Raw genomic sequence first — 55,105 nt, forward strand, 5'->3', positions numbered from 1 at the left:
CCGCAGGAAGCACTCGACTGCGCCTGCGGGCTCTACCTCAACGACTACACCGCGTGGCTGCAACCCCCGACGAACTAACGGGCGTGACCACTAGTAGCGTGTCGCTGCTTAGTTTTGATGCATGTGGCTGGGAGGCTGTTGTCATGGCCTCCCAGTTGAAGCGGCCGGTCAGGTTGTCGGCGCGGGATCGTGAAGAGCTGATCCGGTGGACCACGACGGGTGTGCATCCGGCGTCGTCGATCATGCGGGCGCGGGTGTTGCTCGCGTTGGACACCTCGGCGGGCGAGCCTGATCCGAAGGAAGTGATCGCGGATCGGCTCGGGGTCTCGGGTGAGACGCTGCGGCTGGTCGCCAGGCGGTTCGCCGAGACCGGCGGTGATGTGCTGGCCACGATCTCACGCAAGAAGCGTGACCTTCCGCCAGTGCCGTCTCCGGTGACCGGGGAGATCGAGGCGCGGCTGATCGCGCTGGCGTGCTCACAACCGCCGGCCGGGCATGCCCGGTGGTCGTTGCGGCTGCTGGAGAAACACGTCCAGCTCACCGAGGACATCCCGAACCTGGACCACTCAACCATCGGCCGGGTTTTGAAAAAACGGAACTGCGTCCTCATCTGAGGAAGTGCTGGAACATCCCGCCGCGGGCGAACGCGGAGTTCGCCGCCCGCATGGAAGACGTCCTCGCCGTCTACGCCCGGCCCTACGACCCCGCCCGTCCGGTGGTGTGCATGGACGAGAAACCCTTCCAGTTCCTTGGCGAGGTCCGCGACCCGCTGCCTGCCCGGCCGGGCCGCGATGCCCGCCAGGACAGTGAATACGTCCGGTGCGGAACCTGCTCGATCTTCGTGTGGACCGAGCCCTTACGCGGGTGGCGTCGTGTCCACGCCCTGACCCAGCGCACCAAACTCGACTGGGCCGAGCAGGTCAAAGAACTCCTGACCGTCGACTACCCCGACGCCGGGACCGTGGTGCTGGTCATGGACAACCTCAACACCCACGGCATCACCCGGCGAGGCCTTCGCCCTGGCCCAGCGCCTGGAGATCCACCACACCCCCAAACACGGATCCTGGCTCAACATCGCCGAGATCGAACTGTCCGCACTGTCACGGCAATGCCTCGACCGCCGCATCAGCGACCTCGACACCCTCAACACCGAACTCACCGCATGGCAACACGCCACCAACACCGAGCAACGCAAGGTCCGCTGGCAGTTCACCACCGACGACGCACGCGTCAAACTCCGCCACCTATACCCCAAGAGTTAGCCGCGACAATCTACTAGCGCGGCTCGCCAGGTTCGGTCGGCAGCGTGATCGGTGGCGGCTCGTTCGGGTTGCCGGGGTTGGCGGGCGGTTGGTTCGGGTTGCTGTTCGCCGGTTCGGTCGGCACCGGCGGCGGGACGTAGCCCGAGCTCACCGAGAGCGTGATGACCGTGCCGCGCAACGCGTTGCCGCGCGGCGTCTGGCTCACGACCGTGCCCTTCGGCTGCTCGGAGTTGACCGTCTGCTGGCTCGCCTTGTAGCCGGCCTGCTCCAGGATCCGCACCGCGTCGTTGGCCTGACGGCCCACCACGTCTGGCACCTGGATCTCCTTGCCGCCCTTGAGGTAGCGCTGGTCGACCGGTGGCAGGGGCTTCGCCGGGATCGACCCGTGGACCTTCGTCATGGTGTCGAACCAGGTCTTGGCCGGGATCGTGCCGCCGAAGATGTTGCCGCTGCCGCACAACCGGGGCGCGCCCGCACCGGCCAGGCAGATCGGGCGCGGCGAGGTGCCGTCGTTGTACACCTGCACGGCGCCCGCGAAGTCCGGGGTCGCGCCGATGAACGCCGCCGACTTGTACTCCTCGGTGGTGCCCGTCTTGGCGATCATCGGGCGGGTCCACTTGGCGGCACGGGCGGCGGCCGCGGCGGTGCCGTTGCCCTGGTCGTCCTTGCTCATGCCGACGGCGAGGCCGTTCGCGAGGCCCTCGGCCACGACCTGCTCGCACGGCGCCTCGTTGAGCGGCACCAGCTTCTGGTTGCGGTCCAGCACCTTCGCGATCGGCGTCGGCGGGCACCACTTGCCGCCGCTCACGATGGTCGCGGCGACGTTCGCGAGCTCCAGAGTGGACACCGGTGCCGGCGACAGCGTGAAGGAGGCGTTGCCACCGCCCTGCTTGTAGAACTCGGTCTGCGAGATGCGGTTCTGCTTGTCCTTGGCCTTGGGGTCCGGCCGGGTGCCCTGCAGGTTCGTCGCCATCGTCTCGCGCATGCCGAGCCGCGAGGCCATGTCGACGACCGCGTCCATGCCGGTCTGCTCCTCGAGGATCACGAAACCGGTGTTCGGCGACGTCGCCAGCGCCTGCTGCATCGACATCGACGACGGGTAGCTGCCGTCGAAGTTCGACAGGCAGTACCAGCGGGTGCCGGGCTCACCGGTGCTCGGGCAGCGCTGGGCGCCACCCTTGAAGACCTTCGAGACGTGGTGGGTCGGCGTCGCCATGACGTTCTCGATGCCCATGCCCTTCTCCAGCGCCGCCGCCGCCGTGAAGACCTTGTAGACCGATCCGGCGCCGAACTTGTTCTCCACGCCGCTGGGCAGGTCGAACGTCGTCTGGTTCTGCTGCGCCTTCAGGCCGTAGTCGCGGTTCGCGACCAGCGCCATGACCTCGTGGCGCTCCTTGCCGGGCCGCACGACGGCCATCGTGTTCGCGATGCCGTCGATGTTCTTGGCGACACCCGCCTCCGCGGCCGCCTTCGCCGTCGAGGTGACCGCTCTGTCCAAAGTGGTCTGAATGGTGTAACCGCCGGTGCGCAGCTGCTCCTCGCTGAAACCCGCGCGCTGCAGGTAGTTCACGACGTACGAGCAGAAGAAACCGTTTTCCGGGCCGGCGCCGACACAACCGTTCGGTGGCGTGCGAACGGGGTTCGCGAGCCCGAGTCCTTCCTTCTTCGCGGCTTCACCGGCATCGCGCGAGAGCTTGTCGTTCTCGACCATCCTGTCGATCACTTTGTTGCGCCGCTCCAGCGCTTTGTCCGGATACGCTTCGGGGTCGAGCGCTGACGGACTGTTGACCATTCCGGCGAGCATCGCGGCCTGAGGAACCGTCAACTTGTCGGGCGTGGTGTTGAAGTAAGCCTGGGACGCCGCCGCGATGCCGTAAATGGTCGATCCGAAAGGGACGACGTTCAGGTACCGGGCGAGGATCTCCTCCTTGCCGAGCTTTCGCTCCAGCTGCAGGGAGATCCGGGCCTCGCGCATCTTGCGCGCGATGGTCTGCTCCTGCGCCTTGGCCTGCTCCAGCTTGTTGTTCCGCGCCACGACGTGCACCAGGTAGTTCTTGACGTACTGCTGCGTCAGCGTGGAGGCGCCCTGCGACACCGAGCCGCTGACCTGGTTCGTCAGCCCGGCGCGGATGGTGCCCTTCCAGTCCACGCCCTGGTGCTCGTAGAACCGGCGGTCCTCCACCGAGATCAGCGCCGCCTTCATGGTCGGCGAGATCTTCTCGGGCGGTGTCAGGACTCTGTACTGGTCGAACAGGTAGGCGATGGGCAGCCCGTCCTTGTCGGTGACCGTGGTGATCAACGGGGGATCCGTGGTCACGAGGTCGGCCGAGATGCTGTCCACGGTGTCGCTGGCGCGGTTGGACACGAGGCCCGTCGCGCCCACGACTGGGAACAGCATGCCGGCGAGGAGAACCCCAGCCAGCAGGCACAGGCCGAGCATCTTGAGCACGCCATTCCTGACTCGCACGCAGGTCAGCGTACGCCGTACACGAACGGGTGAAGGTGATCAGTAAGGCCCGTTACTCAGCATGAGTAGACATACGCAAGACAGGTAACAGTCGGGTGACCCAGGCTTGGACGTGGAACCGAACGGCACTACAGTCCGTCAACGTCCAAGGAATGCAGCCGTGGCTCGAACGCTACGGCATCCGTGGCAGGGGTGTGGCGGATTTCCACATTTGGACAGCACTGAGGAGTGGGGGATATGAACCAGGGGGATTGGCGTATCAACGCTTCGTGCCGTGATGAGGAGCCGGATCAGCTCTTCGTCCGAGGTGCGGAGCAGCGCAAGGCGAAGCTCGTGTGCCTGGGTTGCCCAGTTCGCATGGAATGCCTGGCCGAAGCGCTGGACAACAGGATCGAGTTCGGGGTCTGGGGAGGCATGACCGAGCGCGAACGCCGTGCTCTGCTGCGTCGCCGTCCGGACGTCGACTCGTGGTTCGAGTTGCTCGACAACGCACGTCAAGAGCACCTCGAAGACACGAGGGTCGGCTAAAGCTCACTCCCCGGCCAGGCGCCGACCTATCTCTCGGAGGCCGTCCAGGTCGTGCACGTCCGCGGGCAACGCGGGCACGCCGACCAGCGCCACACCGGGGTGAGCACGTGTGAACCGGGCCAGCAGTCGCCTTTCCCGATCGGCGACTGCTACCCGGTCCGCATGCAGCCTGAGCACTGCCGCCGCGAGTGGCGCGTCACCGGAGCGATCCAGGTCGTCCGCCGCTGCGAGTGCCTTCGCCGCGGGCAGGTCCGTCGCGATGACGGGGTGAGTCCTGTTCGCGACGAGCCCGCACAACGGCATGTTCTCCGCGCTGAGCCGTTCAACGAAATAGCTCGCTTCGCGCAATGCGTCCGGTTCCGCCGCCGCCACCACGACAAATCCGGTGCCCGGTGAGCGGAGCAGCTCATACGTGCGCTGAGCACGTTCGCGGAAACCGCCGAACATGCTGTCGAACGCCTGAACGAAAGTTGACGCGTCCTGCAACAGCTGGCCGCCGACGATCGTCGACACGGCACGTGTGAAAAGGCTGAAACCGGTTCCGACGATCTTCATCAACCCACGGCCGCTCGCGCGTGCGGGCGCCGAGAGCATGCGGATGAACTTGCCGTCGAGCACGGTCGACAGTCGCTGCGGCGCGTCCAGGAAGTCCAGCGCCGACCGCGACGGCGGAGTGTCGACGATGATCAGGTCCCACTCGTCCTGCGCCACCAGCTGGCCCAGCTTCTCCATCGCCATGTACTCCTGCGTGCCGGAGAACGACGAGGAAATGGTCTGGTAGAAGGGGTTCGACAGGATCTGGTCGGCCCGGTCGCGGCCCGCGTGGGTCAGCACCATGTCGTCGAACGTGCGACGCATGTCCAGCATCATCGCGAACAGCTCGCCCTTGGGCTCGAAGCCCTCGACGACGACCTCGCGCGGGTGGTTGTCCAGTTCCCGCAGGCCCAGTGACTGCGCGAGCCGCCGTGCCGGGTCGATGGTCAGCACCACGACGCGCCGGCCTCGTTCCGCCGCCCGCAACGCCAGCGCCGCCGCCGTCGTGGTCTTGCCGACGCCGCCGGACCCGCAGCAGACCAGCACGCGGGTCGCCGGGTCGTCCAGCAACGGGTCGAAGTCGAGCCTCGCGGTCACCGCACACCTGCCGCGACCAGCACCTCGGCCAGCTCGTACAGCGCGGCCACGTCCACCCCGTCGGTCAGTTCCGGCAGCTCGAGCGTCGGCAGGTCCGACTCGCTGAGCAGCTCCATGGCTTCCTGTTGTGACTGCACCCGGATGGCGTGCTCCACCGTCTCGTCGACCAAACCTTCGAGCGTGAAGTCGTCGAGCTCCAACCCGGCCGACTTGAGCCCGGAGAGCACGCGGGACGAGTCGACCTTGCCTTCCGCGGCGACCGGAACGGAACGGACGGGCAGGCGGGCCGGGTGGACCCGGTTGACCAGCACCGCGCCCGGTCGCAGGTCCGCGCCGTCCAGTTCGGAGACCGCGTCGAGGGTCTCGCGGACCGGCATCTCCTCCAGCAGCGCCACCAGGTGCACCGCGGTGTCGCCGGAGTGCAGCAGCCGCACCACGCCGTCGCTCTGACCCTTGATCGGACCGACCTTCGCGAGGTCGGCCATGGCCTTCGTGACGTCCAGGAACTTGACCACGCGCCCGGTCGGCGGCGCGTCCAGCACCACGGCGTCGTAGAGGTGGCGGCCGTCCTTGCCGGTGCGGTTGACGCACTCCTTGACCTTGCCGGTCAGCAGCACGTCCCGCAGGCCAGGCGCGAGCGTCGTGGCGAACTCGATGGCGCCCATCTTGCGCAGCGTCCGTCCCGCGAAGCCCAGGTTGTAGAACATCGCCAGGTACTCGAGCAGCGCCGCCTCGGCGTCGATCGCGAGTGCGTGCACCTCACCGCCACCCGGCGCGGACGCGATCCGTTCCTCCGAGTACGGCAGCGGGGCGCGGTCGAAGAGCTGGGCGATGCCCTGGCGTCCCTCGACCTCGATCAGCAGCACCCGGCGGCCACCGGTGGCGAGCGCCAGTGCGAGCGCGGCGGCGATCGTGGTCTTCCCGGTGCCGCCCTTGCCGGAGACCACGTGCAGGCGGGCTCGGGTCAGCTCCTCGGTCCACGACGTCACACGTCCAGACTAGGTGTGAAATCGGTCGAAGGTGGACTGGTCGGTCAATCCATCATGGTGAGGAAGAAGACGGCCATCGCGGTTGCGGCGACGAGCGCCCACGCGACCACCGACGGCAGCCACAGCGCGATGCTGACCGTGATGACGCCCACGACCACGAGCCCGATCAGCCCCGCCTTGACGACGTCCGCGTGGTGGCTGTGCTTGCGATCACGCACCTGCGCCATGGCGACGAGCACCATCACCAGCCCACCCACCCCGAACAGGCTGGTAGCGATGATCCGCCACGTCTCCATGTGATCAAGGTAGTCCGAACGGCCGGAACCACGCATAGGTCGATCGGGTGGCAAGTTAGGCTCCGCGCATGACGAAGTGGGAGTACGCGACCGTGCCGTTGTTGATCCACGCCACGAAGCAGATCCTCGACCAGTGGGGCGAGGACGGCTGGGAACTGGTCACCGTGCTGACGAACCCGACCGGTGAGCAGCACGTCGCGTATCTGAAGCGGGTGAAGGGATGAGCTGGAGCACCCGCCTGAAGGAGCTCGGCATCGAGCTGCCCGGCGTCGCCGCCCCGCTCGCCGCCTACGTGCCCGCCACGCAGAGCGGTCCCTGGGTCTTCACCTCCGGCCAGCTGCCGTTCGTCGAGGGCCAGCTGCCCGCCACCGGCAAGGTCGGCGCCGAGGTCTCCCCGGAGGAGGCCAAGCAGTACGCCTCGACCTGCATCCTCAACGCGCTGGCGGCGGTCCACGCGCTCGTGGGGATTGACTCGATCAAGCGAGTCGTGAAAGTTGTCGGTTTCGTAGCCTCCGCTGAGGGCTTCACCGGCCAGCCGGGTGTCGTGAACGGTGCCTCGGAGCTGCTCGGCGAGATCTTCGGCGACGCGGGCAAGCACGCCCGGTCGGCCGTGGGGGTGGCCGAGCTGCCGATCGGCGCTCCGGTGGAGATCGAACTGATCGTCGAGGTGTGACATGTCGGACACGTGCCACGAACTGCTGCTGCGGCTCGCCGGACGCCTTCCGGACGACCTGCTGTGGCGGTACCGGGACTGGGCGGCTTCTGACGCGTATGCGGTGCTCGCGCGGTCTTTGCCGCGCACTCTGCTGCACGGGCGCATCCCTCTGACTGATCACGAACTGCGCCTTTTGCAGGACGCGCTGGTGCCCTATGGAGCGGAACCCGGTGCTGTCAGTTCGGTCAAAGGGCTGGACGAACTGCCACCCACCGACTACACCTTTTCCCCGGAATCACCCGATCGGGTGCCGATGGGGGATTCCGCGACCGTCGTGCTCGGTGCCACGCTGCGAGGCCGGCACGGGGTCGGTGAGGTTCGCTCCTGCTGGCGCATCGGTCCCTCCGGGATCAACCGCGTCCTGCTGGTAGCCGCCACCACCGGCCACGCCCGGCTGACCGGCGAGTTGCAGCGCGTTCTGCGGGCATTGGGCGAACACGACCCCTGCGTGGAGGTCGTGCCGTCCGGTCTGGACCTTCCGCCCTACCACCGGGCGGCGTTGGCGGCATCAGAGCTGGTGTGCGCCGGCGCCGAGTCCGAGGAGCACCTGGTGCTCAGCTAAGGAGAGTTGACGTGACGAACGACGGTGTCGGTCTGCCGGTCCGTCTCCACGATCTCCTGCTGTCGATGGCCGGGCGCGTGGACGACGACGCCCTGTCTCAGGCACGAGAGTTCCTCGCGGTCGGAGAGCTCGACCGCGCGGTCGAGATGCTCGTCGGCACTCTTCTCGCGGGCAGCATCCCGGTGCTGCCGGACGAGAGAGCAGCCATCACGTGGGCGCTGCACGAGGTGCGCTCGGACGCTTCGCTGACCGACCGCCTGCCGGTCGTCGAGCTGCTGCCGTTCGTGCGCCACCGCTTCACCGCCGAGAGCGACCCGGTCGCGGATCTGGCGGGCGTGCTGAACCGAGCGGTGTCGGTGCTGCCGGACGTCCGTTCGGTGCGTTGCGTCTGGCGTTCGTCCCCGGCGGGTTCCACGCCGGGCCCGTTGCCGCAACGGGTCGTGCTGGTGGACATCGGTCCGCAGGGCTTCGCGCCCGCGACCTCGTACCGGGTCGACGCGGTGCTTCGCAAGGCGGGCATCCGGGCCTCCGTCGAGGTCCTGACCGTCGGAACCCAGCTCAGCGAGTACCACGCCTCCGCGGTGACGGCGTCGCGTCCGGTGCCGATCTCGGGGGCACCCATGGCGCCGCCTCCGCCTCCGCCACCGCCGCCGGCCGCCGTGGCGCACGACCACCTCTCGCACGAGCAGCCCACCTGGTTCGACCAGTCCGAAGACGTTTCCGCTCCGGCGCCGGTGGCCGAGCCGACACCGGCGCCGGAGCCAGTAGTGGAAGAGACCGGCTCACGTCGTTTGCGCACACCCTCCCTGGAGGGCTCGCAGCCGTTCCCGCCGAAGCCCGTGAAGCGGATCTCGATGGCCCCGGCCGAGCCGGAGATCGAGGCCCTGCCGGAGCCCATGCCGATCAACAGGGCCGAGGTGACCACGGAGCTGAAGCCGGACGAGCTGGCGGCCCTGCAGGCCGCTCTGGCCGAGACGCCGGAGCCGTCGTCGGTTGACGCGAACCTGAGCGAGCGGGAGCGGGCACTGCTGCAGCAGCTGCACGAGGAGCTGGCGCAGCGGGAGCAGACCGGGGCGAAGGCGACCGACACCGGTCGCTGGCAGATCGACCGGTCCTCGGCTCGTCAGTCGGCGTTCGGCACGTCCAACAACGGGCACCTGCCTCAGTAGGTGCGCAGGTACTCCAGCTGGGCCTGCACGGACCACTCCGCCGCGGGCCACAGCACCCTGTCGACGTCCGCGTAGACGATCTCGACGACCTGGCGCGGGGTTGGTGCGCCACCTAGTTGCTCCACTGCTTGGCGAACCTGTTCCAGCCGTTGGGTGCGGTGGGCCAGGTACATCCGCGCGGCCTCGCCGGCGTCCGCGAGCTCGGGGCCGTGGCCGGGCAGCACGGCGGTGTTCCCGGGGAGTTCGGCCAGCAGCTTCAGGGACTCGAAGTAGTCGCCGAGCTTGCCGTCCGGGTGGGCGACGATCGTCGTGCCGCGGCCCAGGACCGTGTCGCCGGTCAGCACCGCCTCGCCGTCGATCACGAAGCACAGCGAGTCGCTGGTGTGGCCGGGCGTGCCCAGGACGCGGAGCTCCAGACCCGCGCTGGTGATCACGTCTCCGTCGGTCAGTCCCTCTGAGCCGTAGGTGAAGGTCGGGTCGAGCGCGCGCACCGGAGCGTTGACCAGTTCGGCGAACTCGCGGGCGCCCTCGGAGTGGTCCGGGTGGCCGTGGGTCAGCAGGATCTCGGCGATCGGGCCTTGTTCGGCGATCCGCTTCAGGTGGGCCTGGTCGAGCGGACCGGGGTCGATGACGACGAACTCAGCGGCGTCCGGAGCCTTGAGGAGCCACGTGTTGGTGCCGTCGAGCGTCATCGGGCTCGGGTTGTCGGCCAGCAGCACGGCGGCGTGTTCGGTCACCTGACGAAGTTCGCCGTACTTCGGGTGCGCGGCGCGGGCGCCGATCAGCGGGGAGCCGCTCACGGGAACACCACCCGGATCGTGTCGCCGTCGCGGATCAGCTTGGGGATGATCTTCTCGACGCTGCGTTCTTCTGCCATGACCTTCTCGACGGTGCCGAGAGCGCCCACCTCGTCGAGCGTGCGCCACGTCGGCGGCATGAGCATGCGGCGGCCGTCCTGGGCGTCCTGGATTGCTTCGGACGGCGTCTGCCAGCTCGCGTCGGAAGCCTCGGTGGTCTCACCGTCGGCGCGTTGGCCAGATGGCAGCGCGGCGACGAAGAAACGGGTGTCGTAGCGGCGAGGCTCCTCGAGCGGGGTGACCCAGTTCGCCCACGGGCGCAGGAGATCGGCTCGCAGGACGAGGTTGCTGGCCGCGAGGAACTGGGCCAGCGAAATTTCGCGGTCGACCAGCTGCTTGCGTGCGGTGGCATAGGCCGAAGTGTCGGCGACGACCGAGTCCGGATCAGGCCCCGCGAGCAGGACGCCGGACTCCTCGAACATCTCGCGGACCGCCGCGCACACGAAGGCACGGGCCATCGCCGCGTCGACGCCGAAGACCGAACCCCACCACTCCGGCGGCGGACCGGCCCAGGCGACGGACGTGTCGGCGTCGCGCTGATCCACGCCACCACCGGGAAAGACGGTCATGCCGCCCGCGAACGCCATGCCCTTCACTCGACGCAGCAGGAAGGCTTCGAGGCCTTGCTCGCCGTCCCGCAGGAGCACCACGGTGACCGCGTCGCGGGGCTCGGCGGGTTGAGTTGTCGGCGATGTGGGTACCAGGTTCCCCGGCAAGGTCATGTCGTCGGGCATTCTCCGAGCGTACGACCGCGCTTACCCGAGGATGGTGTGATGGCGACGAACGTCTCCGGCTGCCTGGTGAAGATCCTGCTGTTCCTGCTCGGCGCGGTGCTGGGCACCGGCCTGACCGCGGTGGCGGGCGTGGTGATGTTCGTGCCGGACCGCACGACCGTGATCAGCGTCGACCCGACGTCGACCGCGCCCGGCGTGTACGTGAAGAAGGTCGAACGGCTCGTCGGCGGCACCTACTACGAGATCTGGCTCGGCCCGTCAGCGGACCGCGGCCACGTGGTGACGGTGCCCAACGGCTGGGAGCACGACCCCGAGCGCGAAACGACGTCCACCGGCATGCGCCTGAAGTTCGACAACGGAGGCGAGATCTTCGTCCCCAAGGCCAGTTACTCCTGAGGCAGGATGTGAGAGTGGACGAACAGCTGCGCGTAGGACTTGTCGGTGCGGGCCCGTGGGCTCAGATGATCCACGCTCCCGGAATCGCGAACCACCCCGGCACGACGCTGACCGGCGTGTGGGCGCGACGTCCAGAAGCAGCGCAGGAGCTCGCCCACGCCCACGGCGCCGAACCGTTCGCGGACTACGCGGAAATGCTGTCCACTGTGGACGCCGTGGCGTTCTGCGTGCCGCCGGGCGTCCAGGGCCCGATGGCGATCGAGGCGGCTCAGGCCCGCAAGCACTTGGTGCTGGAAAAGCCGATCGCGGAGACCGTCGAGGTGGCCTCACAGCTCGTCGCGGCGGTCGACGAGGCTTCTGTCGCGTCCCTGGTGGTGCTGACCCGCCGGTACGCCCCGGAGACCAAGGAGATGCTCGCCCAGCTGCACCGCACGGGCGGCTGGATCGGAGCCGACAGCCGCTGGCTCGCGGGCGCGCTGCTGGACGGCCCGTTCTCGAACTCCCCGTGGCGGCACGAGAAGGGCGCACTGGACGACGTCGGCCCGCACGCGTTCGACCTGCTGGACGCGGCGCTGGGCGAGATCACCGACGTGATCGCGGCGAACGTCACCCCGGCCGGCCTCTGGCAGCTGATCCTGCAGCACGCGGGCGGAGCCACCAGCACCGTGTCGCTGTGCCTGTCGTTGCCGATGCAGCCGCCGTTCGCCGATTTCACGATCTTCGGAACCAACGGGCACCGAACGCTGTCCAACCGGGACACCCCTGCTCTGGACTGCTTCACCAACCTGCTCGACGACTTCGTGGCCATGGTGCAGAGCGGCACCACGACCCACGAGTGCGACGTGCGCCGCGGCCTGCACCTGCAACGGATCATCGACCTCGCCAGGAGCAAGGCTGAGGCGTGAACCTCTAGAAGTACCCGCTCAAGATCGCGCTGAACGCGCCAACGTCACCTGTCGGCGCTTCCGCCCAATCCTCGTGCCACGCCAACGTTTCCGGCGTGCCCTGGTGCCGGACGAACACGTGCTGGTGGAAGTGCGCCACCACCCGCCCCACAACAGCCGAGAACACGAACTCGGGATCCAGCTCGGCCCGCAACCCCACAGCCACCAGCCGAGCAGCCCGAGCCACCGCCTCGGCTTCGGCGACCGTGAGCGAATCCAAAGTCGCCACGTGCCGCCGCGTCTCCACGAACAGATGCCCCAGCACCGAACCAGGCTGGTGCGACACGACGACGAGGTCGTCGGCGAACACCACTGGGCCGACCAGCGGCCCCGAACCCCGATGCTTGGCGCAGATCAGGCATCCTTCCGTCACCCGCTGAGACGACATGCTTGCGCTCCGTTCCGTCGTCCGAAATTGTCAGACCCTCTCGCTAGCGTCCCAGTCATGGACCTCACCGCCACGACAGCCGAACTGGCCGGTGCCGCTGCCGAGGTGGCGCGGCTGCTGCCCACCCGCGTGCTCGACCCGGTGCTGGCCGGACTCCGCATCAAGGCAACTGCGGACGTCGAGATCGCGGGCAGCGACCGGGAGCACGGAGTGCGCCTGACCGTGAACGCCACCGTCCACACCGAAGGCGAGGTGCTCGTGCCCGCGAAGCCGCTGGCGGCGACCCTCCAGGCGCTGGACGACCCGCAGGTGAGGCTGAAGGTCGAAGGTCAACGGCTGGCGATCCGCACGCCGAGCTCGAGGTTCGCGCTCCCGCTGCTCGACCTGAACGACCACCCCGGCATCCCGGAACTACCGGCGAGACAAGGCACTGTCGACGCGGACAAGTTCAGGATCATCGCGGCGGTGGCGGGTGCGGCGTCCAAGGACGACGCGTTGCCGATCTTCACCGGCATCAGGATCCAGTCGGACGAGCACAGGCTGCACGTCATGGCGACTGATCGCTATCGCATGACCTACGCGACGCTGTCGTGGGAACAAGAAGGTCAACTGGACCTGTTGGTACCAGCGAAGCCGATCATCGAGGCGGCGCGGCAGGCCACCGGCAGGGTCGCCCTGCACGCAGGCGAGGACCGCATCGGCCTCACCTGGGACAACAACGAGATCTCCACCGCACTTCTGGCCGCTCCGTTCCCGGACGACCGGGCGCGCCGACTCCTGGAGGCAGTCATCGACAGCACGGTGCTCGTGGACGCGGACGCCCTCGCCCGCGCCGTCCGCAGAGCCACGCCCTACGGCGGCCCGCACCAGGCGGTGACCATCCAGGTCGAGGACTCGGAGCTCCGGGTCAAGGGCAGCGACCCGCAGCAGGGCGAGTCGGAGGAGTTCGTCAAGGCCACCGTCGAGGGCGACCGGCTGACCAAGACGTTCCAGGCCCGCTATCTCGCGGACGCGCTGAAGGCGTTCGCAGGCCGCCGGATCGAGCTGAAGATCCAGGACGGCCTGCGGTCCACGGTGCTCACCTCGACACCCGGCGAAGACGGCGTCGAGCTGACGTACCTGGTGGTGCCGATGCGCTCAGTCGCCTAGCACGGGCGGGCCCGTCAAGGACCGCCACGGCGCCGCGTGCGGAGAGACCCCGCACGTTGCGGCCTGGTGCGGCGCCGCCGAGCTGGCCACCGGCCCGGCCAACACCGCGGAAGTGGTCAGCGGGCGGCGAGGTCCATCTCGGACCGCGAAGGCAGCGCGTGCGGAGAATCCCGGCACGTTGCCGCTTGGTGCCGCGCCACCGAGTTGGTCAGCGGCGCGGCCACCACGGCGGAAGTGGTCAGCGAGCGGCGAGGTCCATCTCGGACCGCGAAGGCAGCGGCTCCGCCACGGGCACGCCGCGCTGGACGGTGCCGCGCAACAGCCACACCGCCGTAGCGATCAGCAGACCCGCCACACCGGAGGCGACGAACGCCGGCCTGGTGCCGAAGTGCTCGATCAGCTGACCGGACAGACCCTGGCCGAGCGCGAGGCCGACGGTCACCGAGGTGATCACCCAGCCGAACGCCTCCGCGGCCATGCCGTTGGGCGTGACCTGCTCGATCGCGGCGGAGTGCGCGGTCGACTGCGGCGTGATCAGCGTGCCGACCACGAACAGCGCGATACCGAGCCCGACCAGCGTCAAGGGGATCGCCAGCAGCAGCGACAGCAGTCCGAACCCGCCCAGCAGCACCGGCAGGCGCAGGTGCATCGGGCGCGGCCACGGGCGCATGCCGTAGAGCACGCCGAAGATCACCGAGCTGATCGACCACAGCGACAGCATCAGGCCGCCCATCGAGGCGTGGCCCTCGGCCTTGGCGAACGCAGGCACGGCCACCTCGACGAAACCGATGGTCACGCCGAAGCCGAGTGCGGCCAGTGCGACGGTCCGCATGCCGGTGTAGGCGAACGCGCCGAGCAACGGGCGCGGAGCCTGCTCGACCGGGCCCCAGGCGCGCACGACGGGGTTGAACGCGAACCACAGCGCACCGAAGACCATCATCACGGCCCCGGCCACCACACCTGTGCCCGCCCACGGCGCCGCCAGCAGCAAACCGGCGAGACCCGGCCCGAGGATGAAGAAGACCTCCATGCTGATCGACTCGTAGGCGTAGGCCGCCATCCGCGTCGCGCCGGAAGGCACCATCCGCTCCCACAGCGCACGCGAGGCCGAGCCCACCATCGGCTCGGAAGCGCCGACACCGAGGGCCAGCGGAACGAGTACGAACACCGACGCACCGGCCTCGACCGCGATCACCGACAAGGTGACGAACACGGCGAACAGACCGGTCACGAACATCAGCGGACGGGTGGGGCCGAAGCGGTCCATCAGTCGTCCCTGGACGACCGAACCCATCGCCACGCCCACCAGCGCCGCCGCCGAGACCATGCCGGCGACCGCGAACGACCCCGTCGCGCGCTCCACGTAGAGCAGCAGCGAGAGCCCGACCATCGCGATCGGGAGGCGGGCGAGCAGAGACGCGACCACAGGGCCACGCATGCCGGGGGTCGTCAGAGCTGCGCGGTAGTCGGAGAGACGGGCGGAGTGGGACATGCGTACCAGTATGCCAAATCTGGTACGGAAGTACCAGGTCGGGGTGCGCAGGGTCACGATGGTTGCGATTGGGTCACGGGAATGGGATGACCGGGTGAAACATGCAACGAATCGGCCACGCACGAGGTCCTTGAGGGTGAAAGGGCTTGAGTGGTCGGGGTGGAGACGTGCGAAAGTTGACTCATCCACCGAGACCAACCTCTGGCTTGAGGGTCGGGGCCTACGCGCCAGAGGGATGGAAGGCACGGTTCGTCGGGGGATGGGCCGTGCAACACAAAGGACCGGTGCGCCACGTCGGGGGTGGCGCCCGGTCCTTTGTGTTTCTCCTGAGTCCTAGCGGGCTCGGCGCGCGAGGCGCTCCGGGTCCAGGATCAGCACGCTCTTGCCTTCGAGCCGCAGCCAGCCGCGGTGCGCGAAGTCGGCCAGAGCCTTGTTCACGGTCTCGCGGGACGCGCCGACGAACTGCGCGATCTCCTCCTGCGTCAGGTCGTGCGTGACGCGGAGCAGACCGGCCTCCTGCGAGCCGAAGCGCTGTGCGAGCTGCAGCAACGCCTTCGCCACGCGGCCCGGCACGTCCGTGAAGATCAGGTCGGCCAGCATCGAGTTCGTCCGGCGCAGCCTGCGGGCCAGAGCCCTCAGCAGCTGCTCGGCGATCTCCGGCCGGTTCGTGATCCACTGACGGAGCGCGGGGCGGTCCATGGACACCGCGCGCACCTCGGTCACCGTCGTCGCAGTCGACGTGCGGGGGCCGGGATCGAAAATGGACAGTTCACCGAACATGTCGGAAGGTCCGAAGATCCCCAACAGGTTCTCGCGGCCGTCCGGCGACTTGCGGCCGATCTTCACCTTGCCGGACTGGATGATGTACAGCCGGTCTCCCGGCTCACCCTCCGCGAAGATCACATGGCCACGCGGGAACTCCACCGTCTCCAGGGTCTGCGCCAGCGCCTCTGCGGCTGCCGGGTCAACTCCCTGGAAGATGCCCGCTCGCGCCAGGGTCTCGTCCACCTCGTCCCTCCTAATCGACGCGACGGCACGCCTACCACCATCTTTGGTGGAGTCAGCGCCGTGCCGCCGATCACTGCGTTGCAGTCTAAGGGCTGCGTTGTGGATCGCCGCTCGGCTCGCCGTCTTACTAGGAACAACCCGACTGACTCGATCCAGAGCCCGACGAACCAGTTTACGCCATTCGGGTGGCGGTCAGCACGGGGCCGTCAACGGACGCGCTTGCGCTGCGCACCACGGCCGCGGCGACGCAGGCGGAACATGTCCAGGGCGCGACCGATGCCGTGTCCGTAGAGCGCCTTGACCTCTTCAGGCCTGGCGGACTCCAGGAACTCCTCGACCTCGTTCTCCTGCACGGCGACGTGCCGGAGCTTCGCTTCGACGCGCTCCATGAAGAGCGCGAAGAACATGATCACGATCGGGACGACGATCACAAACCAGGCAGTCATGATGCTCCGCAGTGTGGCGCATGTGGGAATCGAGTACGTGTCTAGGGGGTCGTGTCGGCGTGTTGACTACGCTGAATCAGTGCCCGCTACCAAGAAACCGGAAACCAAGCTCGGCTTGACCCGCAGGGCCCGCCGGATGGTGCGCGTGCTTGCCGAGGGATACCCCGATGCGCACTGCGAGCTGGACTTCACGACGCCGCTCGAGTTGATCGTGGCGGTCGTGCTGTCCGCGCAATGCACCGACAAGAAGGTCAACGAGGTCACTCCCGCGCTCTTCGCGAAGTACCCGGCTGCCGCCGACTACGCCGGCGCGGACAGGGTCGAACTCGAAGAGATGATCCGCCCGACCGGTTTCTACCGGAACAAGGCAACGTCTCTGCTAGGTCTCGGTGCTGCTCTTGTGGAGCAGTACGACGGTGTGGTGCCGGGCACTCTGGAGGAGCTGGTCAAGCTCCCTGGTGTAGGACGCAAGACCGCCAACGTGGTTCTGGGCAACGCGTTCGATGTGCCGGGCATCACAGTCGACACCCACTTCGGGCGTCTCGTCCGCCGCTGGGGCTGGACCGAGCTCGAGGACGCGGTCAAGGTCGAGCACGCGATCGGCGAGCTCATCGAGAAGCGCGACTGGACCATGGCCTCGCACTGGATCATCTTCCACGGCCGCCGCGTCTGCCACGCCAAAACCCCTGCGTGCGGGGCCTGTCTGCTGATGAAGGACTGCCCGTCGTACGGCCTCGGTCCAGAAGACCCGGACAAAGCGGCCAAGCTCGTGAAGGGCGACGAGAAACCGCACCTGCTCGAGCTCGCCGACCGGGTCCGGTCCGGTGAGAAGCTTGTGGGGTGAACAACCGCACGCGCTGGCTCGTCCTCGTGCTCGTCCTGGGCGTGGCGGGTGTCGTGGCGTTGTGGCCCCGTGACAGGTCACCGGAGCCGCAGCCCACGTCCTCCCGCCCGGCCCAGGACGTTGTCGCGTTGCGCGCGCAGGCACAGCTCAGGGCGTGCCAACCCAAGGGTGACGGCGGCGTTGACGTGACGTGCCTGGGTGACGGCACCCGGACGGCTCTCGCGCTGAAGGGCCCGCTCCTGATCAACTTCTGGGCGACCTGGTGCCAGCCGTGCCAGGAGGAGCTGCCCGTGCTCGACACCTATGCGAAGCAACCAGGTGCGGTCCCGGTCGTCCCAGTTCTTGTGGACAGCAGGGAAGCCGACGGCCTGGAGCTGCTCGCGCGGCTCGGTGTGCGGTTGCCCTCGGTCTACGACGGCTCCGACGAGCTGCGCAAGCGAGTGAAGGCGCCGATGACGCTTCCCGCCACGTATTACGTAGCAGCGGACGGCACGGTCCGGCAGATCACGGATCCGCCGTACTTCAAGGTGCCCGAGCAGGTGGAGAAGGCGGTTCGATGACGGAGGCAGCAGAGCCACCCGACTGGATGCAGCGCCTGGCCAAGGCCACCGAGGACATCGACGCGAGCACGTTCATGCGAGTTCCTCGGGCGCCGTCGGAAGGTGTGCGCGAGGCGGCGGTGCTGATGCTGTTCGGCGAGGACGAGAACCACGGTCCGGACGTGCTGCTGCTGCGCCGTTCGGACACGCTGGGCTCGCATCCGGGCCAGGTCGCGTTCCCCGGCGGGGCGTCCGATCCGGACGACGGCGGGCCTGTCGGCACCGCATTACGCGAGGCTTACGAGGAGACAGGTGTACTGGCGTCAGGAGTGAGACCGCTGGCTCTGCTGCCGGAGCTTTACGTACCGGTGTCCGGGTTCGTGGTCACGCCTGTGCTCGCCTACTGGGAACAGCCGAGCCCCGTCGCACCTGTCGACCCGGCGGAGACCGCCGCCGTCGCTCGGGTGCCGGTCGCGCACCTCGCCGATCCTGCGAACAGGTTCCGGGTGCGTCACCCTGCGGGTTACGTCGGAGCGGCCTTCTCCGCGCCGGGCATGCTGGTGTGGGGCTTCACCGCGGGGTTGATCAACGGCCTGATCGCACTCGGCGGCTGGGAACAGCCGTGGGATGCGACCGATGTGCGTGACCTTGAACTAGCGTTGCGCGCTACACAGTGAGGCGGAGGTTTCGGGTTGAACTGGGTTGACCTGCTCGTGCTGGGCCTTGCCGCCGTAGCCGCGGTGTCCGGGGCCAGGCAAGGCATGGTCGTCGCGCTGCCCGCGTTCGTCGGTGTGCTCGTCGGCCTGATCCTCGGCACGCAGATCGCACCGCTGCTGGTGTCCCAGTTCGAGAACGTCGTCACCAAAGTCGTGTTCGCCGTCGGCATCGTCGTGCTGCTCGTGGCACTGGGCGAGACGATCGGCGTCTACATCGGCAGGACGATCAAGGCTCGGGTCAACGCGTCGCCGTTGCGCGGCGCGGACAACGCGCTGGGTGCGATCGTGCAGGGCCTGGTCGTCTTCATCGTGGCGTGGATGATCGCGCTCCCGCTGACCTCGGTCGTCGGCCTTCCCGACCTGACCTCGTCGCTCAAGCAGTCGGTGATCCTCGGCAAGGTCGACGACACCATGCCGCAGGCGGCCCGCGTGCTGTCCGGCGACCTGCAGAAGCTCTTCGACGTGTCGGGCTTCCCGGCGGCGATGGACCCGTTCAACCGCACGCCGCTCAAGGAGGTCGAGCCGCCGAACGACCAGTTGGCGGGCTCCCCGGTCGTGAAGCGGCTGCAGTCGTCCGTGCTGAAGATCCGCGGTCGCGCGCCGTCGTGCTCGCGTGCCCTGGAAGGTACCGGGTTCGTGATCGCGCCGGAACGCGTCATGACCAACGCGCACGTCGTCGCCGGCACCAACGAGGTGACGGTCGAGGTCGGTCGCGGCCAGTTCGACGCGACGGTCGTCTCCTACGACCCGCGCACCGACATCGCCGTGCTCGCGGTGCCGGACCTGCAGGCCACGCCGCTGCAGTTCCGCTCGGACGAGGTGCAGCCGGGCGAGGACGGCATCGTGCTCGGCTATCCGCTGGACGGCCCGTTCAAGCCCTCGCCGGCCCGCATCCGGGAGCGCATCCCGCTGCTGCGCGGCCCGGACATCTACGACGCGCAGACGGTCACCCGCGACGTCTACACGGTTCGCGCCGAGGTCCGGTCGGGCAACTCCGGTGGCCCGCTGGTCGACACTCAGGGCCGCGTGATGGGCGTGGTCTTCGGTGCCGCGGTCGACGACCCGGAGACGGGCTTCGTGCTGACCTCCCAGCAGGTGCAGCAGGCCGTGCAGAAGGCGCCGACGCTGACCCGCCGGGCGTCTACGCAGGGGTGTGCCTCGTAGCGATGCCGTCGAGCACGTAGCTCAGGCCGGTGTCGAACCACGGCCCGGCGCTGGTGTGCTCGGCGTCGTACATGACCTTGGCCAGCGTCGGGAACTTCCCGGTGGCCAGCATCCGCCCCATGTAGGGCCCGGACGCCGCCTGCCACTGCTCCTCGGTCAGGCCGCTGGACTGTTCTTCACGGGTTTCGGCGATCTCGTTGCCGACCGCGCCGCGGACGAACGCCATCACCGTGCCGACCGCCCCGAGCACGTGGTCGATCGTCGGGAACTCGGGCCTGCCGTCGAGCGTGGCCAGTGACGCTTCCATGTAGGCCAGCGAGTTCGGGCCGCGGTGCGGGCGGCCGCCGAGCAGGTCGATGAACCACGGGTGCCTCTTCGCCGCCTCGCGGATGCCGTGGGCGATCCGGGTCAGGGCCGCACGCCACTCGGTGCCCGGCGCCGGCAGCGTGATCTCGCCGTAGACCTCGTCGACCATCAGGTCGAGCAGCTCGTCCTTGGTCTCCACATAGCCGTAGAGGCGCATCGGGCCGGCGTTCAGCGCGGCGGCGACCTTGCGGATCGACACCTCGTCGAGCCCGCCGGAGTCTGCGAGCTCGATCGCGGCGCGCACGATCAACTCCCTGCTCAGCGGGGTCGGCGACGGCTTGCTGGGCGGCTCTGGGCGGTCCCACACGACTTCGTTCGACATCGAGGTGGACAATACAGCGTCTCACTGCGATACAGTGTATTGAGCGATACGCCGTATTGAGGAGGGGTCTTGAAGACTTCGGTGTTGGTTGTCGGGGGAGGCCTGGCGGGGACGTCGGCCGCGTTGTTCCTGGCGTGGCGCGGGGTGGACGTGACGCTGGTGGAGAAGCATCCGGGCAGTTCACCGCACCCGCGGGCGGTGGGCTTCAACGCTCGGGTGGGCGAGTTGCTGCGCGCGGTCGGACTGGAGGACAGGCTGCCGCCGAGCCGGGTGGGGAAGGGCTTCGGCATCCGGCGGGTCCGGGTGTCGAGCCTGGTCGGGGAGCGGTTCGAGGAGACCTTCTGGTCGCCGCCGGAGCAGCTGTCGGACATCGAGTACTCGCCCAGCAAGGGCGTGGGGGTGGCGCAGGACAGGATGGAGCCGCTCCTGCGGGACGCGGCCAGGGAGCTCGGCGCGGACATCCGGATGAGCACCCGGATGCTGGAGTTCTCGCAGGACGACGACGGCGTCACGGCGATCGTGCAGGGCGACGGCGAGCCGTACGAGATCCGGGCCGACTACCTCGTCGCGGCCGACGGCCACCGCAGCCCGATTCGCGAAGGGCTCGGGATCACCCGCACCGGGCGCGGCTACATGCACACCTCGCGCAGCGTGCTGTTCCGCGCGCCGCTGGAGGAGTACCTGAAGGACGGGATCGGCCAGTTCGTCGTGGACGGTGTCGGCTTCCTGACCACCTACGGCGACGGCCGCTGGGTCCTGATGCTCGAAGACCGCGAGTACACCGAGGCCGAGCTGCTAGCCAGGATCAACCAGGCCATCGGCAGGGACGACCTCGACGTGGAGATCATCACCACCGGTCGTTGGACGATCAGCGCGGGCGTCGCGGACCAGTTCTCGGCCGGACGGATCTTCCTGGCCGGCGACGCCGCGCACACGTTGCCGCCGAGCCGCGGCGGGTTCGGGGCGAACGTCGGCATCGAGGACGCGCACAACCTCGCCTGGAAGCTCGCGGCCGTCGTGAAAGGCGAGTCACGTCCGTCCCTGTTGGACACTTACGACGCCGAGCGACGTCCGGTCGCGTCGCTGTGCCACCAGCAGATCTTCGCGCGCAACGACGGCCACAACCGGGACCAGGCACCGGAAGACGCCGAGCTGATCGACAACAACGCGATGCACTACGGCCAGCTCTACCGGTCGGCCGCGGTGCTCGGCGCGGGTCCGGAACTGCCGCCCGCGCAGTTGCCCGAGCAGTGGAACGGCCAGCCGGGCACGCGGGCTCCGCACGTGTGGATCGAGCCGGGCAAGTCCACTTTGGACCTGTTCCAGCGCGGCTGGGTGCTCGTCGCGGACCACCCGCAGTGGGAGGAAGCGGCCAAGCCCCTCGGCATCCAGTACGAACGCATCGAGCGGCTGGACGTGTTCGGACTGTCCGAAAAGGGCGCCTCGCTCGTACGGCCCGACGGCTACATCGCGTGGCGTTCGGTGGAGCTGCCGGACGACCCGGCCGGGGCCCTGGCGACCGCGTTCAGGAAGTCTTCTGCAGGAACTCGGTGATCAGCCTGCTCGTGGTGTGGGACGCCTCCTGGTTCGGGAAGTGCCCCACCTCGGGCAGGCACCGCAACTCCGACCCCGGCCCGAGCCACGGCCGCGAGTCGCGGGCGGAGGACTCCAGCGTGATCGGGTCCAGGGAGCCGTGGATCTGCAGCACCGGCACCTGCATCGGCTTGTCGACGGCCTCGGCGAACCGGCGGCCGTCGCTGCGGATCTGCGAGCGCACCGCCCAGCGGAAGTACTCCATCGCGCTGTGGGCGACGCCCGGCACCATCATCGCCTGGCGGCAGCGGCGGATGACCTCGTCGAACTCGGGCGCCGACCGCCACTTCGGGCCGGACCACGCCGACAGCAGCCGGGCGACCTGCATGGCGTTCTCGCCGGTCAGCCAGCGTTCCGGGTAGATCGGCAGCTGGAAGCGCAGCACGTGGGAGTTCACGCGGGGATGTCTGCGGAACGCCCGGCGCATCGCGAGCGGGTGCGGTGCGGCCAGCACCGAGATCGACGAGACCAGGCGCGGGTGGATGGCGCCGACCGTCCAGGCCGTGGCGCCGCCCCACGCGTGACCCACCAGGTGTGCGCGTTGGGCGCCGAGCGCCTTGATCAGGCCCGCGATGTCACCGGCGAGCGTGAAGCCGTCGTAGCCGCGTGGTGGTTTGTCCGAGTCGCCGTACCCGCGCAGGTCGACCGCCACCGCGCGGTATCCGGCCTCGGCCAGCGCGGTCAGCTGGTGCCGCCACGACCACCAGAACTCGGGGAACCCGTGCAGGAGCAGCACGAGGGGCCCCTCGCCGAGTTCGGCGACGTGCAGGCGGATGCCGTTGGCCGAGACGTCGCGGTGCGTCCACGGACCCGCGACCCGCACCACCGACGGGTCCGGCTTGCGGCTCAGTTGTCGTCGCCCCTGCGCGTGAGGGCCGCGACGGTGTCCTTCGCGGCCGCGATCGACTTCTCCGGCGCCCTGATCTTCTTCAGCTTGCGCACGCCGAGCCAGGCCAGTGCCCCGACGGCCACGAGCATCACGACGAACACAAGTCCGAAGCCCGCCCACCGCGGCCAGCCCCACCACTCCGAGAAGCCGAAGCCGAGCGCCATGAACAGGAAGAACAGGCTGAAGCAGAGCACCGTGAGAGCGGCGATCAGGTAGGCGCTGCCGAACGCGCCCTTCTTGACCTCCTTGACGATCTCGCCCTTGGCGAGTTCGACCTCTGCTCTGACCAGAGTCGACATGTGCGCGGTCGCGTCTCGGACGAGACCGCCGATCGACGCCTCGGCCGTCGGGTCGTCTGCGGTCAGCGGAATCGACGCGATGTGCTCCCTGGTGGTCACTCGGACATGGTGCCATGAGCCCGGCTCCGGCGAATGAGCAACACCGCGGCGAGCAACGACGCGATCATGGACGCGAGCAGCACGGCGGCCTTCGCCGTCTCGGCCTGGCCGAGGGAGAGCTCGGCGATCAACAGGCTGACCGTGAACCCGACCCCGCCCAGCGTGGCCACCGCGACGATGTCCCGCGGCCCCGCGCCGGCCGGCCAGACCGCCGCCTTGAACCACACCGCCAGCGCCGACGCCCCCACGATCCCGATCACCTTGCCGACGACCAACCCGACCATCACGCCGATCGCGATCTTGTCGGAGAACAGCTTCCCGAACGCCTCCGCGCCCACCGGAATCCCGGCCGCGAACAGCGCGAACACCGGTACCGCGACACCGGACGACCACGGCTGCAGCCGGTGCTCGAGCCGGACCGCCGGCGCCTCCTGCTCGTAGGGGTCGCGCTTCACCCGCGTGAGCAACGCCAGTGCGACGCCCGCGATCGTGGCGTGGATGCCGGACTCGTGCATGAACCACCAGGTGGCGAGCGCGATCGGCACGTAGAGCAACGGTGTGGTGATCCGCTTGTGCTGAAGGAACCAGTACAGCGCCAGCAGCAGTACGACCGCGCCCGCCGCGAGCAGGTTGAACTTCGCGGTGAACAGGATCGCGATCACGACGATCGCGCCCAGGTCGTCCACCACGGCCAACGACAACAGGAACACCCGCAGGCTCGACGGCAACCCGGACGCGGTGATCGCCAGCACGCCGAGCGCGAACGCGATGTCCGTCGCGACGGGAATCGCCCACGCCTTCTCGATGCCCGGCTGCCCCCACCCGATCGTCAACGCGATCAGCGCGGGCACGATCATCCCGCCGATCGCCGCCACCACGGGCAGGATCGCGGCCTTCAACTCCGACAGCTCTCCGACGACGAGCTCGCGCTTCAGCTCGAGCCCGGCCACGAAGAAGAAGACGGCCAGCAACCCGTCCTTGGCCCAGTCCCCAATGGACAGTGGCCCGACAGGCAGGTCCCGCAGCCCGAAGTAGGCGGCCGACAGCGGCGAATTGGCCCAGATCAGCGCTATGGCCGTGGCTCCGAGCAGCACCATGCCACCGACGGTTTCCGTGCGGAGGTAACGGGCGAACTCGGCGACTACGGCCTTCTTGCGCGACATGGGGCTCCCCGGTGGTCAGCAGGTACGGCAAATCCTCGTGCCGACCAGACTTCCCGGCTCACCCTGACGCAACCTTAACGCGAACGGGCGCCCTCGCCGAGGACGCCCGTCACGTTTCACTCAAGATCAGTCTTCGGACTTGCCCGACTGCAGACCCGCCGAGATCATGTCCATGACCGACGAGTCGGCCAGCGTCGTCACGTCCCCCACGGCGCGGTTCTCGGCCACGTCGCGCAGCAGACGGCGCATGATCTTGCCCGAGCGGGTCTTCGGCAGCTCCGGCACGACCATGATCTGGCGCGGCTTCGCGATCGGCCCGATCTCCTTCGCGACGTGGTCGCGCAGCGCCTTGATCGCCTCGGCACCACCGGCGTCGGAACCCGCGCCACCGCGCAGGATCACGAACGCCACGATGCCCTGGCCGGTCGTGTCGTCGGACGCGCCGACGACGGCCGCCTCGGCCACGGTCGGGTGCGAGACCAGTGCGGACTCGACCTCGGTCGTGGAGATGCGGTGGCCGGACACGTTCATCACGTCGTCGACGCGGCCGAGCAGCCAGATGTCGCCGTCGTTGTCGTACTTGGCGCCGTCACCCGCGAAGTAGAAGCCCTGGTCCTTGAAACGCGACCAGTAAGTGTCGCGGTAGCGCTCCTCGTCGCCCCAGATGCCGCGCAGCATCGACGGCCACGGCTCGTCCAGCACCAGGTAGCCGCCGCCACCGTGAGGCACCTCGACGCCCTCGTCGTTGACGACCTTCGCGCCGATGCCGGGCAACGGGCGCTGCGCCGAACCGGGCTTGGTCGAGACCACGCCGGGCAGTGGCGAGATCATGATCGCGCCGGTCTCGGTCTGCCACCACGTGTCCACGATGGGGGCCTTGCCGCCGCCGACGTTCTCGCGGTACCAGATCCACGCCTCGGGGTTGATCGGCTCGCCGACCGAACCCAGCACGCGCAACGAGCTGAGGTCGTACTTGGCCGGGATGTCCGCGCCCCACTTCATGAAGGTGCGGATCAGCGTCGGCGCCGTGTAGTAGATCGAGACGCCGTACTTCTGCACGATGTCCCAGTGCCGGCCCTCGTTCGGGGTGTTCGGCGTGCCTTCGTAGACGACCTGCGTCACGCGGTTCGACAGCGGGCCGTAGACGATGTAGCTGTGGCCGGTGACCCAGCCGATGTCCGCGGTGCACCAGTAGACGTCGGTGTCCGGCTTGAGGTCGAACACGTTGTGGTGCGTGTACGACGCCTGCGTGAGGTAGCCGCCGGACGTGTGCAGGATGCCCTTCGGCTTACCCGTGGTGCCCGAGGTGTAGAGGATGAAGAGCGGGTGCTCCGCGTCGAACGCCTCGGGGGTGTGCTGGTCGGACTGCGAGTCCACCAGCTCGTGCCACCACACGTCCTTGTCGGTCCACGCGACCTCGGTGTCGGTGCGCTTGACGACGATGACCTTCTCCACCGACGGCGCGTCCGCGACGGCCTCGTCGACGGCCGGCTTCAACGGGGCCGGGTTGCCGCGGCGGTACTGGCCGTCGGTCGTGATCACGAGCCGGCACTCGGAGTCTTGGATGCGGGTGCGCAGCGCCTCGGCGGAGAAGCCGCCGAACACGACGTTGTGCAGCGCGCCGACGCGGGCGCAGGCGAGCATCGCGAAGATCGCCTCGGGGACCATCGGCATGTAGATCGCGACGCGGTCCTCGGCGCCGATGCCCAGCGACGCCAGCGCGTTGGCGGCCTTGGAGACCTCGCGCTGCAGCTCCGCGTAGGTGATGGCGCGGGAGTCGCCGGGCTCGCCCTCCCAGTGGATCGCGACCTGGTCACCGTGGCCGGACTCGACGTGCCGGTCGACGCAGTTGTAGGCGACGTTGAGCTTGCCGCCGACGAACCACTTGGCGAACGGCGCGTCCGACCAGTCCAGCACCTGCGTCCACTTGGTGTCCCAGTGCAGCCGTTCCGCCTGCTTCGCCCAGAACGCCTCGCGGTCGGCCTTCGCCTCCTCGTACAGCGCCGGCTGTGCGTTCGCCTGTGCCGCGAACTCGTCGGAAGGCGGGAACGTCCTGCTCTCCGTGAGCAGGTTGTCCAGGGCTTGGCCCTGGCCTGGCGACTGGGTCATGGTGCGAGACCTCCTGGAAAATCCAGACCGGTTGGGGATGCGGGTACTGACCGTAGTGCGAGCCAGTTCACTTCCAACAGGCTCCTCCCCCGAAAGGTTCAGACCAATCTTGGGAGGTTGGTTACACGACTGTCATTGTGTAACCCGTTTTGTCTGCTTGAAGCACGTGTGACGCGATGAACGGGCGCGGTTGCGCGCTCAACGGTTCGGGCAGTGAGCTGGATCACGCGTTTCACCTGGTCAGGTACTCTGCGCGACCGTGACCGATCCGCTTGCTCCGCTGCTTTCCTTGCCCGGTGTGGCCGATGCCGCCGGCGCGGCCAAGGACGCCGTCTTCCAGGTGCACCGCCATCGGGTGAACTTGCGCGGCTGGGCCACGACCGCCGCGGAAGCGTCCGTCCGCGCGGCCCGTGCGTCGGCGGCGCTGGAGGGCGGGCCGACCGAGATTCCGGAGTCCGGCGAGGTCTCGGATCCCGTGCTGGCGGGGTCTTTGCGGATCGCCGAGGCCCTCGGCGGACTCGTCAGCACGTGGCAGCGTGCACCGTTGCAGGCTCTCGCGCGGTTGCACGTTCTCGCCGCCGCGGACCTGACTTCTGACGTTGGTCGCCCACGGGTGTCCGATGACGTCTCGGCGCGGCTCGACATGCTCGGGTCGCTGGTGACTGGGGGAACGTCCGTGTCGGCACCGGTTCTGGTCGCGGTGGTGCACGGCGAACTGCTCGGCCTGGCACCGTTCGACGTCGCCAACGGGGTCGTCGCCCGTGCCGCGGCCAGGATGACCTCGATCTCCAGCGGCCTCGACCCCAAGGGCCTCGGCGTGCCGGAGGTGGCGTGCCTGCGCCGATCGGCCGAGTACGAGGCGGCTTCCGTGGCGTTCGCCTCGGGAGAGCTGGAGGGTCTGGCTCAGTGGATCCTGTTCGTGTGCTCGGCGCTGGAGGCCGGCGCCCGCGAGGCGAAGAGCATCGCGGACGCCGCGCTCACCGGGTGATTTCCGCCAGGGCTTCGGCAGCCTTGATCGCGTCCTCGTCCGTCACGTAGAGCGGCGCGAACCCGAAGCGGAGGATGTCCGGCGGCCGGTGGTCGCCGATGACTCCGCGTGCGATCAGCTCGTCCATGACCTTCGACGCGTCCGGGCAGCGCACCGAGATCTGGTTGCCGCGGACCACCGGCGTGATCACTTCCAGGCCGGTCAGCTTCTCGACGTGCTCGCGGAACAACGCGGTGAGCTTGAGCCCCCGCTCGCGCAGTTCGTGCAGGTCGACGTCGTCCCACACGTCCAGGGCGGCGTCCAGCGCCAGCATCGACAGGATGTCCGGCGTGCCGACGCGTGCCCTGACGATGCCGGGGTCCGGTTCGTAGCTCATTTCCATCGCGAACGGCTCGCGGTGCCCGTTCCAGCCGGAGAGCGGGTTCTCGAACGTCGGCTGCTTCTCGTGCGGCACGTAGATGAACGCGGGGGAGCCAGGGCCGCCGTTGAGGAACTTGTAGGTGCAGCCGATCGCGAAGTCGACGTTCAACGCGTCCAATTCGATCGGCAGCACGCCCGCGCTGTGGCAGAGGTCCCAGACCACTTGTGCGCCAACCTCATGCGCCTGCTCGGTGAGCGCCGTCATGTCGTTCAGCGCGCCGGTCCGGTAGTCGACGTGGTTGAGCAGCACCACGGCGGTGTTCTCGCTGAGGTCCAATGAGGACGGGTGCGCGGCTCGGATCTTCAAGCCCGTCAACGAAGCCACGGACTGCGCGATGTAACCGTCGGTCGGGAACGTCGACTCGTCACACACGATTTCCGTGCGGTTGGTGCCTTTCACGGCTCCCATCAACGTCTTGAAGACGTTGACCGACGTCGAGTCGCCCACCACGACCTGACCGGGTGCGGCCCCGATCAGCCGGCCGATCCGGTCGCCGATCCGTTGCGGCGCCTCCCACCAGCCCTCGGACCACGACCTGATCAGCCGCGTGCCCCACTGGTGTTTCACGACCTCCTGCATGCGTTCCGCGACGTGCTTCGGCGGTGCGCCGAGCGAGTTGCCGTCGAGGTAGATGACGCCTTCCGGGATGTCGAACAGCTCGCGCTTCACACGTAGCTCCTGGCAGTCCACAGCTCGGGGAACACCGCTCGTTGGGTGCGCTTCTCCAGCCAGGCGACGCCGGCCGAGCCGCCAGTGCCGACCTTCGAGCCCATCGAACGGCGGGTCGCCAGCAGGTGGTCGTAGCGCCAGCGCGCGAACTCCTCGGCGATGTCGGTCAGCGCCTCGCCGAGTTCCAGCAGGTCGCGGTCGTGGCCGCGGTAGATCTCCGCCCACACCTGCTCGACCTCGGCCGACGGTTCGTAAGCCTTGGTGAGGTCGCGGTCGAGGATCTCCTGCGGGATGTCGAAACCCTTGCGCTTGAGTGCCGCCAGCACGTCGTCGTAGAGCGACGGAAGGGCCAGCGACTTCTCCAACTGGTCGTGCATCGCCGGCACCGCGCGGTGCGGCACGAGCATCGACGCGGACTTCTCGCCGAGCAGGAACTCCATCTCGCGGTACATGCCCGACTGGAAGCCCGAGCCCTCGCCGAGCGCGTCGCGGAACGAGTTGAACTCGGTGGGGGTCATGCGCGCGATCGGCCGCCACGCCGCGGACAGCGCCTGCAGGTGGAGGTCCGAGCGCCGCAACGTCCTGACGGCCGCGCGGAGGTCGTCCTGGCGCAGTTCGGTCTGGGCCTGCCGCCACTCGAAGCACAGCAGGCCGAAGTACAGCTCCATGACCTGCGTGATGACCAGGAACGACATCTCGCGCGGGTCCTTGGACCACTGCTGTTGAAGAGTGTGCAACACCGACGCGTGCACGTAGTCCTCGTACGGCGTGGTGCCGCCGAAATCCAGCTTGGGGGAAACGGGGCAGCTCATGCCCTCAATCCTCCTGCCCGGGCTCCGTCACCTGAATGGACGACGAAAGGCGTTCGGCTCGAACTTCTTCTGATCGCAAAGCAGATCGGCGAGTAGCTTTGCGTTCATGTTGGACGAGGTCGACAAGGCCCTGTTGGAGGCCCTCCAAGAGGACGCGCGTCTGTCGTACAACGAGCTCGCACGCCGCGTGCACGTCTCACCGCCGACGGTCGCTCAACGGGTCCGCAGGCTCGAGAACATGGGCGCCATCACCGGCTACCGCGCCGTGGTCGACCCCACCGTCGTCGGACGCCCGGTCGTCGCGTTGGTGCGCATGAAGTGCTACGGCCCGCGGTGCATCACGGTCCATCCGGAGCTGCTCGACGACGTTCCAGAGGTCGTCGAGGTGGTCCGGCTGACCGGGGAGATCTGCTCGGTCGTGAAGGTCGTCACGACGTCGATCATGGAGCTGGAACGGCTGCTGGTCCGCCTGGCCGCGCACGGGGAGACGTCGAGCGCGATGGTGCTCTCGACGCCGATCCCGTGGCGGCCCGTGCTACCGGGATGAGCACGTCCGAGGGTGTGTTCGTGCTGGTCGGAGGCTGGCCGGGGGCGGGCAAGACCACGCTGGCGACCGCACTCGGGCCGCGGCTCGGGGTGCCGGTGCTGGCCAAGGACGAGGTCAAGGAGGCCCTTGCCGACGGGCTCGGTCAACCCGGCACGGTGAGCGAGTCGCGGCGGCTGGGGCGGGCAGCCGTCCTCGCGGTCCTGCGGATCGCCCGTCGTTGTCCGGGCGCGGTGGTGGACAGCACGTGGTTCGACTACACGCGGCCCCTGGTGGCCGCGTTGCCGGGCCCCGTGGTGGAGCTGCGCTGCGTCGTACCGGTGGAAGTGGCCCGGTCGCGCTACTACGCCAGGGCAGCGGACCGGAGCGCGGGCCATCTGGATCTGGAGCGCGACGAGGCCGAGCTGTGGGGAGAACCGGTGCGCCCGTTTGGCGTCGGCCCGTTGGTGGAGGTCGACACCACCGGGCCGCTGGACCTCCCCATGATCGTCGCCGAAGTCCTCCGAGCTGCCCGGCCTCGTTGAGCGGTCAACCCGCCAGCCGGTCCAGGGCGTCGCGGACGTGGCCGAACGTGGCCTCCAGCGCAGCGGCCGCGCGTTCGGTCGGCACACCGGACAGCAGGTGCACCAGCGCCACCTTGAGGTCACCGGACGCGTCCGCCAACGCCTGCGCGCAGTCGTTCTCGGGCAGCCCGGTGGCCTCGTGCAGGATCCGGATCGTCCGCCCGCGAAGCTTCGCGTTCGTCGCCCGCATGCTGATCATCAGGTTCGAGTAGGTGCGGCCGAGCTTGACCATCACCGCCGTCGAGAACGACGTCAGCACCAGCTTCTGCGCCGACCCCGCCTTCATCCGGGTCGAGCCCGCGATGGCTTCGGGGCCTGTGTCCAGAGCGACGAGCACGTCCGGTGTGATCGGCACCGAGGCGTTGTTCGACACCAGCACGGTGCGGGCGCCAAGCGCTTGCGCCTCTTCCAGCGCGCCGATCACGAACGGCGTGCGTCCGGACGCCGTCACGCCCACGACCAGGTCTTTCGCGGTCGCCGAGCGGCGGATCTGGGACGCGCCGGAGCTGTCCTCGACCTCCTCGACCGCGCGGACGAGGGCCTCGGAGCCGCCCGCGTGATGGGCGACGAACCAGTCGGGCGGGACGTTGAACGTGGGCACCAGCTCGGCGGCGTCCAGTGTCGCCAGCCGACCGGACGTGCCGGCGCCGACGTAGTGGACGCGGCCGCCCGACATGATCGCGGTGACGCCCAGGTCGACCGCGCGGGCCAGCTCCGGCAGTGCCGCGGCGACCGCCGACGGGACCGTGCGGTCCTCGTCGTTGATCATCCGCAGCACGTCGATCGTGGGGACCCGGTCGATGTCGGCCGTGCGAGGGTTCCGTTGCTCCGTCGGAGATTCCACGCGCACCACCACACCGTTCCGGGGGGAGATCATTTAGTCGTCTCCCGCGGCCGCCGGCGGCCGTCTGGTCTTGCTCCGAGCCGGTGGCCCGACACCGCTTCGTAGGTCGCCTCCAGCGCCGTCTTCGCCGAGTCGACGTGGTGCTGGGCGACGCCGATGAACAGGCAGTCGATCACGGTGAGCTGGGCGATGCGGCTGGCCATCGCGCCCGAGCGGAACGTGGTCTCGCGCGCGGCCGTGGTCAGCACGTGGTCGGCGACCTCGGTGATGGGCGAGCGCGGGAAGTTCGTCAACGCGACGGTGGTGGCGCCGGTCTCGCGAGCCACCCGGAGAGCCTCGACCGTCTCGACGGTCGAGCCGGTGTGCGAGATGCCGACGGCGACGTCCGCGCCGGTCAGCACGGCGGCCGAGGTCAGCGCGATGTGCGTGTCGTTCCACGCGAAGCAGGTCAGGCCGATGCGGTGCAGCTTCTGCTGCAGGTCGAAGGCCACGAAAGCGCTGGCACCGAAGCCGTAGACGTCCACCCGGCGGGCGCCCGCGACCGCTTGGACGACCTTGTCGAGCGACTCGATGTCGAGCTGCTCGGCGGTCTCCTCGACAGCGCGGGCGTCCGCGAACGCGACCTTGCCCACGACCTGCTTGAGGTCGTCGCCGGGGCCGATGTCGCCGCCCATGTCGTGGTTGGCCCTGGCCTGGCTGCGAGCTGTGTCGGCGGCGAGCGCGATGCGCAGCTCCGGATAGCCGCCGACGCCGATGGCCTTGCAGAACCGCGTCACCGTCGTCTCACTCGTGCCCGCCTGCTCGGCGACCTCGGTGATGCTGCGGTGCGCGACCGTTCCGGGGTTCTCCAGGACCACCTTCGCGACGCGCTGTTCGGCGCGCGCGAGACCCGGCAGCAACGACCGGATCTTCACCAGCGGACTGGACTCGGCACTGCTTTCAGTGGACACGTGGGAAACTTACTAACCGCCACTCCGAGGGTCAACGGAGTGTGGGCGGAACTCACCCCAACTGTGTCCCAAAGTCACTCCATCGGCTCGAACGTCCCGCGGCGTGTCGGCGGAAGCACACCGAACGTCGGGCTTCTTCCTGGTCGACACCGCGATCCGGTTCCACGAGTTGATGGTGAAGATCAGTGCGATGAGCTGGGCCAACTCTTCCTCGTCGAAGTGCTTCGCGGCACGTTCGTAGACCTCGTCGCTGACGTATTCGTGGCTGCTCATGACCGTGATGGCCTCGGTCAGCAGCAGCGCGGCCTGTTCCCTCTCGGTGTAGACGTCGCCGGCCTCCTGCCACGCGTTGAGGAGGTAGATGCGCGCCTCGGACTCGCCACCCTTTCGGGCGTCGGCCGTGTGTGCGTTGATGCAGTAGGCGCAGTGGTTGAGCTGGGAGGCGCGGATGCGGACGAGGTCGGCGAGCTGTTCGTCGAAGCCCTCGCGGGTGGCGGCGTCGAGGGCGATCAGGGCGCGGTAGATCTTGGGGGCCTTCTTGGCGAGGTCGATGCGGGTCGTCATGTCCTCGAAGTTAGGCCGCCGAATGGCCCGCGGCATGGTGCAATCTGATCGTGGAATCGTGGGCCAATCTGGACTTCCACCTAGACCTGTCCGGTCCGGGTGGGCTGCGGCACCGGTTGACGGCGTCGCTGCGGGAAGCGGTCCGTTCGGCGCGGCTGCCTCCCGGGACGCGCCTGCCCGCCTCGCGGTCGCTCGCCGCTGATCTCGGGATCGCGCGGAACACCGTTGCCGAGGCGTACGCGGAGCTCGTCGCCGAGGGGTGGCTGACCGCGCGTCAGGGTTCGGGAACTGTTGTCGCGCAACGGGTCGCGCCACCTCCGCCGGTGAAGCGCGCGGCGCCCGGATCGGACATCCGGTTCGACCTCACGGTGGCGACGCCGGACATCACCGAGTTCCCGCGCGCGGAGTGGATCCGTTCGACGCGGCGCGCGTTGATGGCGGCGCCGTCGGAGGCGTTCGGGCCAGGGGATCCGCAGGGACGGATCGAGCTGCGGACGGCGTTGGCCGAGTACCTGGCGCGGACGCGGGGCGTGCGGGCCGATCCCGAGCGGATCGTGGTGTGTTCGGGGTTCGCGGACGCCATCCGGATGTTCAACCGGCTGCTGAAGCCCCCGGTCGTCGTCGAGGAGTACGGGCTGGGCTTTCACCAGTCGTTGTGGACGTCGACGGTGCCGTTGGCGGTGGACGACCACGGCGCGAACACCGAGCAGTTGCCCGATGACCGGCGTGTTTGCGTGCTGACGCCTGCGCACCAATTCCCGTTGGGCGGTCCTCTACATCCGTTGCGGCGCGCGTCGGCGGTGGAGTGGGCACGGCGCGTGGACGGTCTTGTGCTGGAGGACGACTACGACGGCGAGTTCCGCTACGACCGGCAGCCGGTGGGGGCGGTGCAAGGGCTCGATCCGGAGCACGTCGTGTACCTGGGAACGTCCAGCAAGGCTTTGTCACCGGCGTTGCGGATCGCGTGGATGGTGCTGCCAGACCGGTTCGTCGACCCGATCCTGGAGATGAAGACCGATCGTGAGCAGTACATCAGCATGCTCGACCAGCTGACGTTGGCTGATTTTCTGGAGTGCGGAGCGTACGACAGCCACGTGCGGCGGATGCGGTTGAAGTACCAACGGCGGCGTGACCGGCTCGTGGAGGCTGTTTCGTCCTATGCGGAGATCTCCGGCATCGCGGCTGGGATGCACGCTGTGCTGGACACACCGCGCGAGACCGCCATCGTGCAGACCGCGCGGGAACGGGGGATCGAGGTCAGTCCTCTCTCGTCGTTCCGGCACGAGCTGAGCGACGACGACCGCACAGGGATCGTGGTGAGCTTCGGAGCGCCCGCGTTTCCACGGGCGCTCCCGTTGTTCACCGAAGTGCTAGCGGCGTGCCACTGACCAGCCTTCAGCCGTGACGTCGCCACGGGCGTGGACGTAGACGCCACGGCCGTTGTACTGACCGGCCTTGGTGTAGACGAACCTGGTTTTGACGGATTCTGTTGGCACCCAACGGCGTTCGGTCGTCGTGATGGTGCGGGCGTCCTGCCAGTCGGTGCCGTTCCAGTGCTGGACCGTCAGCTTGTCGCCCTCGTCGACGTCGACGAAGACCTCGACCGGGCGTTCCGCGATGAGGGTGCCGCCGGAAGTCGTTGCGCGCCACTGCCTTCCGTGCGACTGGACCGCGAGTGCGTTGGCGAGACCGTCGGCGACGGCCCGGCGAGCGGGGTTGACGCTGCCCCAGTCACGCGACGGGTGCACGCGGTTGGTCAGCAGGATCGCGATCGACCGCGAGGCCTTGTCGATCACGAACGACGTGCCGGTGTAGCCGGTGTGGCCCGCGGTGCCCGGACTGCTCAACGCGCCCATGTACCAGCGCTGGTCGAGCTCGAAGCCCAGACCGTGGGCGTTGTCCGGGAACTGCTGGTTGAAGTTCGTCAGCATCAGCTCGACGGAGTGCTCGGTGAGGATCCTCCGGCCGTTGTACGTGCCGCCGTTGAGGATCGTCTGGCCGAGGATGGCGAGGTCCTTGGCCGTGCCGAAGACACCCGCGTGTCCGGCGACTCCTCCGAGGGACCACGAGTTCTCGTCGTGCACCTCGCCGCGGACCATGCCGCGTGGAGGTGCGGTCTGGAACTCCGTTGCGGCTGTTCGGTTCTTGGCCTTCGGGTTGTAGCCGGTGTCCTTCATGCCGAGCGGTCTGGTGATGCCGTCTCGCACAGCCTCGTCGAGGCGTTTGCCGCTCACCTTGTGGACGAGCTCGCCGAGAGTGATCAGGTTCAGGTCGGAGTAGACGTACGTGGTGCCGGGCGTGGACTTCGGCTTCACGTCCATCACGGCTTTGATGCGTGACGGGATGTCCGGGTACAGCTTCCACAACGGGATGAACGGTTCGAGGCCGCTCGTGTGTGTGAGGAGCTGCTTGACGGTGATGTTCTCTTTGCCGTTGACGCCGAACTCGGGCAGGTAGTGGGCGACCTTCTCGTCGATGTCGACCTTGTGGTTCTCGACCTGCTGGATCACCGCGATCGACGTGAACAGCTTGGAGATCGAGGCGAGGTCGAAGATCGTGTCCTTCTGCATGGGAACGCGTTCTTCGTCTGGCAGCTGGGTTTGCTGGTCCTTGTACAGGACCGCGTAGCCCGTGCGGTCGTGCGTGACGATCTTGCCGTCGTGCACGAGCATCGTGACGGCGCCGGCGAAGAGAGGTTTGCCGTTCGCCTGGGGTTTCTGGAACTCGCGGAGCTGGCGCAGGGCCGCGTTGATCGGCTCCGGATCGAGGTTGGCCCAGTACGGGTTGGACTCGCGCAGGGTCGTCCAGGGTTTCGCGAAACCGTCCTGGGGCTGGTCGAAGTGGCCGGGGATCGCGGTCGTCACGAGTGCGACGGCCAGTGCAGGGATGAGCATGGCGTCCTCACCGGTAGCGCAGGTAGGGCAGGCGGGTGCGGCGGAACTGCTGCAGTTCTTGATGCCAAGCGCCGACGATCTCGTTCAGTGGCGCCTGGGCGTCGATCATCGTGCGCAGCCGGTCGGAGCCGCTGAGCTTGTCGATCCAGTTGTCGGGCCGCCACGCGAACACGCCGGGGTACAACGACTTCGCTGTGATCAGCATGGCGACAGCTGCCTTGATGGCGTCGAACTCGTGCGGGTCGGTGACGTGCAGGGTGACGCCGCCGCAGGTCTTGCCCTGGAACTTGTTGAACGTCGGCGCGAAGTAGGTCTCGCGGAACCGCACGCCTTTCAGGTCGAGCGCGTTGAGTTGCTCGGCCCAGCGCCAGTCGATTCCCGGCGCGCCAACGGTTTCGAACGGGCGAGTGGTGCCGCGGCCCTCCGAGAGGACCGTGCCTTCGAACAGGCACGTGCCGGGGTAGACGAGCGCGGTGTCCTGGGTGGGCATGTTCGGGCTCGGCGGCACCCAGGGGAGGCCGGTGTCGAGCTGGTTCCGCCGCCAGCCCTTGACGTTGACCACTTCGAGTTTCGTGGTCAGGTCGAACTCGCCCTTGAAGAAGCGGGCGAGCTCGCCGACGGTCATGCCGTGTTGCTGGACGATCGGCTTGAGACCGACGCCGGTGGCATAGGCGGGGTCGAGCTGCGGGCCGTTCGCATTGCCGCCGATGGGGTTCGGGCGGTCGAGGACGAGGAAGTCCAGGTTCGGGGCGGCCTGCATCGCCGTGTACATCGACCAGATGTAGGTGTAGAAGCGCGCGCCTACGTCCGCGATGTCGAACACGACCGTGTCGATGCCCGCTTTTGTGAACATAGCCCGGAGCTTCGTGGCGTTGGCGCCGTACGCGTCGTACACCGGGATACCGGTGCGTGGGTCCGCGTAGTCGCCCTCGGAGCCGCCCGCCTGCGCCGTGCCGCGGAAGCCGTGTTCGGGCCCGAAGACGGCTGTCGGCTTGGCGTTGTGCTCGACCATCGAGTCGACGATGTGGGTCTGGTCCTCGAGGATGCCCGTCGGGTTCGTGAGCACGCCGACCTTGCGGCCCTTGAGCTTGCGCCAGCCGTCTTGAGCGAGCTGTTCAGCTCCGGTGACGAGCCTCGGGGCCGCGGTGGCGGTTCCTGCGGTGACGAGCGGGACGGACAGCGCGCTCGCCGTGAGGAACTGCCGCCTTCTCACCAGGTCACTCCGTGTCCGAACGGGTAGGCGGTCGGGCCTGGCACGTCGACCGGGAGCTTGCCCTGCGGCTTGGCCTCGCCGAGCAGGATCTTGGCCAGTGCCTCCATGGAGACGGTCGTGGTCGAGTAGGTGGCGAGCCACGTCTTGGCGTTGCTGTAGGCGACGTCGTACGGGTTGCCGGTGGCGGCCGCGATGACCGGTTTGCCCGTGGCGACCAGCTGGTTGAGCAGGTCGAGCTGGGCGGGCCGGGTGCTCAGGTTGTTGGTGAGCACGACGATCTTGTCCGCGTTGGCCGCCGCGGCCAGGGCCTGCTGGATCTGGGCCGGGGTGGGGCTGGTCGCCGTCACCACCTTGGTGCCCTTGAGCCTGGTCGCGAGGGCCGCCGTCGGGCCGTCGCTGGTGCCGACGACCAGGGGGGCCTTGGCGTTGAGCGGGATCGCCTGGCCGTCGTTGCGGACGGCGGTGATGGTGCGGTCGGCGATGCGCTGGGCGGCCTCGGTGTTGGAGCCGACGATCTGGTCGACCTTGTTCACGTTGACCTCGGCGTTGAGCATGACACCGCGCAGGAGCTTCATCTTGAGGATGCGCAGCACGCTCTCGTCGATGCGCTGCTCGGAGATCTCACCGCTGCGGACGGCCTTGACGACGCTGTCGATCGCGAGACCGAGGTTCGGCGGCATCAGCAGCTGGTCGACGCCCGCCTTGATGGCGAGGATCGGGATCTGCGCGTCGTCGGGGTGCAGCTGGCGGACGCCCGCCATCTCGAGCGAGTCGGTGATGATCACGCCGTCGTACTTCAGCTCGTCGCGGAGCAGACCGGTGACGATCTTGTTGGACAGCGTGGCCGGCTCACCGGACGGGTCGATCTTCGGCACCTGGATGTGCGCGGTCATGATCGAGTCGATCTTGGCGGCGATGGCGGCCCTGAACGGCGGCGCGTCGATCTGGCGCCACTGGTCGAGGCTGCGGCCGGAGACCGGGAGGCTGGTGTGGCTGTCCTCGGACGTGTCGCCGTGGCCGGGGAAGTGCTTGGCCGTCGAGGTGACCGACTCCGGGTCGAACCAGCGGCGCCCCTCGTAGCCCGTGACCTGGGCCGTCAGCATGTCGGACGCGAGCTTCGGGTCGCTCGAGAAGCTGCGCACGCCGATGATCGGGTTCGCCGGGTTGGAGTTCACGTCGGCGTCCGGGGCGAAGTTCTGGTTGATGCCCATCGCGCGGAGTTCCTGGGCGGTGATGCGCGCGGCCGCTTCGGCGTCCTCGGTGCTGCGACCGGCGCCCAGGGCCATGTTGCCCGGCAGCTGCGTGGCCGGCGGGCCGATGCGCGTGACGAGGCCCATCTCCTGGTCGGTCGAGATGAGCAGCGGGATGCGGCTGGCCTTCTGCAGGCCGTTGGAGAGCTGCGCGATCTGCTTCGGGGTGTCGATGTTGTCGCGGCTCGAGTTGTTGAAGTAGATGACGCCGCCCGGCTGGTACTTGCGCACCATCTCGGCGGGCGTGCCGACTCCGAAGTCGGTCTGGTTCTTGGGGTGCGGGACGTCGGCGGCCTGGCCGTTGACGTACGTGACGAAGAGCTGGCCGACCTTCTGTTCCAGCGACATCCCGCGCAGCGTGGTCACCGAGGCGTCCGCTCTCGCCACCGGCGTGAGGGCGACCATGGCTGTGACCAGCGTCAACGCGGCAAACTTCCGCACTTGTCCGTGCCTCCCGGTGATGTTCCCACAGGTAACTGGCGTATTTCGCAAGTTACTCACGGTGGCGTGGTGGGTCAACGGGCGCACATTCTGCCGTTCGGTGGCACTTTTTCACCGAACACGCAGACAGGGCACCCTCGAAAGGGTGCCCTGTCGACAGCGCGGGCTTGCGAGTTACCAAGCGTGCAACTCTAGTCGTACAACCCTGGCCTCGGCGTCCGGCGTCCCGGTACGCAGGCCCTAGACGACAAGCCTCCCGCGGCGTGCTGCGCGTGGGTACTCGAAGTCCGCGCACGGAGCTTGGTCGGGGTGGATCCTGACTTCTCTTCGTCTGGCCCCTGGCCGACCCGAGTTCCGCACCACCTATTTAAGTGCGTGGGGCCGGTCACAGCAAGGGCTCGGACGGGTGCACCGTTCAAGCCACGTTCAGTAGTGAAAGTACTGCGGTTTCAGCGTTTGTGAGGTTTTGTACATGTTCCGGTACCGCTGACAGGGCGTGCACGTGCACTCACGCGGACATCACGTGTGCATGGCGTTGCCGCTACTCGCCGGTACCGATCTCTATCGGTGTTGCTGTCGTTCGCGGGCTTGACTTCAGCCCTTGCTCCGCTTGCGCCGCAGCCCGTACCAAGCGGCTCCGGCGGCGGCGACCGCGCCGAGGCTGATGGCCGTGACCGCGACCGCCTTGCCCGACGGGGTGGGGATGCGGGTGCGCAGGCTCACCGGGTCCGAGAACTGCAGCACCGGCCAGCTCTTCTGCGCGGCGGTCCGGCGCAGGCCGCGGTCCGGGTTCACGACCGTCGGGTGGCCGACGACCTCGAGCATCGGCAGGTCCGTGACCGAGTCCGAGTAGGCGTAGCTCTGGGCGAGGTCGTAACCGTGCTCGGCGGCGAGCTGCTTGATGGCGACGGCCTTGTTGTCGGCCGCGCAGTAGAAGTCGACATCGCCGGTGTAGCGGCCGTCCTGAACCACCATCTTGGTTCCGACGCTGTAGTCCGCACCGATCATTTGGGCAATCGGGGCGACCAGTTCTTCCCCGGACGCACTCACGATGACGACGTCGTGACCCTCCGCCTTGTGATCGGCGATCAACTGTGTCGCTTCTTTGTAGACAAGTGGATCGACGATGTCGTGCAGCGTCTCGCTGACGATGCTGCGGATCTGTTCGACGTCCCAGCCGGCGGCGAGCGCCGTGATGTGCGCGCGCATGCGGTCCATCTGGTCCGCGTCCGCACCGGCGAGCATGAACACGAACTGCGCATAAGCGCTCTTCAGCACAGCGCGGCGGTTGATCAGTCCCTCCTGGAAGAAGGGACGGCTGAACGCCAGCGTGCTCGACTTCGCGATCACGGTCTTGTCGAGGTCGAAGAAGGCGGCGATCCGACTCATGTAGCTCAGCTTAGGTGTACTCGTCAGTAGGCCGTTCGGGCGGCATTTCGTTCGTGTACGAAACCGTTGTGCGACACGGTTACCGAAACTTGGCACGCAGCTGTTGCCGAAGTTGCGCGCAGCACTGGCGCATGGGGATACAGTAGGAGAGTCCGGTTCGACGGACGGGTTCAGTCCGACCCCCCGGGACTGAACCATTGACGACCCCCGTCCCTCCCCCCTGGCGGGGGTCGTCCCATATCCAGGCCACGTTTCCAAGTCGTCGTGACTGGACCTCTGCCGCCCTTTGCGCGCGGTTCGGGTGTTTCGCCGCCCAACCCTCCAGGCTCGCACACACCTATGACACTTCTTGTGTCCGAGGCACTTCAAGATCTCGACTTGTCCACACCCGGCGATTTGTCCACATCTCGATCTTCGCCCGTTGTGTCGTTCATCACGACCCAGCAGCGTGGACCCCATGACCCACCCCATCGCCCTGCTCACGGACCCCGACCTCCTCGACGAGGTCCTCCGCATGGCCGCCGCCGCGGACTGCGAACTCTCCCGCGCTCCCGACGTGACTTCCCTGCGCTCGCACTGGCACAGCGCACCGCTGGTCCTCCTCGACCCGGCCGCGGTTTCCGCCTGTCTGGACGCGAACTTCCCGCGCCGCTCCGGAGTCCTGGTGGTCCACGGAGGCGACCCGCCCTGGGCGCCGGCCGTGGCCCTGGGCGCAGACAAGGTCCTGGAACTGCCGGTCGACGGCCGCTCGCTGGTGAGCGCTCTCACCGACGTGGGCGAAGGCCCGCCGTCTGACCGAGGCCGAGTGGTGTCGTTCGTGGGCGGCCGAGGCGGTTCCGGCGCCTCGATCCTGGCCATCGCCTGCGGCCGCGAGGCGGTAGCCGTCGGCGGCGAGGCGATGCTCGTCGACTGCGACCCGCTGGGCGGCGGCATAGACCTGGCCCTGGGCACCGAGTCCGACGAAGGCGCCCGCTGGCCGGGTGTGCACTGCAGCGGCGGCCGTGTCCCGATGTCGGCCCTCCGCGCAGCCCTGCCCGTCTCAGGCAGCCTCAGCGTCCTGGCCTGCGACCGCTCGGGCCCGGACCCCGAACCCGCGGCCGTGGCCGCAGTCCTGGAAGCGGGCCGCCGCTCAGGCTGCACCGTCGTCTGCGACCTCCCACGCCACCCGACCGCCGCAGCCTCAGCCGCCCTGGACCGCACAGACCTGACAATCCTGGTGGTGCCGGCCGAAGTCCGAGCCACCGCGGCCGCAAGCCGAGTCGCCACCCGCCTGCTCACCCAGGCCCGCAACATCCGCCTTGTTGTCCGCGGCCCCTCACCCGGCAACCTGCAAGCAACCGAGATGGCCGACGTGATCGGCGTCCCCCTGCTGACCCAGATGCGCCCAGAGCCGGGCCTGGCCGAGTCGCTGGAACGCGGCCGCTTCCCGCGCAACGCCAAGGGCCCGCTGTCCGCAGCGGCCCGCCTGGTGCTGAAGGAGCTGCGCCCATGACCTGTCTCGACTGCCTGCGTCGAACGGCGATTCTCGGTGTGCTCAAAGGCCTCCAGACCAAGCCCCCAACGCTTACGCAACGAGCCGCAGCCGACGCGGTCGTCCGCACCGGTCCCGGTTGCCGCTGCCAGCCCGATGTCACCCCGCCGCCATACCCAGCCGCCCGCAGTCAGCCGCCCGCAGCCGCCAGCACGCCAGAGATCGTCCGGCTAACCCGTGGCGAGCGCCGCCACCCCGAAATCCCCTACGCGCGGACGGAGCCGCAGCCATGAGCCGCCTCCGCCTCCGTGTCGGCATCTGGCTGCGGATGGCGCGCAATCTGTTCGTCTACGGCCGCCCCTTCCCACCTCCCTTCGTGTTCAAGGAGGAGCCGCCGAAATGAGCCGCTTCCTGGCCTGGTGCCACGAAACCTGGCTACGCCTGACCGGCCGCGAGATCACCTACGGCCGCCACGCCCAACGCCCAGAGGCAGCCACATGACCCCCACCGCCATCCCGCCCGCGTCCGCCTTGGAGCCCCTCCAAGCGCTCCACGACAACTTCTGCGACAGGGCGTTCCGCGCCTGTTGCTCGCTACCCCGGCACGACCGCGTTCGTCGTGACGGGACAAGAAGCCGCCCACCACCCAGAGGCCGAGCCATGACCGCCACCGCCGTCGCAGATGTCTTGGAGGCCTTCCAAGAACAGCCGCGAGCGCAGCGACATGTCCCCGCTCGACCGGCTGCCCTCCAACCCCCACACCCTCGTCACCGCACAGGAAGCCACTCAACGCCCGGAGGCCGCGATATGACTGCCACCGCAGTCGCACCCGTGGCCGCCTTGGAGGCCCTCCAAGCACTCCGCCACAAGCTCGGCGGCACGGGCCCGCTCGAACTGCCCGCCAACCCCGCTGACGTCCTCGGCCCCACCGACGCGCCCGGCCCCACCGACGCCCTCATCACCGCACAGGAAGCCCCCCGACATCCGGAGGCCGCCCCATGACCGCCACCGCCGTCGCGGATGTCTTGGCGGCCCTCCAAGACATCCACCACAAGCTCGGCGGCACGGGCCCGCTCGAAGCGCCCGCCAACCCTGGCACCACGGACGCGCCCTGCCCCGTCGACCCGCCCGGCACCGCCGACGCCCTCGGCGCCACGGACGCCCGCCAACCCCGCTGACGTCCTCGGTCCCGCCGACGCGCCTGGTCCCGCCGACGCGCCGGGCCCCACCGACGCCCCCGTCACCGCACAGGAAGCCACCCGACATCCGGAGCCCACCACATGACCACCGCCCTGATCGACCGCGTCCGCCACCGCCTGGCCGGCGCGGACATGGAGATGACCGCGGCCGTCGTAGCCCACGCCGTCCGCTCCGAAGCAGGCGGCGTGCTAGCCGACTCGGACGTCTTGGAAGCCCTCCAAGTCCTCCGCCAGGAGTTCAGCGGCACAGGCCCGCTGGACCCGCTGCTAGCCGACCCCGGAACCACCGACGTCCTGGTCACCGCGCCAGACCAGGTGTGGGTCGACGGCACGGCAGGCTTGCGCCGCACCGACATCTCGTTCCCGGACGAGGAGGCCGTCCGCCGCCTCGCCCAGCGCCTGGCGGTGGCGGCAGGGAGGCGCCTCGACGACGCCTCGCCCTGCGTCGACGGGTGGTTGCCGGGCAGCGGAGTCCGGCTGCACGCGGTGCTGCCGCCCATCGCGGATCGAACGTGCCTGTCGCTGCGCGTGCTCCGCCCAGCGACGCACGATCTCGAAGCGCTTCAGCGGCTTGGCACGTTCGACGCCGAGATCGCCGGCGTTCTCCGCGCGATCGTCCAGAAGCGCAAGGCGTTCCTGGTGATCGGCGGCACCGGGTCGGGCAAGACCTCGCTGTTGTCAGCGTTGCTCGGGTGCGTCCCGCCCAACGAACGCGTCGTGTGCGTGGAGGACGCTGGCGAGTTGCACCCGAACCACCCGCAGTTCGTGAGGCTGGTGGCGCGGCCGCCGAACGTCGAAGGCGCTGGCGAGATCACCGTGCGGTCGTTGGTGCGTGAGGCGTTGCGCATGCGGCCTGATCGGATCGTCGTCGGCGAGGTTCGGGGTGCTGAGGTTCGTGAACTGCTGACCTCGCTCAACACCGGCCACGAAGGTGGTGCCGGAACGCTCCACGCCAACTCGTCGGCCGAGGTCCCGGCAAGGCTCGAAGCGCTCGGTGCGCTGGGCGGGCTCGATCCGCAGGCGCTGCACAGCCAGGTCGCCGCGGCCGTGCAACTCGTGCTGCACATGCGCCGTGCGGACAACGGCGCGAGACACCTCAACGAGATCGGAGCGTTCACGCGCACCGGAAGCGAGCTCGTGGTCCGTCCAGTCTGGACAAAAGCGAGCGGCTGGCACGAGAAGGAACTGCTGTGCTGACCCTTCTGCTCCTGGCGGCGGCACTGCTGGTGTGGCCCCAGCTCAAACCGGTTCGTCGGCTCAGGCCGAAGGGCAAGCGGGAAATCGTTGTGCCGCAATGGCTGTGGCTGGCAGGAGCAGTCACGGGCACCTACCTCGCGGCAGGCGTCGGCGGACTCGTGGCAGGAGCGGCCCTCGCCGCGGTGACCTACCGGATCATCAAGCAGGGCAAGCGAAACCGCGCACTGAGAGCCGCCACCGAAGCGCTCAGCAACGGCCTGGGCGGCGTGGTCGACGAGCTGCGAGCGGGCGCCCACCCCGCCGCGGCGGCCGAAGGCGCTGCCGAGGACACCCCGGCGCCGGCCTGCGAGGTGTTGAAGGCGGCCGCGGCCACTGCGCGGCTGGGCGGCGACGTCGAGCGAACGCTGCGCGATCTGCGTCAGCCACTCCTCAGGACTGCCGTGGACCAGTTGGCCAGGGCGTGGCACGTGTCGGCCGAACACGGCGTGGCACTGGCGGATGTCCTGGACGCGACAAGACGCGATCTGGACCAGCGGGCCGCGTTCGCACGACAGGTGCACGCCCGCATGGCAGGTCCGAGGGCAAGCGCGGCAGTGCTGGCGGGGCTGCCGGTGTTCGGAGTGCTGCTCGGCGAACTCAGCGGAGCCAGGCCGCTCCACACACTCGTCGGCACCGTCCCAGGACAGTTCTTGCTGGTTCTGGGCGCGTTGTTCCTCGCCGCGGGCCTGTGGTGGACGAAGCGGATCACCGAGGTGGATCCGTGACTTTTCTGCTGATAGCGCTGGCGATTCTCGTCATGCCGGCACCGATGAGAGCGATCGACCGGCTGAGACCGAAGACGCACGACCCGCCGCGGGACAACGCCAAGCCGGACGGTCCGTTCGAACACGCGGCGGAGCTCGATCTCATGGCCGCCTGTCTCAAAGCCGGGTTGCCGGTGCCGACCGCGATCCGGGCGGCGGGCATCGGAGAACTGGGCCAGGTCGCCGAGCTCCTCGCGCTCGGTGCGGACCCGGACACCGCGTGGGCGAACGCCCTCGCGAGTCCCACGACCGCCGCGCTCGCCAGAGCGGCGAGAAGGACCGCGCGATCAGGAGCGGCGCTCGCCAGGCAGGCCGCCGAGCTGGCCGAGCGGACCAGGGCCGAGGCCGGTGACCAGGCCGAGGCGAAAGCGCAACGAGCTGCAGTGGCGGTGGCGGCACCGCTGGCGCTGTGTTTCCTACCGGCCTTCCTGTGCCTTGGCGTCGTGCCGGTGGTGCTGGGGATGGCCGGCCAATTCCTCAACTGAGAAGGACGACGAGATGGAACTGCTGAACGACGAACTGCTGAACGACGACAGCGGCATGAGCACGGTGGAGTACGCGATCGGGACGCTGGCGGTGGCCGCGCTCGCCGGGGTGCTGTACGCGATCTTCACCAGCGACTTCATGGAGAACATGTTGCAAGGGCTGATACAGCGTGCGCTGTCGTCGGTCTGATGACCTGGGGATGGTCACCGTGGAGGCGGCCATCGCGGTGTGCGCGCTGCTGGTGGTCATGGGCCTCGCCGCCGCCGGGCTGACGGCGCTCGTCGAACAGATGCGGTGCACCGACGCGGCGAGGGAGGCGGCTCGGCTCACGGCGCGCGGTGAGCGGCAGCGGGGTGAGGACGCGATCAACCAGATCGCGCCCGGAGCGAATGTCGCGTTCCGGGCAGAAGGGGACGCCATAAGAGTCGTGGTCACTAAACGCGGACCGCTCGGCGTGCCGCTCAGCGCGGAGGCGTTCGCCGTCATGGAGCCGCGATGAACGGTGAAGCGGCTGGTGATGAGTGCGGGTCGGCTGCGGTGAGCGGCGTGGTGGCGATGTTGCTGCTGATCATCGTGATGGTCGTCGGCGCGCAGTTCGGGGCGGTCGTCGTCGTGCGGCATCGGGTGACCGGTGCGGCTGATCTGGCCGCGCTCGCCGGTGCCACGAGCCTGCCTGATGGCGACGAAACTGCTTGTGAGCAGGCGAAACGAGTGGTGGAGAGCAACAGGGCGCGGCTCGAGAGCTGCTCGGTGAGCGGTTGGGAGGTGGTTGTGGAGGCGTCGGCGATTACGCCGTTCGGCCCGGTGAACGCACGCTCGAGGGCAGGTCCGGCCGAAGATCGAAGCGTTTGGAGCGCGATGAGCGGTCGTTCGCCCGCGGTGAGCGGACTCACACCGGCGCCGGGACATGCTGAACGGTGATCGAACTAAACGCGCGGAGTTCAGTGGCTCGTTCTCGCAAGGGGCGTTCGCCGTCTCATAGCTACCAGTTGTCGCGGCGGGGGTTACCAAGCCCAGGGCCGGTGTCGTTAGTTGTAGTAGCGGCACCGACGCGGTGTCCTACGAACACCGACACCACGTTCGATGTCGAGTCAGAGCCTAGGAAGAAGGCGACGGAAGATGGATTGGTCGGACAGCTGGCGCGGGGCCTTCCGCATTGAACTGCGTGCCGAGGCCGTCAGCCTCGCGTACCGCGGTTGGCCCGTACTGCCCGGCACCTACCCGGCCGGTTCTGAGCAGGGCGTGACCCAGTGGGCGGGCCGCAGCGGGCTCGAGCTCCACGGCCCCATCCCCGTGCACCGCGACTGGGTGGACCGCATCGGTACGCGGCCCGACCAGGTCGCCACGTGGTGGACCGGTCGCTCCTACAGCCTTCTCGTCGCCACCGGCCACGTGGTGGACGCGATCGAGGTCGGCACCGACCTCGGCCGTCGCGCGGCCGTCGCACTGCGCTCGATCGGCGTTCCCGTGCCGATCGCGGCGACCCCGTCCGGGCGGTGGATGTTCCTCGTGAAGTCCGGCTCGAAGCTCAACACCGAGCTGGGCAACAACGCGGACGTGCACCTCTACGGCAAGGGCGAGTACATCCCGCTGCCGCCCACCCCGATGGCGCACGGCGTCGTGCACTGGAGGGTCAAGCCGTCCATCTGCGGCTGGAACCTCCCGGACGCGCACGTCGTGCAGGACGCACTGGTCGAGGCGCTGCACGCCCCGGCCGGCTTCCAGCTCGAAACCGTCTGACACAACTAAAAGTAGAGCCCGGCCGTGCTGGGTGTCGTCGTGGACTCTCCCCGACAACCCCGAAGGCGATGCCCTGCACGGCCGTTCCACCCCAGCCCGATCCGACGATCGGTCTCCCTACCCCGCACTTGGGGGACCACGGAAGAACGGGCGAAAAGCCGAACACGCACCCCGAAGGACAGCCTCCCGCACTAGTGACCGGACCGAGGAACGTTAGTGGCAGGGCACCCCGCTCTGCCGCGGTCGGTGAAGCCGGCTCCTCCCCGGAGTTCGTCCCAAGACAGTCGACACCGTCGCCTCCCGCGTGTCCTGTCGAGACGAACAACCAGATTCCACCGATGTTCCAAGGGATCCGGTCGCGAAGCGGTAGCAGGCGGGAAAACAGTGTTCGGCACGTGGAGAGGGCGCGCCGCAGGTACCCGTGAGCCTGCGGCGCGCCCCCACGAAAACTAAAGAAGCTCGCAGTAGGCCGCGAAAGCCCTGGTCTGCTCCATGCTTCCCGGACGCGGGGGAGCGGCGTCCCAGCCGAGGTCCCGGTCCCCGATGACCTGCTCGATCAGCGGGTGCCACCGCTGATCGAGCATTTTCAACCCCCACTCCAGAGCTCCGCGCTTGGAAGTCACCTCAGCGGTGTGCAGCGTGTAGAGCGTCCGGCAGTACTGCGCGACTATGTAGCGCTGAGTCCACGCGACATCCATCGGTGCCCACGACTTGATGCCCTCCCAAAGGATTGGCAAGTCCGCTCGCATCGTTGAGCGCAGAACAGATGGCGGCACCTCGTCGACCAGCGAGGTGATCGGCGGACCGTCCAGCACGATGCCGTGGTTGCGCAGGATCCAGCGAGCGTGCGGCGAGTTGCAGTGGGTGTCCCAGATCAACGTGCGGTGGCCGTGGTCGTTGAACAGCCACGGAACCCCAAGACCTGCCACCGAGCGCAACGACTCGATGTCGGCATAAGAGCCTTCGATCTCGGTCGACCAGTGGCCCGGCCGCAAGGGAATCTCGTCGTGCAACGCCCGAAGCCCGGCCTCGACAGAGCCGGACGGCAGTTCGGTGCAGGCGACGATGAAGTCGCAGTCGCTGTGGATGTCACCGGCGCCGAGGGCGAACGAGCCCTGGACGTACGTGCCCACATAGGTGGGGCCGAGGATCTCGCGGACCGATGAGACGAGGTCGGCGAGCAGTGCGTTCAGATCAGCAAAAGGTGTGAACAAGGCAGTCTCCGATGAACCCGTGGCCAAGAAGGGAAACGGGCGCGGCGGAGCGTCGGACTCAGCCGCGCCTAGGCGCGACGGGTCCGGTCAGTTGCGTTGCAGCTGCATGCGGTCACGCAGCCACCGTAGCCGGGCGAAGCCGGACGAGTCAGGCGATTTTGCCCAGCACGACGTCCAGCACGAGCACGGCACCGGCCTTGTCCAGCGGCTCGTTGCCGTTGCCGCACTTGGGCGACTGCACGCACGACGGGCACCCCATCGGGCACGAGCACGAGCTGATCGCCGACCGCGTTGCCGAGAGCCACGGCCGCAGCGCCTCGAAGCCCCTGTCCGCGAAGCCCGCGCCGCCGGGGTGGCCGTCGTGCACGAACACCGTCGGCATCCCCGTGTCCGGGTGCGCGGCCGTCGACACGCCGCCGATGTCCCACCGGTCGCACGTCGCGAACAACGGCAGCAGACCGATCGCCGCGTGCTCGGCCGCGTGCAGCGCGCCGGGGATCCGCTTGCCCTCGACACCGGCGGCGACCAGCAGCGACTCGTCGACGGTGTACCAGACGGCACGGGTCTGCAAGGTCTGCTCGGGCAGGTCCAACGGGATCTGGTCGAGCACCACGCCGGACGGCAGCCGGCGCAGGTAGCCGACGACCTGCGTCGTCACCTCCACCTCGCCCAGACACACCGACACGCCACCGAATTCGGTGTGTTCGACCTCGCGCACCACCGTGATGTCCACGCAGTCGCGCGGCTGAGTCGTCCACTCCGGGTCCTCGCGGTGCACCATCGCGAGACCGCTCTCCAGGTCGAGCTCGTCGACCACGTACGACCGCCCCTGATGCAGGTAGACGGCACCGGGATGCACCTGCCAGCAGGCCGATCCGGGGTCGACCGTGCCGAGCATCCGGCCCGAGTCCGACTCCACGACCGCCACCTGGTCGCCGCCGGAGCCGCGGATGTCCACCCCGGCGTGTGGCCTGTCGTGCGAGGCCCAGTACCAGCCCGCCGGCCTGCGACGCAGCAGCTTCTCCGCCACCAGATCGGCCAGCACGGCCTCGGCCAGCGGCCCGCCGAAGTCGTCCAGACAGGCGTGCGTCAACGGCATCTCGGACGCGGCGCACGCCAGCTGCGGCCCCAGCACGTAGGGGTTCAGCGGATCCAGCACGGTCGCCTCGACCGGCCGGTCCAGCACCGCGGCCGGGTTGTGCACCAGGTACGTGTCCAACGGGTCGTCGCGCGCCACGAACACCACGAGAGCACTGTCACCGGATCGGCCGGCGCGGCCCGCCTGCTGCCAGAACGACGCCAGCGTTCCCGGGAAACCGGCCACCACCACGGCGTCCAGCCCGGCGATGTCGACGCCCAGCTCCAGCGCGTTCGTCGTGGCCACGCCCAGCAGATCGCCCGTGGACAGCGACTTCTCCAGCGCCCGCCGCTCCTCCGGCAGGAACCCGCCCCGGTAGGCGGCCACCCGCGGAGGCAGCTCACTGTCCACTTCGGACAGAATGCGCTGGGTGCCGAGAGCCGTCAGCTCGGCGCCGCGCCGTGACCGCACGAAGGCGAGCGATCGTGCGCCCTCGACGACGAGATCGGCCAGGATCCGCGACGTCTCCGCGCCGGCCGACCGCCGGATCGGAGCACCGTTCTCACCCTCCAGAGAGGTCAGCGGCGGCTCCCACAGTGCGACCGTGCGCGAGGCACGCGGCGAGAAGTCGTCCACGACAGCGGAAACAGGTACGCCGAGCAGTCTTTCCGCCGACGAAGCCGGATCAGCCACAGTGGCCGATGCCAGAACGAAGATCGGATCCGCACCGTATTTCCGCGCGACCCGCCGCAGTCTTCGCATCAACAACGCCACGTGCGACCCGAAAACGCCGCGGTAGGAATGGCACTCGTCGATCACGACGTACTTCAGTCGGCGGAAGAACCGCAGCCATTTCGGGTGCTGCGGCAGGATTCCGCGGTGCAGCATGTCCGGGTTGGTGAACACCCAGTTCGCGTGCGCCTTGACCCAGTCGCGTTCGGCCATCGGGGTGTCACCGTCGTACGCCGCCGCGCGCACTCCCTTGATGCCGAGCTCGTCGAGCGACCGGAGCTGGTCCGCCCCAAGGGCTTTGGTCGGTGACAGGTACAGAGCGGTGGCTTTCGTGTCCGCCAAAAGAGTGGAAAGCACGGGCAGTTGGTAAGCGAGTGACTTGCCCGACGCCGTGCCCGTCGCGAGCACGACATGTGATCCGCACCACGCAAGGGATGCCGCTTCGACCTGGTGGCGCCACGGCTCCCGCACGCCGATCTCGGTGAAGGCCTCGACCACCGGCGCGGCGGCCCACGAGGGCCATTCGACGTGATCAGCCTGCCGCAACGGCAGATCGCGTGCGTGCGTTAGAGGCGACTCGCCGGCGGGCACCCCCGCCAGCACGCGGTCCAGCAACCGCCGTCCCTGATCCACCACGAAGCGAGCTTCGCACATGGCACCGACACTTCCGGCTGGGCCGCGGTCGACTTCCTGCGCGGATAACGGTGTGTGCACGGATCGGGACACTTCGTTGCCTCGTTGCAAGCAACCCCTAGACTCCCCGCTCATCGCATCCAATGAGGGATGCGTCACGTCGCGCTGGGCGGCTGGACTGCCTTGGCGCTGCACATGGCAACTCACCAGGAGGACGGATGTCCCGGCAATTCCTCGCGGAGAGCCTCGAGCTCTCCGGAGGTGATCGCGGCGTCGTAGCCGTGGTCGCCGTGGTCGCCCTGGCTGCTCTCGCCGTCGGGTACGTACTGCTCAGGGAAGTTCTGGCCGCCGGCCAGGGCACCGTGAAGATGCAGGACATCGCCAAGGCGGTTCAGGAGGGCGCAGCGGCCTACCTCAACCGGCAGTTCCGCACGCTCGGCATTTTTGTCGTGATCGTGTTCGTACTGCTGTTCGCGCTACCGGCGGATGATCTGGCCGAACGAATCGGCAGGTCGTTGTTCTTCATCGTCGGTGCCGCGTTCTCGGCGACCATCGGCTACCTGGGCATGTGGTTGTCCACGCGCGCCAACGTGCGTGTCGCCGCCGCCGCGAACGAAGGTGAAGGCGGTCGCGAGAAGGCGATGCGCATCGCCTTCCGCACCGGTGGCGTGGTCGGTATGACCACGGTCGGCCTCGGCCTCTTCGGCGCGGCGCTGGTCGTGCTCGTGTACGCAGGTCAGGCCCCGAAGGTCCTGGAGGGCTTCGGTTTCGGTGCCGCGCTGCTCGCGATGTTCATGCGTGTCGGTGGCGGCATCTTCACCAAGGCCGCCGACGTCGGTGCCGACCTGGTCGGCAAGGTCGAGCAGGGCATCCCGGAGGACGACCCCCGCAACGCCGCCACCATCGCGGACAACGTGGGTGACAACGTCGGTGACTGCGCCGGCATGGCCGCGGACCTCTTCGAGTCCTACGCCGTCACGCTGGTCGCGTCGCTGATCCTCGGCACCGCCGCGTTCGGTGCGCAGGGCCTGCTGTTCCCGCTGATCGTCCCGGCGATCGGCGTGCTCACGGCGGTCATCGGTGTGTACACGACGAGTGCGAAGACGGGCGAGAGCGGCCTCACGGCCATCAACCGCTCCTTCTACATCTCCGCGGTCATCTCCGCCGTCCTGTGCACGATCGCGGCGTTCGTGTTCCTGCCGAGCTCCTTCGCGGACCTCAACGGCATCAGCGACGCGGTCAAGGCCACGAGCGGCAACCCGGCGCTGATCGCGTCCGTCGCGGTGATCATCGGCATCGTGCTGGCCGGCGTCATCCTCTGGCTGACCGGCTACTACACCGGCACCGACCACAAGCCGGTCAAGGAGGTCGGCCAGACCTCGCTGACCGGTGCCGCCACGGTGATCCTGTCCGGTATCTCGGTCGGTTTCGAGTCGGCCGTGTACACCGCGCTCGTCATCGGTGCCGCCGTGTACGGCGCGTTCCTGCTCTCCGGTTCGGTCGTCGTCGCGCTGTTCGCGATCGCGCTGGCCGGTTGTGGTCTGCTCACGACTGTCGGCGTCATCGTCGCGATGGACACCTTCGGCCCGGTCTCGGACAACGCGCAGGGCATCGCGGAGATGTCCGGTGACGTGCACGGCGAGGGCGCGCAGATCCTCACCGAGCTCGACGCGGTGGGCAACACCACCAAGGCCATCACCAAGGGCATCGCGATCGCGACCGCCGTGCTCGCCGCAACGGCGCTGTTCGGCTCCTACCGCGACGCGATCGAGCAGGCCATCGTCAAGGTCGGCAACGTCGCGGGCGACCTGCCCGTGTCGTTCACCAACCTGGTGTTCAGCCCGAACATCCTCGTCGGCATCACCATCGGTGCGGCCGTCGTGTTCATGTTCTCGGGCCTCGCGGTCAACGCCGTGACGCGTGCCGCCGGTGCCATCGTGTTCGAGGTGCGCCGTCAGTTCCGCGAGAACCCCGGCATCATGGACTACTCGGTGAAGCCGGAGTACGGCAAGGTCGTCGACATCTGCACCAAGGACTCGCTGCGCGAGCTCGCGACTCCGGGTCTGATGGCCGTGCTCGCCCCGATCGCCGTCGGCTTCGGCCTCGGCGTCGGCCCGCTGGCGGGTTACCTCGCCGGTGCGATCGCGACCGGCACGCTCATGGCGGTCTTCCTGGCCAACTCCGGTGGTGCCTGGGACAACGCCAAGAAGCTGGTCGAGGACGGCAACCACGGCGGCAAGGGCTCCGACGCCCACGCCGCGACGGTCATCGGCGACACGGTCGGCGACCCGTTCAAGGACACCGCCGGTCCGGCCATCAACCCGCTGATCAAGGTCATGAACCTGGTCTCGGTGCTGATCGCTCCGGCCATCGTCACCTTCTCCATCGGTGACAGCGCGTCCGACGCGATCCGCATCACGATCGCCGTGGTCGCGGCACTGATCATCGTCGGTGCGGTGGTCGTGTCGAAGCGTCGCGGTACCGCGATCGCGGACGCTCCCGCGGAGACCGTGAGCAACGGCGCCGCGTAGTTCCACACCCGGTCGGGGTACGTTCGGGTCTTCCCCCGACATACCCCGACCGAGGAGTTACGACATGAGGCTCCGCCTCGTCGCCGCTGCCGCTGTCGCCGCCTGTGCGCTGGCCGGGTGCACCAGTGGCGGCGGCACCGGCACTTCAACCACACCTTCCAGCGGCGCGGCCAGCCCCCAGGCCGTCGCCTACATGGACAAGGTGTGCGGCGCCGCTTCCGAGTTCGCCAAGATCGACAAGACGGCCCCCAAGCTCGACGCGGGCGACCCCGCCAAGCTCAAGGCCGAGATGGCCGCGTACATGGGTCAGCTCGCCGACGCCTTCACCAAGTCCGCGGAAGGCCTCAAGAACGTCGGCCCGTCACCCGTCGCGGGTGGTGAGGAGGCCGTCAACAAGATGGCCGAGACGTTCACCTCCCTGGGCACGGTCTTCGCCGACGCCAAGGCCAAGGTCGAGCAGGCCGACGCGAACGACGCCACCGGAGGCCTCCAGGCCGCCGGAGAGGCCATCGCCAAGCTCTCGGAGCTCGCCGACCCGCTGCGGGACCTCAAGGGCGTTCCCGAGCTGCAGAAGGCCACGCAGAGCGCGCAGAAGTGCCAGGACATGCAGCGCCTCAACATCACGCCAACGAGCTGAGTGAGGCCGTTCGGAGTAACTTCCGCCCCATGCGCCACACAGTCATCGCGCTCCTGACGAGCCTGCTCGCGCTCACCGCGTGCAGCAGCGGAGGCACGTCCACGTCCACGTCCTCGTTCACCTCCTCGGCGACGGCCGCCTCGAACGAGGCCGACGTCGTGGCGTGGATGGACAAGGTCTGCGGCGCCGTCGGCGGCACCGTCAAGGCCATGTCGGACGAGCCGAACATCGACATGAGCGACCCGTCGAAGCTCAAGACGGGTCTCTCGGACTGGCTCGCCACCAAGATCGCTGCGGTCGACAAGTCGATCGCGGACCTCGAAGGGCTGGAGAACGGTCCGCACCCGAAGTCGAAAGAGCTGGTCACGTCCACCGAGGAGGGCATGGGCCAGATCAAGACCCTGCTCGCCGACACCAAGTCGAAGCTGGACTCCTCCACCGACGCCACGCAGGTCGTCGCCGCGTTCACCGAGATGATCGGCAAGGCGGCGACACTCGAGAAGACGGGTGCCGACGTGCAGAAGAAGTTCGACGAGACGGGTCTCGGCACGGCCGCCAACAAGGCCGCGAACTGCAAGGAGCTGAACATCTCGGCTTCGTCCGCGCCGACTTCCTGACGGCCGGAAACCCCACCGGACCAGGTCGCCCGAACGTGTACCGTTCGGCGGTCTGGTTCGGTGTTTCTGGGGGGACATGCCGTGAACGCACGTTTGTCGATCGTCGCTGTCTGCGCTGGAGTCGTCATCACGACCGCCTGTGCCGGGAACCCTGTCGTGGATCAGCAGGCAACCCCGCTCAGCCCGCCGACGACCACGACCACGTCCGAGGTGCCCGGCTCCGACCCGGTGGCGTGGTTCGAGGCCTACTGCGGTCCCATGGGCGTCACCGAGGTCGCGCGGCATGAGATCCAGGGCAAGGCCGCTGAGGGTGGCGAGGCGGTGAAGGCGGCCGTGGTGAGCTGGGCGTCGACGGCTGCCGCGTCGGACCGCAAGATGGCCGATGATCTGGAGAAGCTCGGCCCGATGAACTCCGACGTGAGCAATCCGCACGAACGACTGATCAAGGCGCTGCGCCGGGAGACCAAACGCTTCGACGAGGCGTCCACGCGGCTGCGGGCGCTGGCGGCCGATGACAAGTTCCCCGAGCGGTACCAGCAGGTCATGGCGACCAGCGGCGCCGACGAGGACGTGCAGGCGATGTTCAAGCA

At 68.5% G+C, this 55,105-nt stretch carries 59 protein-coding genes and 1 pseudogene (1 of these 60 cut by a window edge); 34 read left to right on the forward strand and 26 right to left on the reverse strand.

Going from position 1 to position 55,105, the window contains the following annotated elements; all coding sequences use genetic code 11:
* Positions 1-143 precede the first annotated feature (143 nt).
* From ABZ345_RS29630 to ABZ345_RS29640, 3 genes and pseudogenes are all read left to right on the forward strand, one after another.
* Positions 144-614: a helix-turn-helix domain-containing protein gene (locus tag ABZ345_RS29630; protein WP_359855680.1), complete on the forward strand. Its 471-nt coding sequence runs from the start codon at positions 144-146 to the stop codon at positions 612-614.
* Between the two features lie 110 nt (positions 615-724).
* Positions 725-982 (forward strand): annotated as a pseudogene (locus ABZ345_RS29635) (IS630 family transposase); the annotation flags it as partial.
* A 49-nt stretch (positions 983-1,031) separates the two neighbouring features.
* Complete coding sequence (locus ABZ345_RS29640) at positions 1,032-1,262, forward strand: hypothetical protein (RefSeq protein ID WP_359856040.1); 231 nt, start codon at positions 1,032-1,034, stop codon at positions 1,260-1,262.
* A gap of 13 nt (positions 1,263-1,275) precedes the next feature.
* Here the strand turns inward: ABZ345_RS29640 and ABZ345_RS29645 are convergent, their stop codons facing one another.
* Positions 1,276-3,729 (reverse strand): transglycosylase domain-containing protein, encoded by a 2,454-nt coding sequence (locus ABZ345_RS29645; RefSeq protein WP_359855682.1) that lies wholly within the window; start codon positions 3,727-3,729, stop codon positions 1,276-1,278.
* Between the two features lie 237 nt (positions 3,730-3,966).
* Between ABZ345_RS29645 and ABZ345_RS29650 the strand changes: the two genes are divergently transcribed.
* A complete protein-coding gene (locus ABZ345_RS29650; protein WP_109630938.1) occupies positions 3,967-4,257 on the forward strand; it encodes a WhiB family transcriptional regulator in 291 nt (96 codons plus the stop codon).
* Positions 4,258-4,260: 3 nt separating this feature from the next.
* On the opposite strand, the gene ABZ345_RS29655 is transcribed toward ABZ345_RS29650, so the two are convergent.
* From ABZ345_RS29655 to ABZ345_RS29665, 3 genes are read right to left on the reverse strand one after another with little or no spacing between them, the layout of a single operon-like run.
* Positions 4,261-5,388 carry an ArsA-related P-loop ATPase gene (locus ABZ345_RS29655; RefSeq protein ID WP_359855685.1) on the reverse strand — a complete coding sequence of 376 codons (1,128 nt, stop codon included), beginning with the start codon at positions 5,386-5,388 and terminating at the stop codon, positions 4,261-4,263.
* A complete protein-coding gene (locus ABZ345_RS29660) occupies positions 5,385-6,377 on the reverse strand; it encodes an ArsA-related P-loop ATPase (RefSeq protein WP_359855688.1) in 993 nt (330 codons plus the stop codon). The genes ABZ345_RS29655 and ABZ345_RS29660 overlap by 4 nt, the downstream gene beginning before the upstream one ends.
* A gap of 44 nt (positions 6,378-6,421) precedes the next feature.
* Entirely contained in the window at positions 6,422-6,673 is a 252-nt protein-coding gene (locus tag ABZ345_RS29665; RefSeq protein ID WP_359855690.1) for a hypothetical protein, read from the reverse strand.
* A gap of 68 nt (positions 6,674-6,741) precedes the next feature.
* Between ABZ345_RS29665 and ABZ345_RS29670 the strand changes: the two genes are divergently transcribed.
* The 4 genes from ABZ345_RS29670 to ABZ345_RS29685 are packed head-to-tail and all read left to right on the forward strand — an operon-like array spanning position 6,742 to position 9,119.
* On the forward strand, positions 6,742-6,897 hold the full coding sequence (locus ABZ345_RS29670) for a DUF4177 domain-containing protein (protein WP_112262548.1): 156 nt from the start codon (positions 6,742-6,744) through the stop codon (positions 6,895-6,897).
* Positions 6,894-7,346 (forward strand): RidA family protein, encoded by a 453-nt coding sequence (locus tag ABZ345_RS29675; protein ID WP_359855693.1) that lies wholly within the window; start codon positions 6,894-6,896, stop codon positions 7,344-7,346. Before ABZ345_RS29670 ends, ABZ345_RS29675 begins: the two co-directional genes overlap by 4 nt.
* A gap of 1 nt (position 7,347) precedes the next feature.
* Positions 7,348-7,950: a hypothetical protein gene (locus ABZ345_RS29680; protein ID WP_045311610.1), complete on the forward strand. Its 603-nt coding sequence runs from the start codon at positions 7,348-7,350 to the stop codon at positions 7,948-7,950.
* 11 nt (positions 7,951-7,961) lie between these two features.
* The gene (locus ABZ345_RS29685) at positions 7,962-9,119 is read left to right on the forward strand and encodes a hypothetical protein (RefSeq protein ID WP_359855696.1); all 1,158 of its coding nucleotides are present in this window, start codon (positions 7,962-7,964) and stop codon (positions 9,117-9,119) included.
* Here ABZ345_RS29685 and ABZ345_RS29690 read toward each other — a convergent pair.
* Together ABZ345_RS29690 and ABZ345_RS29695 are read right to left on the reverse strand one after the other, a co-directional pair.
* On the reverse strand, positions 9,113-9,919 hold the full coding sequence (locus ABZ345_RS29690) for an MBL fold metallo-hydrolase (protein ID WP_359855699.1): 807 nt from the start codon (positions 9,917-9,919) through the stop codon (positions 9,113-9,115). The two genes, ABZ345_RS29685 and ABZ345_RS29690, sit on opposite strands and share 7 nt — an antisense overlap.
* Complete coding sequence (locus tag ABZ345_RS29695) at positions 9,916-10,710, reverse strand: NUDIX hydrolase (RefSeq protein WP_359855702.1); 795 nt, start codon at positions 10,708-10,710, stop codon at positions 9,916-9,918. Before ABZ345_RS29695 ends, ABZ345_RS29690 begins: the two co-directional genes overlap by 4 nt.
* Before the next feature lie 39 nt (positions 10,711-10,749).
* On the opposite strand from ABZ345_RS29695, the gene ABZ345_RS29700 reads away from it, so the two are divergent.
* A complete protein-coding gene (locus ABZ345_RS29700; protein ID WP_359855705.1) occupies positions 10,750-11,106 on the forward strand; it encodes a hypothetical protein in 357 nt (118 codons plus the stop codon).
* A gap of 14 nt (positions 11,107-11,120) precedes the next feature.
* Entirely contained in the window at positions 11,121-12,011 is an 891-nt protein-coding gene (locus ABZ345_RS29705; protein WP_359855707.1) for a Gfo/Idh/MocA family oxidoreductase, read from the forward strand.
* A 4-nt stretch (positions 12,012-12,015) separates the two neighbouring features.
* Here ABZ345_RS29705 and ABZ345_RS29710 read toward each other — a convergent pair whose 3' ends face one another.
* The gene (locus ABZ345_RS29710) at positions 12,016-12,438 is read right to left on the reverse strand and encodes an HIT domain-containing protein (RefSeq protein ID WP_359855710.1); all 423 of its coding nucleotides are present in this window, start codon (positions 12,436-12,438) and stop codon (positions 12,016-12,018) included.
* Between the two features lie 57 nt (positions 12,439-12,495).
* On the opposite strand from ABZ345_RS29710, the gene dnaN reads away from it, so the two are divergent.
* The gene (gene dnaN, locus ABZ345_RS29715) at positions 12,496-13,587 is read left to right on the forward strand and encodes a DNA polymerase III subunit beta (protein ID WP_359855713.1); all 1,092 of its coding nucleotides are present in this window, start codon (positions 12,496-12,498) and stop codon (positions 13,585-13,587) included.
* A gap of 238 nt (positions 13,588-13,825) precedes the next feature.
* Here the strand turns inward: dnaN and ABZ345_RS29720 are convergent, their stop codons facing one another.
* From ABZ345_RS29720 to ABZ345_RS29730, 3 genes are all read right to left on the reverse strand, one after another.
* Positions 13,826-15,079: an MFS transporter gene (locus tag ABZ345_RS29720; RefSeq protein WP_359855715.1), complete on the reverse strand. Its 1,254-nt coding sequence runs from the start codon at positions 15,077-15,079 to the stop codon at positions 13,826-13,828.
* Positions 15,080-15,412: 333 nt separating this feature from the next.
* Positions 15,413-16,087, reverse strand: coding sequence for a Crp/Fnr family transcriptional regulator (locus ABZ345_RS29725; protein WP_030469453.1), 675 nt, complete (start codon positions 16,085-16,087; stop codon positions 15,413-15,415).
* Between the two features lie 206 nt (positions 16,088-16,293).
* Positions 16,294-16,533, reverse strand: coding sequence for a hypothetical protein (locus tag ABZ345_RS29730; protein WP_359855718.1), 240 nt, complete (start codon positions 16,531-16,533; stop codon positions 16,294-16,296).
* A gap of 136 nt (positions 16,534-16,669) precedes the next feature.
* Between ABZ345_RS29730 and nth the strand changes: the two genes are divergently transcribed.
* Genes nth through ABZ345_RS29750 form a run of 4 tightly spaced genes read left to right on the forward strand, consistent with a single transcriptional unit; the run spans position 16,670 to position 19,796 of the window.
* Positions 16,670-17,377 (forward strand): endonuclease III, encoded by a 708-nt coding sequence (nth, locus tag ABZ345_RS29735; protein WP_359856043.1) that lies wholly within the window; start codon positions 16,670-16,672, stop codon positions 17,375-17,377.
* Positions 17,374-17,937, forward strand: a complete 564-nt coding sequence (locus ABZ345_RS29740; protein WP_359855721.1) for a TlpA disulfide reductase family protein — start codon at positions 17,374-17,376, stop codon at positions 17,935-17,937. Before nth ends, ABZ345_RS29740 begins: the two co-directional genes overlap by 4 nt.
* Positions 17,934-18,593 carry a CoA pyrophosphatase gene (locus tag ABZ345_RS29745; protein ID WP_359855724.1) on the forward strand — a complete coding sequence of 220 codons (660 nt, stop codon included), beginning with the start codon at positions 17,934-17,936 and terminating at the stop codon, positions 18,591-18,593. The genes ABZ345_RS29740 and ABZ345_RS29745 overlap by 4 nt, the downstream gene beginning before the upstream one ends.
* A 15-nt stretch (positions 18,594-18,608) precedes the next feature.
* Positions 18,609-19,796, forward strand: coding sequence for a MarP family serine protease (locus tag ABZ345_RS29750; RefSeq protein WP_359855727.1), 1,188 nt, complete (start codon positions 18,609-18,611; stop codon positions 19,794-19,796).
* Here the strand turns inward: ABZ345_RS29750 and ABZ345_RS29755 are convergent.
* On the reverse strand, positions 19,774-20,484 hold the full coding sequence (locus ABZ345_RS29755; protein ID WP_359855730.1) for a TetR/AcrR family transcriptional regulator C-terminal domain-containing protein: 711 nt from the start codon (positions 20,482-20,484) through the stop codon (positions 19,774-19,776). The genes ABZ345_RS29750 and ABZ345_RS29755 overlap by 23 nt on opposite strands.
* A gap of 69 nt (positions 20,485-20,553) precedes the next feature.
* Between ABZ345_RS29755 and ABZ345_RS29760 the strand changes: the two genes are divergently transcribed.
* On the forward strand, positions 20,554-22,038 hold the full coding sequence (locus ABZ345_RS29760; protein ID WP_359855733.1) for an FAD-dependent oxidoreductase: 1,485 nt from the start codon (positions 20,554-20,556) through the stop codon (positions 22,036-22,038).
* On the opposite strand, the gene ABZ345_RS29765 is transcribed toward ABZ345_RS29760, so the two are convergent.
* The 4 genes from ABZ345_RS29765 to acs all read right to left on the reverse strand — a co-directional run bounded on the left by ABZ345_RS29765 (position 22,010) and on the right by acs (position 26,636).
* Positions 22,010-22,927 carry an alpha/beta hydrolase gene (locus tag ABZ345_RS29765; protein WP_359856046.1) on the reverse strand — a complete coding sequence of 306 codons (918 nt, stop codon included), beginning with the start codon at positions 22,925-22,927 and terminating at the stop codon, positions 22,010-22,012. The two genes, ABZ345_RS29760 and ABZ345_RS29765, sit on opposite strands and share 29 nt — an antisense overlap.
* Positions 22,924-23,364, reverse strand: a complete 441-nt coding sequence (locus ABZ345_RS29770; protein ID WP_359855735.1) for a phage holin family protein — start codon at positions 23,362-23,364, stop codon at positions 22,924-22,926. Before ABZ345_RS29770 ends, ABZ345_RS29765 begins: the two co-directional genes overlap by 4 nt.
* A complete protein-coding gene (gene nhaA / locus ABZ345_RS29775; protein WP_359855738.1) occupies positions 23,361-24,527 on the reverse strand; it encodes a Na+/H+ antiporter NhaA in 1,167 nt (388 codons plus the stop codon). The genes ABZ345_RS29770 and nhaA overlap by 4 nt, the downstream gene beginning before the upstream one ends.
* 126 nt (positions 24,528-24,653) lie before the next feature.
* Positions 24,654-26,636, reverse strand: a complete 1,983-nt coding sequence (gene acs, locus ABZ345_RS29780; protein ID WP_359855741.1) for an acetate--CoA ligase — start codon at positions 26,634-26,636, stop codon at positions 24,654-24,656.
* Positions 26,637-26,895: 259 nt separating this feature from the next.
* Between acs and ABZ345_RS29785 the strand changes: the two genes are divergently transcribed.
* Positions 26,896-27,624: an oxidoreductase gene (locus ABZ345_RS29785; protein WP_359855744.1), complete on the forward strand. Its 729-nt coding sequence runs from the start codon at positions 26,896-26,898 to the stop codon at positions 27,622-27,624.
* Here ABZ345_RS29785 and kynU read toward each other — a convergent pair.
* Both kynU and ABZ345_RS29795 read right to left on the reverse strand, forming a co-directional pair.
* Complete coding sequence (gene kynU / locus ABZ345_RS29790; protein ID WP_359855747.1) at positions 27,614-28,714, reverse strand: kynureninase; 1,101 nt, start codon at positions 28,712-28,714, stop codon at positions 27,614-27,616. The two genes, ABZ345_RS29785 and kynU, sit on opposite strands and share 11 nt — an antisense overlap.
* Entirely contained in the window at positions 28,711-29,526 is an 816-nt protein-coding gene (locus ABZ345_RS29795; protein WP_359855750.1) for a tryptophan 2,3-dioxygenase family protein, read from the reverse strand. The genes kynU and ABZ345_RS29795 overlap by 4 nt, the downstream gene beginning before the upstream one ends.
* A 106-nt stretch (positions 29,527-29,632) precedes the next feature.
* Between ABZ345_RS29795 and ABZ345_RS29800 the strand changes: the two genes are divergently transcribed.
* Entirely contained in the window at positions 29,633-30,073 is a 441-nt protein-coding gene (locus ABZ345_RS29800) for an Lrp/AsnC family transcriptional regulator (protein ID WP_359855752.1), read from the forward strand.
* Positions 30,070-30,594, forward strand: a complete 525-nt coding sequence (locus tag ABZ345_RS29805; RefSeq protein ID WP_359855755.1) for an AAA family ATPase — start codon at positions 30,070-30,072, stop codon at positions 30,592-30,594. The genes ABZ345_RS29800 and ABZ345_RS29805 overlap by 4 nt, the downstream gene beginning before the upstream one ends.
* A 4-nt stretch (positions 30,595-30,598) precedes the next feature.
* Here ABZ345_RS29805 and ABZ345_RS29810 read toward each other — a convergent pair whose 3' ends face one another.
* From ABZ345_RS29810 to ABZ345_RS29820, 3 genes are read right to left on the reverse strand one after another with little or no spacing between them, the layout of a single operon-like run.
* Positions 30,599-31,510: an N-acetylmuramic acid 6-phosphate etherase gene (locus ABZ345_RS29810; RefSeq protein WP_359855758.1), complete on the reverse strand. Its 912-nt coding sequence runs from the start codon at positions 31,508-31,510 to the stop codon at positions 30,599-30,601.
* A complete protein-coding gene (locus ABZ345_RS29815) occupies positions 31,507-32,427 on the reverse strand; it encodes a MurR/RpiR family transcriptional regulator (protein WP_355557932.1) in 921 nt (306 codons plus the stop codon). Before ABZ345_RS29815 ends, ABZ345_RS29810 begins: the two co-directional genes overlap by 4 nt.
* 12 nt (positions 32,428-32,439) lie before the next feature.
* Positions 32,440-32,991: a carboxymuconolactone decarboxylase family protein gene (locus ABZ345_RS29820; RefSeq protein WP_359855760.1), complete on the reverse strand. Its 552-nt coding sequence runs from the start codon at positions 32,989-32,991 to the stop codon at positions 32,440-32,442.
* A 50-nt stretch (positions 32,992-33,041) separates the two neighbouring features.
* On the opposite strand from ABZ345_RS29820, the gene ABZ345_RS29825 reads away from it, so the two are divergent.
* A complete protein-coding gene (locus tag ABZ345_RS29825) occupies positions 33,042-34,379 on the forward strand; it encodes a PLP-dependent aminotransferase family protein (protein ID WP_359855763.1) in 1,338 nt (445 codons plus the stop codon).
* Here the strand turns inward: ABZ345_RS29825 and ABZ345_RS29830 are convergent.
* The 4 genes from ABZ345_RS29830 to ABZ345_RS29845 all read right to left on the reverse strand — a co-directional run bounded on the left by ABZ345_RS29830 (position 34,362) and on the right by ABZ345_RS29845 (position 40,178).
* Positions 34,362-35,885 (reverse strand): serine hydrolase domain-containing protein, encoded by a 1,524-nt coding sequence (locus tag ABZ345_RS29830; protein ID WP_359855765.1) that lies wholly within the window; start codon positions 35,883-35,885, stop codon positions 34,362-34,364. The two genes, ABZ345_RS29825 and ABZ345_RS29830, sit on opposite strands and share 18 nt — an antisense overlap.
* 7 nt (positions 35,886-35,892) lie before the next feature.
* Positions 35,893-37,098 carry a DUF1343 domain-containing protein gene (locus ABZ345_RS29835; RefSeq protein ID WP_359855768.1) on the reverse strand — a complete coding sequence of 402 codons (1,206 nt, stop codon included), beginning with the start codon at positions 37,096-37,098 and terminating at the stop codon, positions 35,893-35,895.
* Positions 37,095-38,753: a glycoside hydrolase family 3 N-terminal domain-containing protein gene (locus ABZ345_RS29840; RefSeq protein WP_359856049.1), complete on the reverse strand. Its 1,659-nt coding sequence runs from the start codon at positions 38,751-38,753 to the stop codon at positions 37,095-37,097. Before ABZ345_RS29840 ends, ABZ345_RS29835 begins: the two co-directional genes overlap by 4 nt.
* Positions 38,754-39,383: 630 nt before the next feature.
* The gene (locus ABZ345_RS29845) at positions 39,384-40,178 is read right to left on the reverse strand and encodes an HAD-IB family hydrolase (protein ID WP_359855771.1); all 795 of its coding nucleotides are present in this window, start codon (positions 40,176-40,178) and stop codon (positions 39,384-39,386) included.
* A gap of 457 nt (positions 40,179-40,635) precedes the next feature.
* Between ABZ345_RS29845 and ssd the strand changes: the two genes are divergently transcribed.
* From ssd to ABZ345_RS29895, 10 genes are all read left to right on the forward strand, one after another.
* The gene (gene ssd / locus ABZ345_RS29850; RefSeq protein ID WP_359855774.1) at positions 40,636-41,670 is read left to right on the forward strand and encodes a septum site-determining protein Ssd; all 1,035 of its coding nucleotides are present in this window, start codon (positions 40,636-40,638) and stop codon (positions 41,668-41,670) included.
* Between the two features lie 785 nt (positions 41,671-42,455).
* Positions 42,456-42,650: a hypothetical protein gene (locus ABZ345_RS29855; protein ID WP_359855777.1), complete on the forward strand. Its 195-nt coding sequence runs from the start codon at positions 42,456-42,458 to the stop codon at positions 42,648-42,650.
* A 23-nt stretch (positions 42,651-42,673) separates the two neighbouring features.
* The gene (locus tag ABZ345_RS29860) at positions 42,674-42,826 is read left to right on the forward strand and encodes a hypothetical protein (protein ID WP_359855780.1); all 153 of its coding nucleotides are present in this window, start codon (positions 42,674-42,676) and stop codon (positions 42,824-42,826) included.
* A gap of 102 nt (positions 42,827-42,928) precedes the next feature.
* Positions 42,929-44,044 (forward strand): TadA family conjugal transfer-associated ATPase, encoded by a 1,116-nt coding sequence (locus ABZ345_RS29865; protein WP_359855783.1) that lies wholly within the window; start codon positions 42,929-42,931, stop codon positions 44,042-44,044.
* Positions 44,038-44,808, forward strand: a complete 771-nt coding sequence (locus ABZ345_RS29870) for a type II secretion system F family protein (RefSeq protein WP_359855786.1) — start codon at positions 44,038-44,040, stop codon at positions 44,806-44,808. Before ABZ345_RS29865 ends, ABZ345_RS29870 begins: the two co-directional genes overlap by 7 nt.
* Complete coding sequence (locus ABZ345_RS29875; RefSeq protein ID WP_359855788.1) at positions 44,805-45,332, forward strand: type II secretion system F family protein; 528 nt, start codon at positions 44,805-44,807, stop codon at positions 45,330-45,332. The genes ABZ345_RS29870 and ABZ345_RS29875 overlap by 4 nt, the downstream gene beginning before the upstream one ends.
* 13 nt (positions 45,333-45,345) lie before the next feature.
* A complete protein-coding gene (locus tag ABZ345_RS29880) occupies positions 45,346-45,522 on the forward strand; it encodes a DUF4244 domain-containing protein (protein ID WP_359855791.1) in 177 nt (58 codons plus the stop codon).
* A gap of 10 nt (positions 45,523-45,532) precedes the next feature.
* Positions 45,533-45,832: a TadE family type IV pilus minor pilin gene (locus tag ABZ345_RS29885; RefSeq protein WP_359855793.1), complete on the forward strand. Its 300-nt coding sequence runs from the start codon at positions 45,533-45,535 to the stop codon at positions 45,830-45,832.
* Positions 45,829-46,254 (forward strand): Rv3654c family TadE-like protein, encoded by a 426-nt coding sequence (locus ABZ345_RS29890; protein ID WP_359855796.1) that lies wholly within the window; start codon positions 45,829-45,831, stop codon positions 46,252-46,254. The genes ABZ345_RS29885 and ABZ345_RS29890 overlap by 4 nt, the downstream gene beginning before the upstream one ends.
* 198 nt (positions 46,255-46,452) lie before the next feature.
* A complete protein-coding gene (locus tag ABZ345_RS29895) occupies positions 46,453-47,073 on the forward strand; it encodes a bifunctional DNA primase/polymerase (protein WP_359855798.1) in 621 nt (206 codons plus the stop codon).
* Positions 47,074-47,522: 449 nt separating this feature from the next.
* Here ABZ345_RS29895 and ABZ345_RS29900 read toward each other — a convergent pair whose 3' ends face one another.
* Together ABZ345_RS29900 and ABZ345_RS29905 are read right to left on the reverse strand one after the other, a co-directional pair.
* A complete protein-coding gene (locus tag ABZ345_RS29900) occupies positions 47,523-48,287 on the reverse strand; it encodes an aminoglycoside adenylyltransferase domain-containing protein (protein ID WP_359855800.1) in 765 nt (254 codons plus the stop codon).
* Positions 48,288-48,435: 148 nt separating this feature from the next.
* Complete coding sequence (locus tag ABZ345_RS29905; RefSeq protein ID WP_359855803.1) at positions 48,436-50,751, reverse strand: DEAD/DEAH box helicase; 2,316 nt, start codon at positions 50,749-50,751, stop codon at positions 48,436-48,438.
* A 197-nt stretch (positions 50,752-50,948) separates the two neighbouring features.
* On the opposite strand from ABZ345_RS29905, the gene ABZ345_RS29910 reads away from it, so the two are divergent.
* From ABZ345_RS29910 to ABZ345_RS29925, 4 genes are all read left to right on the forward strand, one after another.
* Complete coding sequence (locus ABZ345_RS29910; RefSeq protein WP_359855806.1) at positions 50,949-53,261, forward strand: sodium-translocating pyrophosphatase; 2,313 nt, start codon at positions 50,949-50,951, stop codon at positions 53,259-53,261.
* 64 nt (positions 53,262-53,325) lie between these two features.
* Entirely contained in the window at positions 53,326-53,898 is a 573-nt protein-coding gene (locus ABZ345_RS29915) for a hypothetical protein (protein ID WP_359855809.1), read from the forward strand.
* Between the two features lie 29 nt (positions 53,899-53,927).
* Complete coding sequence (locus ABZ345_RS29920; RefSeq protein WP_359855812.1) at positions 53,928-54,515, forward strand: hypothetical protein; 588 nt, start codon at positions 53,928-53,930, stop codon at positions 54,513-54,515.
* An 81-nt stretch (positions 54,516-54,596) separates the two neighbouring features.
* Positions 54,597-55,105: the 5' portion of a hypothetical protein gene (locus tag ABZ345_RS29925; RefSeq protein ID WP_359855815.1), read on the forward strand. The gene runs 85 nt beyond the window's last position; the window shows 509 of its 594 coding nt (coding positions 1-509); the start codon lies at positions 54,597-54,599; its stop codon lies off the right edge, out of view.

Origin of the sequence: Lentzea sp. NPDC005914 (assembly GCF_040629405.1) — a bacterium.
In the GTDB taxonomy this organism is placed as follows: domain Bacteria; phylum Actinomycetota; class Actinomycetes; order Mycobacteriales; family Pseudonocardiaceae; genus Lentzea.

Bases quoted from the DNA above. Each gene is read 5' to 3' on its own strand.
- ABZ345_RS29630 (WP_359855680.1), top strand. From the start codon at position 144: ATGGCCTCCCAGTTGAAGCGGCCGGTCAGGTTGTCGGCGCGGGATCGT.
- ABZ345_RS29650 (WP_109630938.1), top strand. From the start codon at position 3,967: ATGAACCAGGGGGATTGGCGTATCAACGCTTCGTGCCGTGATGAGGAG.
- ABZ345_RS29665 (WP_359855690.1), bottom strand. From the start codon at position 6,673: ATGGAGACGTGGCGGATCATCGCTACCAGCCTGTTCGGGGTGGGTGGG.
- ABZ345_RS29670 (WP_112262548.1), top strand. From the start codon at position 6,742: ATGACGAAGTGGGAGTACGCGACCGTGCCGTTGTTGATCCACGCCACG.
- ABZ345_RS29675 (WP_359855693.1), top strand. From the start codon at position 6,894: ATGAGCTGGAGCACCCGCCTGAAGGAGCTCGGCATCGAGCTGCCCGGC.
- ABZ345_RS29680 (WP_045311610.1), top strand. From the start codon at position 7,348: ATGTCGGACACGTGCCACGAACTGCTGCTGCGGCTCGCCGGACGCCTT.
- ABZ345_RS29695 (WP_359855702.1), bottom strand. From the start codon at position 10,710: ATGCCCGACGACATGACCTTGCCGGGGAACCTGGTACCCACATCGCCG.
- ABZ345_RS29700 (WP_359855705.1), top strand. From the start codon at position 10,750: ATGGCGACGAACGTCTCCGGCTGCCTGGTGAAGATCCTGCTGTTCCTG.
- ABZ345_RS29710 (WP_359855710.1), bottom strand. From the start codon at position 12,438: ATGTCGTCTCAGCGGGTGACGGAAGGATGCCTGATCTGCGCCAAGCAT.
- dnaN (WP_359855713.1), top strand. From the start codon at position 12,496: ATGGACCTCACCGCCACGACAGCCGAACTGGCCGGTGCCGCTGCCGAG.
- ABZ345_RS29720 (WP_359855715.1), bottom strand. From the start codon at position 15,079: ATGTCCCACTCCGCCCGTCTCTCCGACTACCGCGCAGCTCTGACGACC.
- ABZ345_RS29730 (WP_359855718.1), bottom strand. From the start codon at position 16,533: ATGACTGCCTGGTTTGTGATCGTCGTCCCGATCGTGATCATGTTCTTC.
- nth (WP_359856043.1), top strand. From the start codon at position 16,670: ATGGTGCGCGTGCTTGCCGAGGGATACCCCGATGCGCACTGCGAGCTG.
- ABZ345_RS29745 (WP_359855724.1), top strand. From the start codon at position 17,934: ATGACGGAGGCAGCAGAGCCACCCGACTGGATGCAGCGCCTGGCCAAG.
- ABZ345_RS29755 (WP_359855730.1), bottom strand. From the start codon at position 20,484: ATGTCGAACGAAGTCGTGTGGGACCGCCCAGAGCCGCCCAGCAAGCCG.
- nhaA (WP_359855738.1), bottom strand. From the start codon at position 24,527: ATGTCGCGCAAGAAGGCCGTAGTCGCCGAGTTCGCCCGTTACCTCCGC.
- acs (WP_359855741.1), bottom strand. From the start codon at position 26,636: ATGACCCAGTCGCCAGGCCAGGGCCAAGCCCTGGACAACCTGCTCACG.
- ABZ345_RS29795 (WP_359855750.1), bottom strand. From the start codon at position 29,526: ATGAGCTGCCCCGTTTCCCCCAAGCTGGATTTCGGCGGCACCACGCCG.
- ABZ345_RS29800 (WP_359855752.1), top strand. From the start codon at position 29,633: ATGTTGGACGAGGTCGACAAGGCCCTGTTGGAGGCCCTCCAAGAGGAC.
- ABZ345_RS29805 (WP_359855755.1), top strand. From the start codon at position 30,070: ATGAGCACGTCCGAGGGTGTGTTCGTGCTGGTCGGAGGCTGGCCGGGG.
- ABZ345_RS29810 (WP_359855758.1), bottom strand. From the start codon at position 31,510: ATGATCTCCCCCCGGAACGGTGTGGTGGTGCGCGTGGAATCTCCGACG.
- ABZ345_RS29820 (WP_359855760.1), bottom strand. From the start codon at position 32,991: ATGACGACCCGCATCGACCTCGCCAAGAAGGCCCCCAAGATCTACCGC.
- ABZ345_RS29830 (WP_359855765.1), bottom strand. From the start codon at position 35,885: ATGCTCATCCCTGCACTGGCCGTCGCACTCGTGACGACCGCGATCCCC.
- ABZ345_RS29840 (WP_359856049.1), bottom strand. From the start codon at position 38,753: ATGGTCGCCCTCACGCCGGTGGCGAGAGCGGACGCCTCGGTGACCACG.
- ABZ345_RS29845 (WP_359855771.1), bottom strand. From the start codon at position 40,178: ATGAGTCGGATCGCCGCCTTCTTCGACCTCGACAAGACCGTGATCGCG.
- ssd (WP_359855774.1), top strand. From the start codon at position 40,636: ATGACCCACCCCATCGCCCTGCTCACGGACCCCGACCTCCTCGACGAG.
- ABZ345_RS29855 (WP_359855777.1), top strand. From the start codon at position 42,456: ATGACTGCCACCGCAGTCGCACCCGTGGCCGCCTTGGAGGCCCTCCAA.
- ABZ345_RS29865 (WP_359855783.1), top strand. From the start codon at position 42,929: ATGACCACCGCCCTGATCGACCGCGTCCGCCACCGCCTGGCCGGCGCG.
- ABZ345_RS29880 (WP_359855791.1), top strand. From the start codon at position 45,346: ATGGAACTGCTGAACGACGAACTGCTGAACGACGACAGCGGCATGAGC.
- ABZ345_RS29885 (WP_359855793.1), top strand. From the start codon at position 45,533: ATGGTCACCGTGGAGGCGGCCATCGCGGTGTGCGCGCTGCTGGTGGTC.
- ABZ345_RS29890 (WP_359855796.1), top strand. From the start codon at position 45,829: ATGAACGGTGAAGCGGCTGGTGATGAGTGCGGGTCGGCTGCGGTGAGC.
- ABZ345_RS29895 (WP_359855798.1), top strand. From the start codon at position 46,453: ATGGATTGGTCGGACAGCTGGCGCGGGGCCTTCCGCATTGAACTGCGT.
- ABZ345_RS29905 (WP_359855803.1), bottom strand. From the start codon at position 50,751: ATGTGCGAAGCTCGCTTCGTGGTGGATCAGGGACGGCGGTTGCTGGAC.
- ABZ345_RS29910 (WP_359855806.1), top strand. From the start codon at position 50,949: ATGTCCCGGCAATTCCTCGCGGAGAGCCTCGAGCTCTCCGGAGGTGAT.
- ABZ345_RS29915 (WP_359855809.1), top strand. From the start codon at position 53,326: ATGAGGCTCCGCCTCGTCGCCGCTGCCGCTGTCGCCGCCTGTGCGCTG.
- ABZ345_RS29920 (WP_359855812.1), top strand. From the start codon at position 53,928: ATGCGCCACACAGTCATCGCGCTCCTGACGAGCCTGCTCGCGCTCACC.